Raw genomic sequence first — 57,671 nt, 5'->3', positions numbered from 1 at the left:
GCGGGTCGGGATCGGGCTGCACCAGATGCTGCGCCTCGATCTCCCACTGTTCCTCGCCACTTCAGGCGCCATCATGGGCTACTTCCTTTGCTACAGCCTGAAGACGGGCGCCAACCGGCTGCGCGACGTGCTGCTGTTGCCGGCGCTCACCATCGGACTCGCCCCCAGCGTCTCGTTCTCGGTCCTTAAGGGGCTGTTCCAAAACGGCGGCACCTTCGAGCGTACCCCCAAGTTCGGCGTGCGAGGACGCGAGCACCTGCCGGGGCTGGCCTTTTTGTACCGCCAGAAAAACCTTCCCTACATCTTCATGAATATCGTGCTCCTGGGGTACTCGCTCCTCCCGCTCGCCTTTGCCTGGGAGCGCGAGACCTGGCTTGCCATCCCGCTCTTCCTGCTCTTTCCCTGCGGCTTTGCCCTGGTGCTTTTGAAAGACCTGGGTGAGTGCCTATCCTCTGGCCGTTCTGCCTCCTGACATCCTCGCAAGAAGCCAGGCCAAAAGCGGCGCCAGAAACAGCGCCGCGGTCACCGCCGGGCTCTCGATCCACTTCCCCAACACGAAATACGGGATCTGCACCTGGTAGGTGAGAAACACCGCCCAGCAGAGCACCAATCCCGCTGGCCCGGCAGACATGGGAAACAGGGCCGCCAGGCTTAGCGCGTACCAGGGCTGCAGGGTCGGGGTGGTGAGCAGGAGCGCCAAGGTGATCCGGTAACAGGCGGTAAGCGCCGCCCGTCCCCGTTCGGCAGGGCTTTCCGCCCTCTTCAGCTCCATTGCCAGCTTCCCAACGAGGACCATGAGGCAACAGGCAAAAATGAGGGAGAGGGTGAGGCGTGCCGTAGTGCCGGAACCGGTCGCGGTGCGCAGGGTGTTGTAGGCGAACCCGGCGAACTCCCAGTTGCGGGCGTAGGCATCGAGGCTCTGCGTGATGTGTGCGAGTTCGGGCCAGAAGGGGAGCGTGAGCGCGGCCAGACCGGTTGCGCAGCCCAGCGAGAACTCCAGGCGGCGTACGCGGGGAGTGAGCAGGAACAGTACGGGGGTAAGCGGGAGCGGGAAGAGCTTCACCAGGCAGGCCGCGGCGAAGAGGAGCCCCGCGGCCTGCGCTGGCCCGCGCCGCGGCGCCTCGCTGGTCTCACGCGGCGCTCCCCGCAGGGTAAGGACCAGCGCCGCGACCAGTAGGCTGAGCCCCGCGCCGTCGACGTGCCCGGATCCCGCGATCTCCAGGACCGGCAGCGGGTTCCAGGCGTAGAGCACGGCGAGCCAGGGCGGGAGGGTGAGCTGGCGCAGGAGGACGACGATGAGTCCGCAGAGTGCGAGATCGAAGAGGACCAGGAGCGCCTTCAGTCCGGTGAGGCCGCCCAGGGTGGCGCCGGCGGCGAAGACAAGCTGCGCCGTGGGCGGGTAGATGGTGACGTACTCGGGATGGTTGATGAGCGCGTGCGCCGCCTTGAGCGAGGCGGGCGGAACCGTGCGGGCCGGAGCCGCCTGGTACGGGTTGATCCCGCGCAGGATGTTGCTGCCGTCCCAAAGGTAGCGGTAGAGGTCGTCGGAGAGCTGGGGCGGGGAGGCGAGGAACATGAGCCTAAGCACGAGCGCGATCAGGATGATGCAGCGGGGCGACCAGCCGATGCCGCCCCGGCCGCCCCGGTACAGGGCAAAAGAGAGCGCAAGGACCATCGCCGCCGTTATGCCGATCAGTTCCGGGACGGCGAGGCGCAGTTCGGGCCGCAGCGCCAGGAAGCCGGCTGCGCAGAGCAGCAGTGCCGGCACCCCGCACCCCACGAGCCGGGTGTCGAGCGGTGCGGGGGAGGATGGTGTCGAAGGTGTGGCCACGTCGTCTCGGCTTTATAGGGAGGTAGTTCGGGCCGCAAGCGGGAGCTTGCGCAGCGGTGCGCTTCCGGGCACGGTACGGTGCGGCAGCGCGCGTTCGCCTGCGTCAGCCGCACCGTTTTACCACACTCTCAAGCCTAATGACACGGCAACTGTTGGGCGATCAGGTCGATCTGCTCCGAGGTGAGAAAGGAGGAGAGCCACCCCATGCCGCCGCGGCTTGCGGCGATGGCGGCTTTGATGTTGTCCGGCGTCCCTTCCTTGATGCTCGTGCTCGCCAAGGGACCGTGGCAATTGGCGCAATAGTTCTGGTAGAGACCGGCTCCGTCGGTGGCGACCACCGTCGCGGCCTGGCTGGAGGGAGCGCTCTCCCCGGTGTCGTTGACCGCCGTCACGATGTAGTAGTAGGTCTGGCTCACGGCGAGACCGGACTGCAGGTACGGCGTGGTAGATGTGGTGATCTTCTGGCCGGTATTCTTGGTGACGCCCGGGTTGGTGGACCAGTAGATGTTGTAGAAGTCGGCTCCTAATACCTGGTCCCAACTGAGCGTCACCTTGTTGATCCCGCCCGTAGCAACCAGCGCAGACGGCGCCGCCAGTACGGTCGCGGCCGGCGCGGAAGCGGAAGCTCCGTCCCCGCTCCCCCCGGCGCCGCACCCCGCAGCCACCAGCGTCGCTGCCAAAAGCACAGCGCCCCATGCTTTCTCAAGAGTTCTTCTCATAGGTTTTTCTCCTCATCTCTAAAGCCGGCTTTCTTAGACAAAATGTGTCGGACGCACTCTCGGGCTGCGCGCACCTCTCCTCGCGAACCTTTACGGCTTTCCTGGAAAGCGTGCAACTGCGTCCCCTCTCCCCTTGCGGGAGAGGGACCGGGTGAGGGGGAAGCTGCCACCCCATGAAAGATGGCAGCTTCCCCCACGTATCGGACTCCACTTCCGGGACCTGTCGCTTTGGCCCCGGAGGCGGAAGATCCCGTCATGAGGGGGAAATCAGTCGCCGTCGATCCCCGGGAACAGCACGCCGTGCGGTGCCCAGCCGATCTTCTGCTTGGTGCCCAACTGGGTCACGCTCGGCGTGGCGGCCGCCAGGTTTGTGGTGTCGAGCAGGAAGAGCCACCCCTGGTTGCTGGTGTCGTACACCGAGTAGTACAAAACGCCGGTGGTCGGATCCCAGCTGGCGTGGCTGCCGCCGTAGCCCGGGGTATCGAAGTGGTAGATGTCCTTGATCTTCGAGGCGTCCGGCGCCGCGCCCGACAGGGTGGAGATGTCGATGAACTGCAGTCGGTTTCCGGGGTCACCCGGCAGCGAGACCTCGCAATCCGGCGAGGAGAGCTCGGTGACCAGGAGGTATTTGGCGTCCGGCGAGATCGCGAAGTTGTGCGGCCGGCCCGGGATGGTGGCGATGATCTTCTGGGTGGCGATCTCGATCACGTTGGTGCCGGAGGTCGCCGTGACCCCGGCGGGTAGCGGCGAGGGGACCGGCCAGGTGTTGTTCCCCACGAAGAGGTACTTGCCGTTGGGGTGCAGCCGCACCGCGTGCAGGTTTCCGTACCCAAGGTTCACGTCCAGCACCTTGTCGGCATCGCCGGGGACCTTGGCGGGAAGACCGGAGATGTCGTAGCCCACGGCGTGGAAGGAACCGGCGGTCGTCGTGTAGTAGCGCTTCCCGTCGGGCGAGACGGCGCCCACGTGCGGTGCGGTGTTGCCGTTGGCGATGGTGCCGAGGTAGACGTGGTTTTTCACGTCGAAGACGTTCACCCCTTTGGGCGCCTGGTCCACCGAGGCGAAGATGTAGCGGCCGTCGGGAGACTGCACGTTCTGCACGCCGCAACCCTTCGGGAAGGAGTGCTTGATGAAGCTCGCCTGGTTTGAGTCGTTGAGCGTGCTGTAGGTCCTGAAAGCGGCGGTGTCGTAGACGTTCATGGAGCCGCTCGCGCCACCCTGGCCGCTGCAAAGCCAGAGCTCAGAGCCGTCGGCGGTCACGTTGGCGAAGTGGCCTATCCGGGTGCCGACCTGGTTGGTGAAGCGCACTGTCTTGATGGCTGCCTGCGCCACCCGGTCGAGGAGCGTCACCCCGGGGACCGCCGAACCGGTACCGCCGGTGTCGATCACGTAGCCGGTCTGGAGCTTGGGCAGCAGCGCGCTGGAGGCGCTGGTCACCGCGCTTGCCACGTCGGCCAGCTTGGTGCCGCTGGGAACCTTCACGCCGTCGTCCCCGAGAACGCCGGCGACGTTAAGGGATCCGGAAACCGCGGTCACGATGGCATCGGAGTTGGGGCCGACGGTTGCGTTCACGGTGCTTGCCGCGGCGAGCTGGCTGGCGATCAGCGCGCGATAGACCTTGCCGTTGGCAAGCGTCGCCTTCAGGACCACCCCCGCCTGGCTGCTGGGAGGGGTGAAGCTCAGCCCGCTGAAGCTGCCGCCGGTACCGCTCGCGTCCGAGACGATGTTTGCCGGTGTGGCGCTCAGTACCGCGCCGGTGGCTGCGTCGATGGCGCTGACCGTGCCGATGGTGCCGCTGGTGGCAGCTGCACTCTTCGCGGTCGATTTGGCGGCGCCGGGCTCCAGCGAGCCGTTGATGGTGACCTTGTTGCTGGCGGTCGGCGAGCTGGCCGGCCCGGCGGCCGTGCTGCCGCAACCGGTCAGGGCGAGGGAGACGACGGTGGTCGCCGCCCACAGGAGACGGGACAGTTTTTTCATTGCTACCTCCTCGGGTGGTTTGGGTTCCGGGGCAAAGCCGGTTCCTGATGTACCTACAAAAAAAGGCCAAGTAAGGCGTGTCGCCCCTCTTGGCCTCCAGGTGTCTGGTCAGCATGCTGATCTGGTTGTTGCGAAAAACTGCCCTCCAAAAAAAAGAGGCCAGGCCGAGCGGGGTCGCTGCGTGCCTGGCCTCCAGTATTCTGGTCAGCCTTTTATGGGTACTGCGTTGGTGTGTCGCGTTTATAACCCGAGTCGTCGGTGCTGTCAATATGAAAAATATAAAGTCTACCGATATGCTAGATATTACCCTTCTTTCGTCGTTGTCGGACATGCGCAAGCGGTATCGGACCGGGAGAGCGGCAGCTCCAGCAGCAGCTCGGTGCCGTGAAACCCCTGCAAGAAACTGTCACCCCAAGCAGCTTGACATTTCCCGGCAACGAAGGCAGATTTAGCGCTGACTCATACTGATCCCGGCTAGTTAGAGGAGGCGACCGTGCTCGATGAATCCGCGTACCAGGCTTTGATGAGCATCACCAAGCGTCCTGCCAGTGTCATGGTGTACGGCAGCGGTTCCTGGCTCACCGACCACGAAGGAAAGCGCTACCTTGATTTCATCCAGGGGTGGGCGGTGAACTGCCTGGGGCACAGCCCGCGGGTCGTGGTAGAGGCGCTCAGCAACCAGGCGAGCCGCCTCATCAGCCCGAGCCCCGCCTTCTACAACGACCAGGCGCTGCGGCTGGCCAACCAACTGGTGGTGCACAGCTGCTTTCAGCGCGTCTTCTTCGCCAGCAGCGGTGCCGAGGCAAATGAGGGAGCGATCAAGCTGGCCCGGAAGTGGGGCGCGCTGCACCGAAACGGCGCCTACCAGATCGTCACCATGGAAAACGGCTTCCACGGCCGCACCCTGGCCACCATGTCCGCCTCCGGGAAACCGCACTGGGAGAAGCTCTTCGAGCCGAAGGTCCCGGGTTTTATCAAGGTTCCCCTGAACGACCTCGACGCCGTGGTGGGGAGCATCGGCCCCGAGACCGCGGCGGTCATGCTGGAGCCGGTTCAGGGCGAGGCGGGGGTGATCCCGGCCAGCCGCGAGTACCTGCAGGCGCTCAGGCGCCTTACCCGGGACAAGGGGATCCTGCTGATCTGTGATGAGGTCCAGACCGGGATGGGGCGCACCGGCACGCTCTTCGCCTACCAGCAGGCCGGGATCGAGCCGGACATCATGACGCTGGGGAAGGGGATCGGAGCGGGGGTGCCGCTGGCGGCACTGCTCGCCAAGGAGGAGGTCTGCTGCTTCGAGCCCGGCGACCAGGGTGGGACCTACAACGGCAATCCCCTCATGGCCGCGGTCGGCTGCGCCGTGCTCGAGGAGCTCTTGCGCCCGGGATTCCTGGAGCGGGTCCGCGAGCTGGGAGAAACCCTGCGCTATGGCCTCTTGCAGCTCTCCCGCAAACACCGCCTGGGCGAGGTGCGCGGCGCCGGGCTTTTGCTCGCCCTGGTCCTGCCGCAACCCAAGGCCGAGGCGATCGCCGAGCTGGCGCGGGAGCGCGGTCTCATCGTGAACGCCGCCCGCCCCGAGGTGCTCCGCTTCATGCCGGCGTTAAACGTGACTATCGACGAAATAGCGGTCTGTCTGGGAATTCTGGATCAGATCCTGGGAGAGGTGTTCGAGACCGCGTGAGTGCGGGGGAGGGCGTCCGCGTCTGCTGCCGTTACGCCGGCAACTGCAGGCTCAGGTTGCGCAATACCTCCGCGACCTCGCTTATGGTGAAGGGCTTGGCGATCGCGGCGCAGAAGCCGTACGACTCGTAGTCCGACATGACCGACGAATCGCTGTAGCCGCTTGCCACCACGATCTTCGCCGCCGGGAAGTCCCGGATCAGCTCCCGGGTCGCCTGTTCCCCTCCCAGCCCCCCCGGAATGGTCAGATCCATCAGGGCCAGCTTGAAGGGTTTCCCCTGCGCCGCCGCCTCGCGGAAGAGCCGGACCGCGCTGCGCCCCTCGGCGCAGGTCACCACCTCGTAGCCTATCAGTCGCAGCATCTCCCCCAGGGTCTCGATGATGGTGGGATCGTCGTCCATGACCAGCACGCGGCCGCTGTCCCGGAAAGCCCCCTCGACGACCGGTTCGGCCACCTCGGTCCCCCCCACCGTGGCGGGGAGGACGAAGGAGAAGGTGGTACCCACCCCCACGCTCGACTCTACCTTCAGCGCGCCGTCGTGCTTGGCGATGATGGCGTGCACCGAGGAGAGCCCCAATCCATTGCCGGTCTTCTTGGTGGTGAAGTAGGGGTCGAAGATCCGCTCCAGGTGCTCGGCCGGGATGCCGACCCCGCGGTCTTGCACCTGCACCCGGACGTAGCGCCCGGGGCGCGCCCCCCCCATGCTGTAGCGCGACAGGTTCTCCATGCTGATGGTGAGGATCCCCCCTTCCGGCATCGCCTGTTTGGCGTTGATCACCAGGTTGTTGATCACCTGGCTCATCTGCCCCACGTCGACCGCCACCGGGTAGAGCTGCTCGGGGATCCGGTATTCGCAGCGGATGTTGGAGCCGCGCAGGGCGAACTCGGCGGAGTCCTTCACGAGGTTTTGCAGCGAGGTGAGTTTCTTCACCGGGGCTCCCCCCTTGGCGAAGGTGAGAAGCTGGTGGGTGAGGTCGCCGGTGCGCTCGGAGGCCTTGAGGGCACGGGACAGAAACGGCTGCAGCTCGGTGTTGCCGCGCGCCTTCACCTCGGCGATGGAGATGTTGCCGATGATGGCGGTCAGAAGGTTGTTGAGGTCGTGGGCCAGCCCACCCGCCAGCACCCCGAGCGACTCCAGCTTGCGTGCCTGGAACAGCTCGTTTTCCAGCTCGTGCTTCTCGGTCATGTCCCGGAAAACCAGGACCTGGCCGATAGTGCGCTGTTCCTGGTCGCGCAGCGGCGCGATGCTCCCGGTGACGTGCAGCTCGCGCCCGTCGTCGGTTACCAGCAGCACGTGCCCGCCCGCCTCGAGTACCAGCTCCCGGTCGCTGACTCGCTCCAGCCCCTGGACCGGAAGCCGGCTTGCCTTGCGGACCAGCCGGAACACCGTGGAGAGCGGCTGCCCCAGTCCCTGTGCGCTCTGCCAGCCGGTGAGCTGCTGCGCGGCGCGGTTCATGAGCGTGATGGCCCCCTGGGGGTCGGTGGCGATCACCCCCTCGCCCAGCGAGGCGAGTGTCACGGCCAGACGCTCCTTCTCGGAGAGTATCTGCTCCTCCATGGTGCGCTGGCGGCTTACGTCGTCGATGGCGACCAGCGCGTGGCGCTTGCCGTCGAAGGAGACCGGCTCGACGCTGAAGCGGAGCCAGAGCTGCTCGTGGGGGCGCCCCTTGAGGAGCATGTGCTGCACCTCGACCCCCCGGGTCCCGCACCCACGGATCAGGGCGGCAGAGATGCAGTTGCGCAGCCGGCAGGCGGAGCAGTCCGGCGCCCGGCCGCAGCCGCCGCCGGTCAGTACCTGGCGGCAGTCCAGCGCCACGCCGGGCTGCAGCCCCAGGATCTGCTCCACGGGGGTACCGATCAGGCGGGAGAGCGCCGAGTTGGAGTCGATCACCTGGAGGTCCGGGTCGATGAGCAGCATCCCGACCGGCGCGGCGTCGAAGAGCGAGCGTACGTTGTCGCGCTCCTGGCGCAGCTGTTCCTCGACCTGCTGGCGCTCGGCGATCTCCCCCTCCAGGGTCACCGCCTGGATGCGCAGCTCCTGCTCGGTCTGCTTGCGGGCCGTGATGTCGCGGGTGATGCTGATGATGCAGGGCTCGCCGTGGAACTTGGCCACCTGGGCGTTTATCTCGACCGGGACCTCCCGGCCCTCGCGGCTTAGGTGGATCGATTCGAAGAGCGCGTAGCCGCGGGTGACGATCTGGTCCAGGCGCTCGGGTGCGAGCCGCGCCAGCTCCGGGGACATCTGGTCGGCGATGGGGCGCCCGATGAGCTGCTGCCGCGAATAACCGCTGTTGTGCAGCGCGGCGCTGTTGGCCTCGACGATGGTGCCGGCAAAGTCGAAGATGTAGATGCTGTCGGCCACGCTGTCCAAGAGGTGCCGGTAGGCGTGGTTCGCCTCCTCCAGGGCGCGGATCGCCAGCTGGCGCCGGGCGTTGATGATCACGGCGACCAGGGCGAGGGCGAGGATCCCGATCAGGGCGAGGCTGGACCAGACCAGCGCCTTGTCGACCCGGTAGAAGGCCCCGGGGGTGTTGATCAAAACGCTCCCCGGAGGCAGCTCCTGCTTTTTCGCGTTGAGCCCGAAGCGCTCCAGCTGGAGGTAATCGAACATGGGGCTCGACATCTTCCCGGTGAAGACCGGGTACTGCTCGGGGCGCTGCCCCTTCAAAACCGCCTCGGCAAGCCGCGCCGCCGCCTCGCCCTGGGCCTTCCCCGTCATCATGATGCCGCCCAGCACCCCGTGTCCCAATTGGGGGGCGTGCGTCGCGAAGACCGGGACCCGGGCCGCCTTGCTGACCAGGCCGGCGGCCTCCGCCAGGGTGAAGATCCGCCCCGACTTCTCCGCCACGTAGGAGAGGAGCACCACGAGCTGCCCTTCGTGCAGCTGCCTGAGCTGTTCCTGCAGCTGCTCCACGCTCTGCTCCGGCGCCGAGACCACCCTGAGGTTCGGGAAGCGCTTGGCGGTCTTCAGGATCTCGTTGCGCATGGCAAGGCCGGTGTCGGTGTAGTCGTGCACCGCCAGGACCTCGCGGGTCCCCGGAAACTGGCGCAGGGCGAGCTCCAGCGTCCCGGCGGTGTCGTGGTTCTCCGCGATCCCGGTGATGTTCGACTCGCCGGCGATCATGGCGGGGTCGTAGTCGTTCACGCCGCAGAACACGATGCTCTTGCCGGGGAAGACGGTGGGGCGGTACTTGGTGGCGAATTCGAGCGCCGCGTTGTCCATGGCCAGGATGACGTCGGGCTGCAGATCGTTGCGGAACTTGGCCGCCAGGAGGTCGGCCTCCCGGGAGAAGTGGGTCTTGCCGGGGAAACGTTTGGAGTCGAGGTACTCGACGAGGACGGTGGGGGTTAAGGGAGAACTCCCCAGCACCTTCTGGACCCCGGCCAACTCGTCGTCGGACCAGTCGTAGCCGATGTGGTACGAGTTGAGCACCAGGACGACCGGCCTGCGTCCTGCGGCGGGCGCGGCAGCGGCCTGGGGCGGGGCGAGCGCCACCAGCGCCGCCAGGGACCAGGCGGCAACCAGGGACCAAAATGTATGTCGTGTACCCATCGTCTCTTTCTCGCTTTGCAAAATCTGGATCTGCCGGCCATGCGCCGGTGCAGATCCGGGCCTCGATGGTCTCTGTGAGATTGGGCGACAGGTGGGGCCCGGCACTGTGACAGCTACGTTGCGAACAATTGCCATTACCTTGTCGGTTGGTTCAGTTTATACTTTAGTAGTTGTGGTGGATTTTCTTACAGGCTCTTTCCCGGTAACCCTTGCGGCATCCCGTTGGCTCACGGCAGGCAGGCGGGGGAAATCCGGGGGGCAGCCGGAGGTACGCCATGAAACTCTACGTCGGCACCAGCGGTTTTTCCTATCCCCAGTGGAAAGGGGCCTTTTACCCGCACGATCTGGCAGACAAGCAGATGCTCCGGTACTACGGGGAGCGCTTCGCCACGGTGGAGATCAACAACACCTTCCACCGGATGCCCAAGCCGGAGCTTTTGGAGGGGTGGTCGGACCAGGTTCCCGCCACGTTTCGCTTCGCACTCAAGGCGCCGCAGCGCATCACCCACTGGCAGCGCCTGCGCGACACCGAGGAGGCGGTCTCCTACTTCCTCGGGGTGGCAGGCGTTCTCAGGGAGCGCCTGGGGCCGGTACTTTTCCAGCTCCCCCCCGACTTTCCCCGGGACCTCCCCCTGTTGCGCGGGTTTCTGCGCAGCATCCCCCTGGCCTATTACCGGGTTGCCTTCGAATTCAGGCACCGCTCCTGGCTCGACGAGGAGGTCTACGCCCTCATGCGGGAGAAGGGGATCGCGCTCTGCGTCGCCGAGGGGGAGGCCGACTTCGAGGTGCCGCTTCTGGCGAGCGCCCCGTGGGGATACCTGAGGCTCAGGCGTCCGGAGTACGACGCCGCGCAGTTGGCCGGCTGGCTGGAGCGGATCCGGGCCGTCGGCTGGAGCGAGGTCTACGTCTTCTTCAAGCACGAGGACGAGGCGCGGGGGCCGCAGTTTGCCGGAGAGTTCCTGAAACTCGCGGGTGGCTCGGGAGAAGTGTAGGGGCCTGCCGCGGAAAAGAGGGGCCGTGAGGGATCGTGAGTTTCGGCCCCCCGGGAAACGTGCCCGGGAAGGGTAAAACGAGGAGCCGGAGCAAAAGAGGATCAGGCGGCGCGCTGCCGGGGGCGGTAGAACTCGAGGGCGTTGTGGGCCAGGGCCTTGCGGGCCAGCTCTTCCCCCAGCGCCTCGATCACGGTCTCCAGGTCGCGGTCCTGGTAGGGGCGCGGCGCCCGGGTCGAGGGGAGGTCGGTGCCGAACATGAGCGCGTCGGGGTTCGCCGCGGCGAGTTCCCTCAGCGCGCTCTTCACCTCGAAATCGACCCGCCCGAACCCCGTCGCCTTGACCCGCACCCCCTGCTCCGCCAGCTTCAAAAGGGTGGGAAACCCCTCACGGGAGAGCCCCAGGTGGTCGATGCTCACCGCCGGCAGCCCCGCCAGGGTCGCCGCCAGGTCGTCCACGTCGCGCGCATCGATGTAGAGCTCCACGTGCCACCCCACCAGTTCGTGGACCCTGAAGGCCATCCGCTCCAGGTGCTCCACCCCTTCCGACCCGCCGCGCTTCACGTTGAAACGGACCGCCCGCACACCCGCCTGGTCCAGGCGCCTCAGCTCCTCGTCGCTCACCGAAGCCGGCAGCTGGGTCACCCCGACAAAGGCGGGGCCGAGCGTGGCCAGGGCATCCACAAGGTAGGCCTGGTCGAGCGCCTGGAAGGATCCGGAGACGACGGCGCCTCCCACGAGGTTGAGGCCGGCCGTGCGCCGGAGGTAGTCCGCGCAGGTGAAGTCGTCGGGGAGGTACCCCTGGTTGGGAACCAGCGGGAAGCGGCGGTCGACGATGTGGAAGTGGCTGTCGAAGACGGGGAAACTGCCGGCTGCGGGGTGCTGCATAGACACCTCCTCAGGTGAGGCGGCTTAAGCGCCTCCGTTGGCGCCGTGGCGCAGGGTGCCCGGGCCGATCTTGAGGCTCGCCTTGGCGATGAAGATCTCGCGCAGGAAACTCAAGAGCCCGGCTACGAACAGGATCATCCCCAGGATGAACATAAGCGCCACGGGGAGCGACATGTCGTAGCGCAGGAAGTCGCCGATGAACAACAGGGCGATCACGCTGCAGACCACCACGGCGGTGCAGGTGCACAGGGTGATGGCCCGCCCGATCAGGTCGGCGCGGCGCGACAGGGTGGCGAGGTAGGCGTGCAGGTGCGGCACCGAGTGGTCCGGCGCGTTCTCCAGTTTCCCCTCCAGCACCCGTGCCCGGTCGATGATCCGCCCCAGGCGGCTGGTCATCACGCTCAGCATGGTGCCGATGGCGGTGAGCAGGAAGACCGGCGCGACCGAGAGCTGGATCACGTGCGCCACCGCCCCCACGTTCTGGAATTCGCGCACCTGGATCCCCCAGGAACTTTCGGGAAGGGCGAGGAGTGCCGCTACGAGGAGTGCCGCGGACCGGGGGCGCGGGGTGCGCTGGCGGGCTGCTGTCATGGTGCTCCTTTAGTTCTCGAACCGGCTCATCGCTTCGTAGCGGAACTGGTCGATGTCGATCCCCTTCAGGCGGACCAGGTCGTTCATCACCGGATCGAGCATGGTATTGGCGTCGTTGATCTGCTGGCGCTTCTCCCGGATCTCGCCGAGCGCCTGCTCCCTCCCCGGCTGGGTGAAGAGGAGGTCCGAGCGGTCGTTGTAGAAGCGGTGGATCAGGAAGTTGCGCGCCCTGAGGGCCTTGCGCAGGGTCTGCACCGCCTGGTCGGTGAACCCCACCTTCTGCTTGATCTCCTCGATGAGCCGGCCCAGGGTCTGGGCCCCCAGGTTCTCCATGTAGCCGCTGAACTCGCGCTCGCTCAGGGTCCCGCCGCTTAACTCGACGAGCAGGGTGACGATGAAGGTGATGTAGAGCTCGAGCCGCTGCGAATCCTGCACCGCGGCACCCATCTCCAGGTAGATCGTGTTAAGCGGGCTGGTGTCGATCCGGATGTCGGGCATGGGCTTTCCTCTTTCACTGCAGAACGCCGGCAAAATACCATAAAAGCCCAGCGGCACAAAATCATAATTAGAGTGGCCGGTACTTTCTCCCGAAGATACCGTTCCCGCTGCAGAGGGTGAGGGGGGCGAATAGGTCGTCGTTTCGGTTGCGCTCTCCGTGTCCTCAGCGTCTCCGTGGCAAAAAAACGGCCGTTTGCTCCCTGCGGGAAACGCCCCTCCCGGTCGCTCGGCTAACTTGCTGAAATTATGAAACAACGTTGCATCGTGTCGGGCCGGTGCACCAATGAATGTGGCGCGCTTTCGCTCCAAATGCTACGCTGGTATGCGTAACCTGTTCTTTTTTATGTGCTACTGAGATAAACTCTGTTATAATCACTCGGTTTTCATTAGCTATGACAACCCCTGGGTAGGGGCTGCATATAGAAGCACCCGGCGCTTCATCCGGAGCGCCGGCATCACGAATTGACTGACTGGCTCGCGGATTTCGCTCCCAGGCACCCTCTCGAAAAGAGAGCCGGGGCGGGAAGGGGGAGTCCGGCCTCTTCATGAGGACGACTTTCGAGGGCGAACCGAACGCTGGTCAGGAAATACCATCTCGGGGCCAGAGCGCGCGGATGAACACCGCTTCGCGGCGCGGGGAGCCCCCAAGGAAAGGAACAAGAAACCTATGTCGAAAAAGATGCTGATCAACGCGCTGCACGCCGAAGAAGCCCGGGTAGCGATCGTGGAGGACGGACGCCTGGTCGATCTGGATGTCGAGATCGCCGGCAATGAACAGATCCGCGGCAACATCTACAAGGGTGTGGTGGTGCGCGTGGAACCGGGGCTGCAGGCGGCCTTCGTGGACGTCGGGCTCAAAAAGCTCGGCTTTTTGCAGATGGGCGAGCTGCACCCGGAGAACTGGAAGTGGCGCGAGGACATCCCGGAGGACCAGCGGCACCGCCGCCCCCGCATCCAGGAGGTCTTGAGGCGCGGCCAGGAGCTGGTGCTGCAGGTCGAGAAGGGGGAGCGCGACAACAAGGGGTCCGCGCTCACCACCTACGTCTCGCTTCCGGGGCGCTACATGGTGCTCATGCCGGGGAGCGACTCAGCCGGCATCTCCCGCAAGGTGGAGAGCGAGGGGGAGCGCAGGAAACTCAAGGAGATCATCGCGGAGATGACCATCCCCGAGGGGTACGGCTACATCATCCGCACCGAGGCGATGGGGCGCACCCGCGATGAGCTGCAAAAGGACCTGGACAACCTGATCGCCCTCTACGAAGGGGTGCGCGAGAAGGGGGCGGCCATGAAGGGGGCCGGGATGATCTACCAGGAGTCCGCGCTCATCATCCGCACCATCCGCGACTACTTCTCGGCCGATATCGACGAGGTGCTGGTGGACAGCAAGGAGGTCTTCAAGGACGTCCGCGACTGTCTGAAGGAGATCGACCCCAAGTTCGAGAAACTGGTCAAGATGCACCAGGAAAAACGCCCCATCTTCTCCCGCTACCAGCTCGAGGAGCAGATCGACCTGATCTACGAGAAGAAGGTGCCGCTTAAGTCGGGCGGTTCCATCTTCATCGAGCCCACCGAAGCCCTGGTCTCCATCGACGTCAACTCCGGGAAGTCCACCGGCGAGAAGGGGGTCGAGGACACCGCCTTCAAGACCAACCTGGAAGCGGCCGAGGAGGCCGCCCGTCAGCTTAGGCTGCGCGACCTGGGCGGTCTCATCGTCATCGACTTCATCGACATGCGCGATAGAAAGCACAACGCCGAGGTCGAGAAGACGCTCAAGAGCGCGCTCAAGGCCGACAAGGCCCGGGTGAACGTCTCCCGGATCTCCGAGTTCGGCCTCCTGGAGATGTCCCGCCAGCGCATCCGCCAGACCCTGAACCAGGCGAGCACGCTGGAGTGCCCGCACTGCGACGGGCGCGGCAAGGTGAAGTCGGTCGAGGCGATGGCGCTCTCCTTCCTGCGCAAGGTGCACGCGGCCGCCGCCAAGGGGACCATCGGCGAGGTGGTGGGGAGCCTGCCCTTGGAGGTCGCCTACTACCTCTTGAACCGCAAGCGCCATGAGCTCTCCCAGATCGAGAGCGATTACGACATCGAGGTGACGGTGAAGGGGAAGCCCTCCTACCTCCTGAACCAGATGGAGCTCGAACTGGTCAAGCGCGAGAAGGTCCCCCAGGAGGAGTTCGCCGAGAAAGCTGCGCCGCGCTTCGCCAAGGAAGAGGCTGCCCAGGCTGAGGCCGGAGACGGGCGCAAAAAGAAGAAGAAAAAGGGGAAGGCCCAGGCCGAACCCGAAGCGGTCCTGGAGAGCGCGCTGGAGACCCCGCCGGCACTCGAGGAGGCGCTTTCCGCTTCGGAAGGTGCCCAAGAGGAACTCGAGGCGCTCCCGTCTATCGAGGGGGAACACGAGGAACACAAGAAGAAGCGCCGCCGCAAGCGCAAGCGCAAGGGGGGAGCGGCCGAAGCCGCTGCTCAAGCCGGCGAGTCGACCGTCGAGACGGTGCTCGCGCTGGCAGCCGCCGATGGGTCACCCGCCGCCGAGGCCGGCGTCGAGGCTGGCGACGAGGCGCCTGAGGCCGAAGGGCACGAGGCACTCGCAGGCGAGGCGCATTCCGAAGGGAAGAAGAAGCGGCGGCGCAAGAGACGGCGCGGCAAGTCGCACGAGGCGGGGCACGAGGCTGCGGGTCTTTCGGAAGCAGACGCTGCGGCCGAGCCCGCGGCGCCGGCCGAGGCGCCCAGTGCCGGCGCGGAAGCGGCCGCCGGCCAGGAGCCCGGGGAAGCCCAGGCCAAGAAGCGCCCGCGCCGCAAGAAAAAGGCCGCCGGCGAGGCACCCCACGCCGAATCCGGGGTAACGGCAGCCGAGGCTCACGCCGAGCCGGAGGCTGCAGCGCACCCCGCCGCGGCTGCGGCCGAGGCCGTTGCGGGCAAGCCCGCCCGTCCGCGCCGCAAGGCCAAAGGTGCAGCGGAACCCGCTCCCGAGGCCCAGCCGGCCGCTCCCCAGCCGGCACCGGCAGCCGAGGCCGGCGAACCGGCTCCGGTCAGCGCCGCAAAGAAACGCGGCGCGCCGAAGGCCAAGACCCCGAAGCAGGCCAAGGAGGCAATCCCCGCCGAGGCCCCGGCCGCTGCGGCGGCTCCGGCGGAGCCCGCCCCGCCGGCTGTCAAAAAGGAAAAGGCGCAGGCTCCCAAGGCGGCCAAAGCGCCCAGGGCTCAAAAGGCCGAGAAGGCGCCCCAGGGGGAGGCTGCTCCGGCTGCCGCAGCCGCCCCGGCAGCCGAGGCGCCCGCAGCGAAGAAGCGCGCCGCCAGGTCCAAGGCACCCGCCGCGGCTCCTCAAGCGCCCGCAGCCGAGGCTGAAGCCGGCGAGCCCAAGGCCAAAAAGCCCCGGGCGCCGCGCAAGAAGAAAGAAGAAAACGAGTAGTGAGGGGTACGACCGGCTTGTTCTTCAGAATCGGCATCGTGTTCGTGTTGTTGGCCGGCTGGCTTGAGAGCGCCTGCGCGGCGGGTCCGGAATTCACCCCGTACCTGTCCGCGCAGTACTTCTCCTGGCGCGAGTACCACGCCGGGAGGCGGCTTCTCAAGGAGAGCGGCCCACTCTTCGCGGGGGGGCTGGACTTCGCCTTCCCGGTGTACCGGCACGCGCAGCACTCCGTGCGCATCGAGTCGCGGCACGAACTTTTCGGGGGGTATGTCGACTACGACGGCGAGACCCAGGAACAGATCCCGGTCAAGACCCAGGTGAGCTATTTCGGCAGCCGGCACGAACTCGGCGCGGGGTGGCGTCACGACGGCGACCGCTGGGCGCTGGAGCCGTTCACCTCGCTTGGCTACCGCTGGTGGTTTCGGGGACTGCAGGATGCCACCTCGGCCAACGGCCAGCCTTCCCAGGGGTACACCGAATACTGGCAGACCGGCTACCTGAAGCTGGGGGGGCGGGGGAGCTTCCAGGCCTCCCCTGGGGTCGAGGTCACCACCGAGGCCGGCGCCAAGTACCCCTTTGTGACCAGCAACTACGTGAAGCTGAAGGGCGTCGGTCCCACCACCTTCAGCCCCGAAGGGCTTATAAGTCCCTTCGCCGAAGCCGGCCTCCGTTACCGCGGCTTCCGGGCGACCGTAAGCTACGAGGGGTTCCGCTTCGGCGCCTCCCCGCTCAAAAATGGCTTTTTACAGCCCGAATCCACCTCCGACCTGGTCGGCCTCAACCTCGGCTGGACCTTCTAGGCCGTCCGCGGAGCACGCGCTTAGCATGGAGCAGATCCTTTCCATAGCCCTCTTCGGCGCCCTCGGCTGTCTCGCCCGTTATTTCCTCTCCGGCTGGGTCTACGACCTCTGCGGCCGGGCCCTCCCCTATGGCACCTTCGCCGTCAACGTGATCGGCGCCTTCCTCATCGGCCTCATCATGGAGTTCTCGATCCGCAGCGTGCTGGTCCCGCCCACCCTGCGCACCGCGCTCACCATAGGGTTTTTGGGCGGACTCACCACCTTCTCCACCTTCAGTTTCGAGACCTTCCGGCTCATCGAGGAAGGGGCTCTGGTAAGCGCCTTCGGCAACATCCTTTTGAGCGTGGTCGCCTGCCTGGCCTGCACCTGGCTCGGTATCGCCGCGGCCCGGGCCCTGTGAGGCGCTTTCCCCGAAGCGCAGATGGAACAAAAATAATAGTGGTGCGGCGGGCGGTTCCAGCTCCGGCGCGCCGGGAGTGAACGCGGCATGGACCACAACGATCTCGAAGAACAGGCGCTGCTCAGGATCTACATCGGCGAGAACGACCGCCACGGTCACCTCCCGCTCTACGAGGCGCTCGTGGAACTCTTCCGCAGCGAAGGGTTCCACGGAGCCACGGTTCTGCGCGGGGTTGCCGGTTTCGGCGCCCACCACACCTACCACTCCGACCGGCTCCTGCGCCTCTCCAGCGAGCTCCCCATGGTCCTCGAGGTGGTCGACTCGAAGGAACGCCTGGAGGCGGTGCTCCCCCGTGCCGAAGAGATGATGGACGGGGGGATGATCACCCTGGAGCGGGTTTTGGTACGCCGTTATCCACGCTCCTCAAGGAGTTGAAAGCTTCTACCCGTCTGCTACACTTCCCACATTCATGAAAAAAGGAGCGTGCGAATGGGTCTGCTGGACAATGTGAGCCCCTTCTGGATCGAGAATCAGTACAAGCTTTGGAAACAGCAACCGGAAAACCTCTCCGAGGAGTGGCGCGCGTTCTTCACCGGATTCGATCTCGGCGGCGCCGGGGCCGAGGCCCCTGTTCACGGGGAGTTAGCCACCGGTGACGCGCTGAAACACTCCGCGGTACAGTCGCTCATCTACCGCTATCGGGACATCGGACACCTGCTCGCCTGCACCGATCCCCTCTCCCCCTGCCAGATCGATCACCCCCTTTTGGCACTTTCCGCCTTCGACCTCGAGTTCTCCGACCTCGATAAGACCTTCCACACCCGCCGTTTCATGAAACAAACGGCCTCCCTGAAGGAGATCCTGCAGGTCTTGCGCTCCACCTACTGCGGCTCCATCGGCGTCGAGTTCATGCACATCCAGGACCCGGTAGAACGGCAGTGGTTGATCGACCGGATGGAACCCACCGGAAATCGTGGGACCTACCAGGCCGAGGAGCGGCTGCGCATCCTGAAAAAGCTCAAGGAGGCGGCACTTTTCGAGCGGCAGCTGCAGAAGAAGTTCCCGGGGCAAACGAGGTTCTCCCTCGAGGGGGGTGACGTGCTCATCCCGATGCTCGACGTGGCCGTGCGCACGGCGGCGGCGCTGGGGATGACCGACATCGTGCTCGGCATGCCGCACCGCGGGCGCCTGAACGTCCTGGTGAACATCTTCGGGATGCCGATGGAAAACATGTTTGCCGAGTTTGCCGACAACGCCGAGTACGGCGTGGTGGGCGAGGGGGACGTGAAGTACCACAAGGGGTTCTCCGCCGACCTCGCCATGGCCGACGGCCGGGGCATCCACCTCTCCATGGCGGCCAACCCGAGCCACCTCGAGGCGATCGACCCCGTGGTGGAGGGGAAAACCCGGGCCAAGCAGGACCGGATGGGGAACGATGGGGAGGCGCGGGTGCTCCCGGTCCTGATCCACGGCGACGCCGCCTTCGCCGGACAGGGGGTGGTGGCCGAGACCCTCAACCTCTCCCAGCTGGAGGGGTACCGTACCGGCGGCACGCTGCACATCGTGGTCAACAACCAGATCGGCTTCACCACGGCCCCCAAGGACGCCCGCTCCAGCCTCTACGCCACCGACGTGGCGAAGATGGTGCGGGTGCCGGTGTTCCACGTCTACGGCGACGACCCCGAGGCGGTCCTGCACGCCACCGAGCTGGCGCTCGCCTACCGCGACGCCTACCGCAAGGACGTGGTGGTCGAGATCATCTGCTACCGCCGGCACGGCCACAACGAGGGGGACGAGCCCTACTTCACCCAGCCGCTCATGTACGAGCGGATCAAGCTGCGCCCGCAGCTGCACGCCATCTACCAGGCCGAGCTCGAGGACGCCGGCTTCAACGCCGAGGAGCTGAAGGCGATCGAGGACCAGGTCTTGGCCGAGATCCAGGGGGCGAGCGAGCGCGGACCGGTCCCCATGGAGTCCGCCTTCCTGGCCCGCTGGACGGGACGCAAGCCGGGGCCGGTCAAGGAACCGGCGGCGACCGCCGTGGCCCCGGCCACCCTGCAGGAAATCTCCGGCAAGCTGAGCCTGCTTCCCGAAGGCTTCACCCCGCACCCCAAGGTGGCGGCCCTTTTGGCCAAGCGCCGCGAGGCGGTCCTAAACGGCGGCGCCCTCGACTGGGGGAACGTGGAGACCCTCGCCTTCGCGACGCTTCTCGACCAGGGGTTCCCGGTGCGCATCTCGGGGCAGGACGTCAGGCGCGGCACCTTCAGCCACCGCCACGCCGTGTTGCGCGACCAGGTGGACGGCAAGGAGTACCTGCCGCTTGAGACCGTCGCCAAAAACGGCGCCTGGTTCCGCGCCTACGACAGCATGCTCGCCGAGTTCTCGGTGCTCGGGTTCGAGTACGGTTACTCCCTGGAGGCCCCGGAGGCGCTCACCATCTGGGAGGCCCAGTACGGCGACTTCGTGAACGGTGCCCAGGTGATCCTGGACCAGTTCGTCTCCGGCGGCGAGGCCAAGTGGGAGCGCTGCAGCGGGCTCGTGCTCATGCTGCCGCACGGCTACGAGGGGCAGGGGGCCGAGCACTCCAGCGCGCGCATCGAACGCTTCCTGGCCCAGGCGGCCGGCGAGAACCTGCAGATCGTCTACCCGAGCACCCCGGCCCAGCTCTTCCACGTCTTAAGGCGCCAGATGCTGCAGAAGTTCCGCAAGCCGCTGGTGCTCTTCACCCCGAAGAGCCTTTTGCGGCACCCGCTGTGCGTCTCGAGCTTAAGCGACCTCGCCTCCGGCGGCTTTAAGGAAGTGATCTCCGATCCCGCCGGTGCAGAGGTGCGCCAGGTGCTCATCTGCACCGGCAAGATCTACTACGACCTCCTGGAACAGCTGCAGAAGGACGGGACCAAGGGGGTCGCGCTGGTCCGGGTGGAGCAGCTCTACCCGCTGGCCGCGGACCAGCTGAAGGATGCTCTCCAGCGCTACCCGGCCGGCGCCCGCTTCAGGTGGGTCCAGGAGGAGCCCCGCAACATGGGGGCCTGGCGCTCGCTGCGCAACCAGCTGGCCGAGCTTTTGGGGCAGGAGCCGGAGTACGTCGGGCGGCCCGACGCCGCCGCGCCCGCCTCGGGTTCGCACCGCCTGGACCGCGTGGAGCAGCACCGCATCGTGACCGAGGCGCTGCAGCTTCCCTAAGGGGGACAGCAGCCGGTCCTGGCACGGCAGGGAGTGGGGTGGGAGGAGCCTCTCACCCCGTCGCTGTGTCCGGCACACCACACGTATCGACGCCCGTCTCCAGGATTTTTGCGGCACACGGCCCCGGAGCGGGCTCACAGATCAACGCATGAAGGGCAGGGGGAGCATATGGAAATAAAGGTGCCGGCAGTAGGCGAGTCCGTTTTCGAGGCGCTCATCGCCAAGTGGCTGAAAAAGTCGGGCGAGCGCGTTTCGCGCGACGAGCCGCTCTTCGAGATAGAGACCGACAAGGTGACCCTCGAGGTGGTAGCGGAAGGCGAGGGAGTCCTGAAGATCACGGTCCCGGAGGGGGAGACGGTCAAGATCGGCACGGTGATCGGCACCCTGGAGGCAGGGGCGGAACAGCCGGCCCAGGCGCAACAACCGCCGGCCCAGGCGGAAGCGCCGGCCGTGCCGGGACAGACGCCCCCCATGTCCCCCTCGGGGCGCAAGCTCGCCCGCGAGATGGGGGTCGAGCCCAAGGACGTGAAGGGGACCGGCCGCGGCGGCCGGCTCACCAACGACGACCTCCTGGCGGCGCGCCCGGCGGCACCTCAGGTGGCGCAGCCGGCCCCGGCACCTCAGGCGGCGCAGCCGGCCCCGGCACCTCAGGCGGCGCAGCCGGCCCCGGCACCCCGGCCGGCGCAGGCCGCTCAGCCGGCAGCGGCTCCCGCAGCCCCGGCGGCCGCTCCCCAGGCCGCTCCGGCGCTGCCCCAAAAGGGAGCCGACTCAGCGGAGCGCATCGTCCGCAAACCGATGACCCCGATCCGCAAAAGGATCGCCCAGCGCCTGGTCTCGGTGCGCCAGAACACCGCCATGCTCACCACCTTCAACGAGGCGGACATGAGCGAGGTGCTCGCCCTGCGCCAGAAGTTCGGCGACTACTTCCTCAAGCGCTACCAGGTGAAGTTGGGCTTCATGTCGATCTTCGTCCGGGCCTGCTGCCTGGCACTTGCCGAGTTCCCCGAGGTGAACGCGAGCATCGAGGGGGACGACATCGTCTACCACAACTTCTGCGACATCGGCGTGGCGGTGGGGGGCGAAAAGGGGCTCGTGGTGCCGGTGCTGCGCAGCGCCGAGACCATGGGGCTCGCCGAGATCGAGCGGGCCATCGCCGGGTTCGCCGACAAGGTGCGCACCAACACCCTGGCCCTGGCCGACCTGGAGGGGGGGACCTTCACCATCTCCAACGGCGGCGTCTACGGCTCGCTCCTCTCCACGCCGATCCTCAACCCGCCGCAGAGCGGGGTGCTCGGCATGCACGCCATCCAGGAGCGCGCCGTGGTGCGTGACGGGCAGATCGTGATCCGCCCCATGATGAACCTGGCCCTCTCCTACGACCACCGCATCGTGGACGGCAAGGGGGCGGTCGGCTTCCTGAAAAAGGTCAAGGAGTTCATCGAGGGGCCCGAGGAGATGCTGCTCTAAGAAAGCACACCGCGTACCCTTCCGGTCAGGAAGTTGGTGTCTTAGCTAAACCGGGAACCACAGCCCCCCCTCCCTTGACGGGAGGGGGACGCGGTTTGCAGGCACCCTACAAGTGGAACAAGGAAAGGAGACTATATGGCAGAAGAGACCTTTGACATCATCGTAATCGGGGCGGGACCCGGCGGTTACGTGGCGGCGATACGGGGCGCCCAGCTCGGCTTGAAGGTGGCGGTGGTGGAGAAACGCGCCACCCTGGGCGGGGTCTGCCTGAACGAGGGGTGCATCCCCTCCAAGGCGCTCCTCGACTCGAGCGAGCTGTTCCACCTGGCCCGGCACCGCTTCGCCGCCCACGGCATCGAGATCCCCGAGCCTAAGCTCAACCTGGCGACGCTCATGGCCCGCAAGGACGACGTGGTGAAGAAACTCACCGACGGGATCGCCTACCTGTTCAAGAAGAACAAGATCGCGAGCTTTTCGGGGACGGCGAAGCTTGTGAAACCAGGTGCCGACGGCCTGCACCAGGTCGAGGTGGAGGGGGCCAACGCGGTGCGGTTAAGCGCCCGGAAGGTCCTGGTGGCGACCGGGAGCGAGGCGGTGGAACTCCCCACCCTCAAGTTCGACGGCAACCGGGTGGTGAGCGCCCGCGAGGCCCTGAGCTTCCCCGAGGTCCCCGAACACCTCCTGGTGGTGGGGGGCGGCTACATCGGGCTGGAGCTCGGCTCGGTATGGCTCAGGCTCGGGGCCAAGGTGACCGTGGCCGAGATGCTGCCGCGCCTGGTCCCGGGAAGCGACGGTCAGGTGGCCGATGGGCTGTTGCGCTCCCTCAAGAAACAGGGGATGAGCTTCCTCCTGGGGGCCAAGGTGGCCGGCGTCGAGGAGCGCGACGGGCGCCTGGCGGCCCGGGTCGAGGTCGAGGGGGGAACCCAGGAGGTGGTCTGCGACCGGGTGCTGGTGGCCGTGGGGCGCCGGCCGCTCTCGGCGGGGCTCGGGCTCGAGGAGCTCGGCGTCAAGCTGGAGCGCGGCAAGATCCTGGTGGACGAGAACTACCAGACCAACGTCCCCGGCATCTACGCCATCGGCGACCTGATCTTTGGCCCCATGCTGGCCCACAAGGCGATGGAGGAGGGGGCGGTCTGCCTGGAGCGGATGCACGGAGAGCCGAGCCTCGTCGACTACGGCTGCATCCCGGGGGTCTGCTACACCTGGCCCGAGGCCGCCTCGGTCGGGAAGACCGAAGAGGCCCTGAAGGAAGAGGGGGTGGCCTACCGGGTCGGCAAGTTCACCTTCATGGGTAACGGCCGCGCCAAGTGCATGGACGAGACCGAGGGGTTCGTGAAGGTGATCGCCGAGGCCGAGGGGGGGCGCGTTTTGGGGATCCACATCTTCGGGCCGCGCGCCTCGGACATGATCGCCGAGGCGGTCACCGTGATGAGCTTCGGCGGGAGCGCCGAGGACATCATGCTCACCGTGCACGCCCATCCCACCCTCTCCGAGGCGCTCAAGGAGGCGGCCCTCGACGTGGAGAAACGGGCGATCCACGGCTAAGGCTGCACCGCTTCATGAGATTTTTGCTCGCAACCACATAGCTGCCCCCCCGCAAAGGGGGAGGCAGGATCCAGACCGGGGATCCGGGGCAGGCAAGACACCATTTTTTTGCCGCCCCGAATCCCCTTTGTCATGTCGGTGTGTTAGAATTGCCTAGCCCGGTGGGCGGCTGGTAAGGCCACGCGCCGGCACCCCCGTAAAACCCCGTGTCCTCCCGTCCCTTTCCCGTGCGGTGCGACACTTTTTCCCATCAAAGGCAGGACCTTTAGCATGATCATGAGAAATCTCGGGTTGATCGGGTACTCCGAGGCCCTGGACATCCAAGAGCTGTGCGTCGCCCGGGTAAGGGAACAAGGGGCGGAGACGCTGCTTCTTTTGGAGCACAGACCGGTCTACACCGTGGGGAGCGGGGGCGATCTCGAAAACGTGCTCGACCCCGGGGTCGAGGCTGTCCGGGTGAACCGCGGCGGCGACGTCACCTACCACGGCCCGGGGCAGCTGGTCGGCTACCCGATGCTCGACCTGGCCAGCCGTGGCAAGGACCTGCACCGCTACCTGCGCTTTCTGGAGGAGTTCCTGGTCGAGATCTGCGCGGAGCTTCAGGTGCCGAGCTTCCCGATTGCCGGCAGGACCGGCGTCTGGACCGAGAGCGGCAAAATCGCCGCCATCGGGGTGGGGGTCAGGCGCTGGGTCTCCATGCACGGGTTTTGCCTCAACGTCGGCTCCGATACCTCGGCCTTCGACCGGATCAACCCCTGCGGCATGCCCGGCTGCCGCATCACCTCGCTCTCCCGCGAGCGGGGCGAGACGCTCTGCGTCGAGAAGGTCCGGGACCTGGTGCGGGAGCGCTTCCCGGTCCACCTGGACCGGCGGCTGCCGCACTGCTGATCTTTCGACGACCTCACCACCGCTTTTGCCAAGGAGGCTCGCATGGCTGCATCCGATCGCCTGGTTCCCGTAGAGAGACTGTGCTGGGTATGCGATCCCGCCCAGTTCCGCTTCACGTCCACCGAAGAGTTCACCAACCTCGAAGGGAGCATCGGTCAGGAGCGGGCGCTGGCCGCCATCGAGTTCGGCCTGGGGATGACCAACAACGGGTTCAACCTCTACCTGGCCGGCGAGCCCGGCACCGGCCGCAGCTCCACCATCTGCAGCATGCTCCGGCGCAAGGCGAAGGAAGAGCCTCCCCCCAGCGACTGGTGCTACGTGCACAACTTCGACAACCCGGACTCCCCGATCGCCCTCCCCCTTCCGGCGGGGAAGGGGGGCGAGCTGGCCGCGGACCTGCGCGAGCTGTTGGACTACGTGAGGGTGAATATCCCCACCGCCCTGGAGAGCAAGGAGTACGAGACCAACCGGGTCGCCATCATCGAGACCTTCCAGGAGAAAAACGGCGAGATGTTCGCCGATCTCGAGAAGGAGGCCGGCGAGCAGGGGTTCGCCCTGCAGCGCACCGTGTCGGGGCTGGTCATCGTCCCCCAGAAGGAGGGGCGCAACTTCACCCAGGAGGAGTACGATTCCCTCGAGCCCGAGGAGCGCGAGCGGGTCGATAACCTGGGGCGCGAGCTCACCGAGAAGTTAAACGACGTCTTGCGCCAGGTGCGCGAGAACGAGAAGGCGCTCAGGGACGCCCTGGCCCAGCTGGACCGGGAGTTGGGGCTCTCCGCGGTGGGGCACCACTTAAACCCGCTCAAGGAGAAGTACGCCGGCTTCCAGAAGGTCCTCGCCTACCTGGAGAGCGTGCAGGAGGACCTCCTTTTGAACCTGGAGGACTTCAAGCCCCAGGTCCCTCCCCCGCAGATCCCGGGGCTCAAGCTCCCCCGGCAGGAGCCGACCTTCGAGCGCTACCAGGTGAACGTCCTGGTCGAGAACGACCCCGACCGCGGCGCCCCCATCGTCTCCGAGACCAACCCCACCTACAACAACCTTTTCGGCCGCATCGAGAACATCATGCAGGTGGGAGGGGTGGCCACCACCAACTTCACCCTGATCAAGCCGGGGGCGCTGCACCGTGCCAACGGCGGCTACCTCATCGTGGACGCCCGGGAGGTGCTGATCAACCCCTTTGCCTGGGAGTCTCTGAAGCGCGCCATCCGCAACTCGGAGATCCGCATCGAGGACGTCCTCGAGCAGTACCGCTTCATGACCGTGGTGTCGCTCAAGCCCGAGCCGGTCCCGCTGCACGCCAAGATCATCATGATCGGCTCGTACCTGATCTACTACCTGCTCTTCTACCTCGAGCCGGAGTACCGCAAGTTCTTCAAGGTGAAGGCCGAGTTCGACTCCAACATCAAAAGGACCCCGCAGCTGGTACAGGACTACGCCCTGTTCGTGGCGAGCCACTGCCGCAAGGAGGGGCTCCTGCACTTCGATCCCAGCGGCGTCGCGGCGGTCCTCGAGCACGCGGCACGGCTGGTCGAGGACCAGGAGCGGCTCTCGACGCAGTTCATGGAGCTCTCCGACCTGTTGCGCGAGGCGAGCTTCTGGGCGACCAACGGCGGCGCCGAGTTGGTGGACCGCACGTGGGTGAAAAAGGCGCTCGACGAAAAGACCTACCGCTCGAACCGGCTCGAAGAGCGCCTGCAGGAGTTCCTGGCCGACGGCACCATCCTGTGCGACACCGAGGGGAGCGTGGTGGGGCAGATAAACGGCCTCTCGGTCATGACCCTTGCCGACTACACCTTCGGCCGCCCCTCGCGGCTCACCGTGCGCGTGACCCTCGGGCGCGCCGGGATGGTGAACATCGAGCGCGAGGTGAAGCTCTCCGGGCCGATCCACGACAAGGGGGTGCTGATCCTCACCGGTTACCTGGGGGGGAAGTTCGCCCAGGACAAGCCGCTCTCCTTCTCCGCCTCGATCTGCTTCGAGCAGTCCTACGAGGGGATCGAGGGGGACAGCGCCTCCTCTGCCGAGCTCTACGGGCTCCTTTCGGCGCTCTCCGGGCTCCCGGTGCGCCAGGGGATCGCGGTGACCGGCTCGGTGAACCAGCACGGCCAGATCCAGCCGATCGGCGGGGTGAACTACAAGGTCGAGGGGTTCTTTGCGGTCTGCAAGGCGAAGGGGCTCACCGGGGACCAGGGGGTGATGATCCCGAAGATCAACGAGCGCAACCTGATGCTGAGCGACGAGGTGGTGCAGGCGGTCCAGGCCGGAGAGTTCCACATCTGGAGCGTCGAGACCGTGGACCAGGGGATCGAGGTCCTGACCGGGGTGCCGGCGGGCGAGCTGCAACCCGACGGCAGCTATCCCGAAGGGAGCGTGAACTTCCTGGTGAACGAGCGGCTGAAGTCGATGGTGGAGCGGCTGCGCAAGTTGGGCAAACCGGACGAGAAGGAGACGGCCAAGGGCGGCGGTGAGGGCGAAGCCTCCTAGGCGGCTTTGCAGCATCTTCAGCGCATCCACCGCCTGGCCGAGGATACCGGCAGTACCGTTACCCGAAGATCCTTCCACGGGATCGTTGCAACATGAGTCCCCTCTCCCCCTGCGGGAGAGGGTGAGGGGGAAGCTGCGATCTCTAGGTAGCCGGCTTTCAGCCGCCCCTTTCCGCCCCCGTCAAAAAGAGCTTCCCCAAACTCCCCATCTGTTTTACTATCCTCTCCGCAAATCCTCAACCGACCCAAAGCCTCGGGGCGCCTCGCGCGCCCCTTTCTCCGACCGGGTGCCCTTAATGCCGCCACGCTGCCATGTTATCGTGAACCCCACCTCGGGGAGCTTCTCGAAAGCCTCCCTCGACCTGGCCCTCGCCGCCCTGCGCGAAACGGGCCTCGATCCCCTGTTGCTGGAAACCGCCTCCGCCGAGGATCCCGCCCGTTTTGCCGCCCGGATCTGCGCCGAGGAGGCCGCGCCGCTCATCCTGGTCATGGGAGGGGACGGCACCCTGAATGGGGTCCTCAACGGCCTGCGTCCCGGGGTGGCGACCCTGGGGGTGCTCCCGCTGGGGACCGCCAACGTCCTCGCCCGGGAGTTGAAGATCCGCTCGCTTGAGGACGCCCTCGGGCGCATCGCGCGCGCCGTTTCGCGGCCGATCTCCGTGGGGGAGCTGGAGTGCGCCGGGGTGCGGCGCCGCTTCCTCTTGATGGCCGGGGTCGGCGTGGACGGCCAGGTGGTGCGCGGGGTGCGCCTTGCCGAAAAACGGCTCCTGGGGAAGGGGGCCTACCTCCTCTCGGCGTTGCGCGTGGCGGGCGGCTGGGAGCGCGGCACCCTGCAGGTGACCGGCGCCGGGCGCAGCGTGGTCTGCCACAGCGTCATCGTCTGCAACGCGGCGCGCTACGGCGGGGACTTCCTGCTCGCCCCCGAGGCCGACCTCTTCAGCCCCGGCTTCCAGGTCCTCTGCATTGAGGGGGGCCCCCTCAACTACCTGAAACTCGCCCTCAAGCTCGGCTTGAAGCGCCCGGTTCCGGGGCGCTTCGTCACCAGCTTCGCGGCGAGCGAGGTGACGGTGGCCGGGGACAAGCCGGTCCAGTTGGACGGCGACTACTTCGGCGTCGCCCCGCTCACCCTGCGCTCTCTCGGCGGGTTCGTGCGGGTGATCTGCTGAAGGGGCAGGTTTTGCCGGCAGCGGGCCCGGCAGCGCCCACCTGGAGACTTGACAAACCGGGCATCCTGAGAGATTAATGACGGCTGAGACGTCTGGGCTTTAATGATGGTAGGGCAGCAACATCTTTGCGGCAAAGGGAGCGGAGCGTGGCCAAACCTAAGATTCTGCTGGTGGACGACACGAAGCTGGTGCTGGAGTTGGAGAAGAGCTTCCTGAAACTCTCGCACGTCGAGGTGCTCACGGCGCTCAACGGCGCCCTGGCCCTGGAGATGATCCGCAAGGATCCTCCCGACCTGATCTTTCTCGACATGAACATGCCGGTCATGGACGGCTGCGAGTGCTGCCAGGAACTCAAGGCGGATCCCTTCTTAAGCTCCATCCCGGTGATCATGGTGACCACGGCGGGGCGGGAAGGCGACCGCGAGCGGGCGGGGCAGGCCGGGTGCGACGACTTCATCACCAAGCCGATCGACCGGCGCGAGTTCCTGGAAAAGGCGCGCCGCTACACCGACGCGGTGGACCGCCGGGAGGAGCGGGTGCCCTGCCAGTTCCCGGCCCTGTTCGCCTTTGCGGGGAGCTCCGTGGGGGGGAACGTGATGGACATAAGCGACGGCGGGGTCTTCGTGGCGAGCCACGAGCCGGTGCGTGAAGAGCAGCTGATCAAGCTGGCGCTCTACCTTCCCGAGTCGAAGATGGTGCTGCGCGAGCTTTCTGCCCGCATCGCCTGGGTCAACGAGGATGGCAACCGGGTCAACCCGGGTTTGCCGCCGGGGTTCGGCGTCGAATTCCTGGACGTCGACGAGGAGCTGCGCGAGACCCTGAAAATAGTGGTGGACGAGACCCTGGGAGAGGCCGGGGAGAGGCACTGACCTTGTCGCCTGGGGACCCGGTCCCTTTTTAGGTCCCTTTCGTCACTTCAGCTCCTTTAGGTCCTTTATCTTTCCAGTGGCCGGTGCAGCCGACTCCCAGTTGGTTTCACCGGCCGTTGTGCGTCTGACGCTCCTGGTTTTTGCAGGCCGCCCAGAACCACACCCGCACCAGCCGGGCCGCGAGGCGGTCGGCGAGCCCGGTGTCCAGAAGGCGCGCCAGGACGCGGTCGTGCAGCTTCAGGAAGGTGCCGCCGGCACCCGGCCGGGCCGTCTCCAGCACCACGTCCAGGAAAAACGGGATCTGCCAGGCGTTGAGCCGCACGAAGTTCCCGGTCTCCAGCCAGAATGCCCGGCGCTCCCTTGCCGGGAGCCGGTCGATCCAGGCGCGCACGGTCCGGTGAAACGGGGCGAGCTCCAGGCGGTGTGCGGCATGCTGGCTGCGGTAGCACCCCTTGAGCTCCTCGATGAGTTCCAGCCGCCCGATGGCCGCCAGGCAGCTGATCATGGCGTTCAGGGTCTGGCGGGGGAGGAGCCCCTCGCTCAGGAAGCGGCGCGGCGAGGTCTTCAGGGTGCCGGGGAAAAGCAGCCAGCGCCCGGTCCGGCGCAGCCGCTCGGCCAGGAAGGTGTCCTCCATGATCGGGAGGCTCTCGTCGAAGGGGCCTAACTCCCGAAAAAGCTCCGCAGACATGAGAAAACCCTGGTCGCCGTGGGTGCATCCGGGGCGGTCCAGGGTTGCCTTGGCTCCGTAGTAGCGGTAGGGGAGGGGGACGGGGCCGGGGACGTCGAACTCGAGTCGGAAGCGGCCGGCCACCCGGTCCCCGCGCGCTTGCGCCGTGGAGAGGGCGTCCAGGGCGTTACGCAGCGCGAGGGGGTCGGAGAGCTCGCAGTCGCAGTGCAGGAATAAAAGCTTGGGGGCCCGGGCCCGGGCGGCCCCGCGGTTCAGCTGGCCGGCACGCCCCCGCGGACCGCTCAAAACGCCGAGCGGAAAGGGGAGCCGGTTGGCGAGGCTTTCGGCGAGAGGGACGCTGCCGTCCTCGGACCCCCCGTCCGAGAGGATCACCTCGAACCGGACCTCTTCCTGGCGGGCCAGACCCGCGAGGAAGGGGAGGAGGGCGGCCGATTCGTTGAGAACCGGCACGATCACCGAAAGCTCAGGGTGCCACTCAAAGGACAAGATTGTCCGCCTTTTCGACCAGGTTGGGGAGGTCGGGTTTGGTCAGGATGTCGCTCGCGCCGAGGTCCTTCCACTTCATCTTGTTGTCGTCGCTGGCCAGCGAGGAGAAGATCACCACCGGGATCTGGTCCAGCATCGACTCCTTGCGCACCAGCGAGGTCAGGTGCAGGCCGTCCATGCGCGGCATCTCGATGTCGGTGATGATCAGGTTGAGCCGGCCTTGGATCCCGCTCCCCTCTTCGCGGCTTTGGTTCATGAGCGCGTTCACCTTGTCCCAGGCCTCCTCGCCGTTCTCCGCTTCCAGCACCTTGTACCCCGCCTCGCGCAGCGAGCTGCAGATGGTTTGGCGGATGAAGTTCGAGTCGTCGGCGACCAGGATGGTTTTCTCGCCGCGGTTCACCGGAGAGTGCGCCAGCATGAGCTCCTGGGTCGGGGTGTGCAGCGCCTCCGCGGAGGAGAGTTCGCCGATGATCTTCTCGAAGTCGAGGATCAGGATGATGCGGTCTTCCATCTTGACCACGCCGGTTATGTTGGCATCGTGGATCGCGCGTACCGGCGGCTCCACGTTCTCCCAGGAGATCCGGTAGATCCGGGAAACCGAGTGCACCAGGATCCCGACGATGATCCGGTTGAACTCGAGGACGATCACCCGGTCGGCGGCGATGCCGTCGGTATCCTTGTTGAGGGCCTGCGACAGGTCGATGAGCGTGATGACCTGGTCGCGCAGCTTGATCATCCCGCTGATGGCGGAGTTCGCGTTGACCACCTTGCGCAGGTTCGGCAGGCGGATGATCTCCCTGACCTTCGCCACGTTGACGCCGAAGAAGCAGGGAATGACGTTCCCCTTGCTGTCGCGCTCGTCGATCCGGAACTCCACGATCTCAAGCTCGTTGGTGCCGCTCTCCAGAAGGATCTTGTTATTCGCTTCCATAAGTGCCCTCGCCTTTGCTGTAATTGCCGATCAGTTCCTCCCTCTTCGGCCTGTCAAGCAAAAACATGAGCAAAATCTGGCAGCATCAGGCGCGCCGCACCTCGACCCGGTTGTCGTAGAAGGTGCTCCCTTCCCCGTCGTCGGTCAGCCGCTGGGAGGTGAGCGCGTTCACGGAGCGTTTGCCCGGTGCGTAGTCGAGCCACCAGACCCCCTCGGCGACCACCACTCCCGTCGGGACCTGGTCGGTCACCTCGAGGCTGAAGGTCACCTCGCCCAACTCGTTGGAGGCGAGGACCGGCTCGCCGCTTGCCAGCCCGCGGGCCGCGGCGTCGGCCGGGTTCATCTTGAGCTGCATCCCCCCCTGCTTGCGGCGCAACTCCTCCTGCTCGTAGAAGGTCGCGTTCAAGGCGTAGGGGTTGGGGGCCGTCATGAGCCGGAAGGGGAGTTTCCCCTCTTCCTCGTGGCTTGGGAGGTACCCGGGGAGCGGGTGGCTCAGCTGCGGGTTTAAGATCTCGATCTTCCCGGAATCGGTGAGCCAGCCGCCGCTGCGTTCCACGGTGAGCTCCACGGCGCGCCCCTCGGCGAGCGCCGCTTCGTCGATCCCCTGGCGCAGCGGGGAGGGGAGCGCGAGGATCCGGTCGATCACCTGGTCCGCCGTCTCCTTAAAGATCGGCTCCTCGAAACCAAGGGCCGCGGCGAGCAGGCCGAAGACCTCCCAGTTGGAGCGGCTCTCCCCCACCGGAGGGATGGCGGCCTGCGCGCGCTGGATGCAGTAGGTGCCGTAGGCGCGGTAGATGTCGCTGTGTTCCAGGGACGAGGTGGCCGGCAGCACCAGGTCGGCGTAGCGCGCCGTGTCGGTCATGAAGCGCTCGTGCACCACGGTGAAGAGGTCCTCGCGGGAGAGCCCCTTGAGGACGGCGTTCTGGTCCGGAGTGACCGCGGCCGGGTTCGAGTGGTAGACGTAGAGGCTCATGACCGGCGGGTCGGCGAGTTCGTTCAGGGCGTGCCCCAGCCGGTTCATGTTGACGAGACGGGTCGGCTGGCGCTGGAAATCCTCGTGGGTGATCTCGCCCATCGCGAAGGCGGTGCCGGTGGAGGTGTCCGGGAACATGCCGCCCCCCGGTTTCCCCCAGGCTCCCACCAGGGCCGGCAGGCAGGAGATGGTGCGCACCGTCATGGCGCCGTTGCCGTAGCGGGACAGGCCGCTTCCCAGCCTGATGAAGGGGGCGCGGGCGCGGCCGAAGCTTAAGGCCAGCTCCTCGATCTCGGCGATCTTAAGTCCGGTGAGCCGTGCGGTCTCCTCGGGTGTGTGGCGCGGCAGCACCTCGCGCTCGAGCTCGGGGTACCCCTGCACCTCGGCTTCCAGGAAGGCGCGGTCCACGAGCCCCTCGCGGGAGAGGATGTGCATGATCCCAAGGGCCAGGGCGCCGTCGCTTCCCGGGCGCACCAGGTAGGTCCGGTCCGCGCTCGAGGCGGTGGGGGTCCGGTAGGTGTCGATGAGCAGCACCCGGCCCCCGTTTTTCTTCACCTGTTTCACCGCGTGCAGGAAATGGATGCTGGTGGCGGCCGCGTTGATCCCCCACAGGATGAGGAGGTCGCTCGAGCCGGCGCTATCCGGGTGCGGCGTCGGGGTGCGCCCCATCACCGCCTGCCACCCCGCCCCCTTGGCCGGCGAGCAGATGGTCCGGTTCAGCCGGGAGGCGCCCAAACGGTGGAAGAAGGGGTGCCCGGCGTTGCGCTGCACCACCCCCATGGTTCCGGCATAGGAGTAGGGGAGGATCGCCTCGGCGCCGAAGCGCTCGACGATGCCGCGCCAGCGTCCGGCGATCTCCGCGATCGCCTCGTCCCAGGAGATCGGGGTGAACTCCCCGCTCCCCTTGGCGCCGGTGCGCTTGAGCGGTTGGGTGAGTCGAAGCGGCGAGTGCACGCTTTTTTCGTAGTGAAGCATCTTCGGGCAGAGCGTCCCGCGGGTGAAGGGGTGCTCCGGGTCGCCAGAGACCTTCACGGCCTGGTCGTTTTCGACCTCGATCAAAAGACCGCAGGTATCGGGGCAGTCGAACGGGCAGACGCTTCGCTTGGTAACGCTCATATCTTCTCCTGAAAAACAGTTCTACGTTCTATGTTCTAAGTTCTACGTTGATAACAGATTGGTGTGTGAAAACCTACGCCGGCTACGCGCGGGTTTGTAGGTCGCTTGACCGGACAACCTGGAGCCTGGAACGTAGCACCTAGAACATAGAACCTAGAACTGTCTTTTTAGTGGTTTTGCCCCCGTTGGGCAACAGAAATCTTTCCCCTTTCTCCTTGCTCCCGGCTCCCCGCTCCTGTATAAAACCGGCATGACCTGCGAACCCGGCACGCCAAAAGTTTCCCTCGCGGAACTCGCCGCCACCTTCTTCCTGATCGGGGCCACCGGTTTCGGCGGCGGCATGGCCATCGTCGCCCTGGTGGAGCGCCGCTGCGTCCAGGAGAAACGCTGGATCGAGCACGACGAGTTCCTGCACGGCATCGCCTTCGGGCAGATCCTCGGCCCCTTTTCCCTCAACATCACCACCTTCGTCGGCTACTACCTGCGCGGTATCCCGGGCGGGATCGTCGCCTCTACCTCGTTCATCGCCCCCTCATTTCTGCTGGTGAGCCTGCTCGGGTTTTTGTACTTCCGCTTCCACCACCTGCCGCAGCTCAACTCCGCCCTGGCGGGCTCCAACCCGGTGGTGATCGCCCTCATCCTGGTCGCCGGGGTCGGCATGATGCGCCACCGGGGGCGCACCCCGGAAAACGCGCTTTTGATGGCCGGTGCCTTTGCCGCTTCGGCGTTTTTTCACCTGGGGGCCTTGAGCGTGCTGCTGGCAGCGGGGTGCTGGGGGCTCTTCAAGGGGTGGCGCTCGGGAAGGAGGCGCTCATGACGGCGCTTCTCAAACTTGCCTGGCTCTTTCTCAAGATAGGGGTGGTATTCGTGGGGGGAGGCTACGTGCTGATCCCGCTTTTGCACCGGATCATGGTGGATGAACTGCACTGGCTCACCCTGAGGGAATTCCTGGACGGCGTGGCACTTTCCCAGCTCACCCCGGGACCGCTCGCCATGCTGGCCACCTTTGCGGGGTTCAAGTGCGCCGGCTTCCTGGGCGCCCTGGTCGCCACCGCCTGCATCTTTCTCCCCTGCACCGCGCTCATGCTCTTTCTCTCCAGCCGCTACGAGAGGTTTCGCCGCATCGACACCATGAAGGACCTGCTGGACGGGGTGCTCCCCGCGGTGGTGGGGCTCGTCTTCGCGGCGGCCTACAACCTCGGGAGGACCTCGCTCTCCCAGCCGCGCGACTTCATCCTGCTCGTCGCCGGGTTCGCGGTGCTCCAGTTCACGACCCTGGCACCCATGGCCGCGATACTTGGAGCAGCCGCGATCGGCTTGATCTTCAACTTCTAGCTTACTTCTTGTGGCACTTGGCGCAGTTGCCGGCCGGTTTGAAGGCCCGCTTGCCGTTGTGACACACGCCGCAGTACTTGCCGGCGTTGATGTCGGCCATCTTCATCTCGGCACCGGGGTGCTTCATCGGGAAGATCTTCGGGTGGCACTCGGAGCACTTGATCCCCTCGCCGGCGTGGTCCTTACCCTTGAAGACCACCTTTCCCATCGAGGTGTTCCACTCCACGCTCTTGCTTGCCGGAACCGCGTAGGCCTGGACCGCCGCGAACGCCACTGCCAGAATCGCTGCCAAAGCTGCCTTTTTCATACCTCTCCCTTTTGCTGCTGGCATTAATAAACGTCTTTTTTCATAGCATAGCAGGCGCCGTTGTCAAGCGCAGGGGCCTGGGTAAGTCTCGGTTAACACCGGGAAATTTTCTGTAAACCTTGCAAAACGCACGGTTTGCAGTTTAATGTGTAAGCAAATTAAAGGGCCAGGGAGCGAGAAAACCGGAACATGCAAGAAGACCACTACTCGGCATATCGGGAGTACCTGCGTAGCGGCATGCGCATCGAGATCGGCATTCCCCTCTCCGGCGGCGGCGTGTTCCGGGACTGGGCGATCATCCAGGAGGGGCGCGAGGACGAGCTCTGGGTGCAGATCTCGCGCGACGTCCTGCCGGCCAACGTGCGCATCGACCTCGGCTTCATCCTGGACGTCAGCATCTGGGTGAAGAAGGAGGTTTACACCTGCTCGGCGATCGTGGTCGAGCGCCAGGGGGGGCGGGTCCTCAAGGTCCAGCTTTTCGGCAGTTTTACCCTGAGGGAGCGGCGCCAGTTTTTCCGCCTCGAACTCAACATGCGTATCAAGTACGCGCTGCTCCCCGTGGTGGACCGCCAGGAGATCGAGAACGACTGGAAGCAGCGCCGGGACCTGGAACACATGAAGTTCCAGGGGTACGACCAGGTGGTGATCGCCGCCCACCAGGCGCGCTACCGCCCCTTCCTCGAGCTCGAGTGGCAGGATCTCCCCTGGTCCGAGATCAACCTGGGGGGCGGCGGGGTGCTGCTGCGGTTTCCCGGGCCGCTGGCGCCTGAGCGCCTGGTCTGCCTGGAGTTGCACCTCCCGATGCGCCCGCTGCGCCGGGTCCAGACGGTGGTCGAGGTGGTGCACGTGATGCCCCCCAGCCAGAAGGACGGCGTCGCCTACTATCCCACCGGTGTGCGCTTCGTGTTGCTGGACGAGCGGGACCGCGACCTGATCTTCCGGCACATCTCGGTGACCCAGATAGCCCACCTGCGCAAGCTCGCCGAGCTGCGGGTCCACGAGATCTCCGACGAGGTGCCGGCCCCCGAGCCCCTCACCCGGCAGCAGATCCTGAACCGGATCCTCTGGTCGCTTCTGGTGCTGATCGTCACCTTCTACCTGGTCCGCTACCTGATCAACTTCCGCGCGGCCGGGAACCCCAACGAAATCAAGAAGACCTACGAGCGCTCCATCAAGCAGTACCGGCACGAGGACCGGTAACTTCCTCTGAACGGGTGCCACGGGGACCTGCCGCACGTCTTCCCGAAGTGCCCCGGGTGCAGCGCGTCCCCCGTCTGGGAAGGTTCATCGGGAATACCGGGAAACCGTCCACCTGGGGTCCCTTCTCCCCTGCGGGAGGGTGAGGGTGAGGGGGAAGGTGCCGCGGCATCCTGGATGGCAGCTTCACCCACCCCCCGGCCCCCTCCCGTCAAGGGAGGGGGGGATGTGGTTCCCAAAACACGGATGAACCTTGCCAAAGTACGACAGGAGATTCGACGCCGTGGCAATGAAGGCTCCCCTCCGTACCAACCGTTGCATCGCCGGAAAAACTCGTCTATCATGGCGACGTCGTGCCGGTGCGATGATCGTCTTTAATTCTGCAGGTCCGGAGGGAACCATGGCCGCCAGGATAACACTCGCAGCGTTTGTGCTTCTTGCTTGGTGCGGTACCGCTCTTTGTGCCGAGCGCTGGAGCAACTTCGCGGAGGATCAGGAGCTTAGGTACTACCTCGATCAGAAGTCGATCATCGCCTTGCCGGACAACGTGTACATCTTCTGGGTCAAGGCGGTCGCCAAGGACCGGGACTACTTCCGCAGGGAGTACAACCAGAGCAACGTCTCTTACATGTTCACCAGCTACGAGCTGGACTGCGCCGTTTCCAGCTACCGGATTCGGGGGACCATCCTGTTCGACAAGAACCGCCGGGAACTCAGCAAGGTCGTTCCCGAGCACGAGCCGGTTTACGAGCCGGTACCGCCCGAGTCGGTGCTCGAACTGGCCCAGGAGGAGATCTGCCAGGACCAGGGGGAGCAGGAAGAGGAGCAGGAACGCGCTGCGCTCCCCTCGATAGCGGCACCGGCGGAGCCGCCGGCCGCTCCGCCGGTCCCGACTGCTCCCGCAGCACCCGAGGAACCCGCGGCTCCCGCAGTGCCGGCCGCCCCGGCGGTCCCGGCGGCCCCCCAGGTTCCGGCCGCTCCGGCCCCGCCCGAGGAGCCCCCTTCACTGCAGTAACGCCGGCAGGGCGCTGTCCGGCAGCCCCTGTGACAACGTGAGCGGGACCCTTAAGACGCGTGATTTCCGGTAGAGCGCCGGTATTTGCGCGTCTTTCGTTTCAGGCCAATGCCGCGTACCACAATTTTCAACCTGGAACCTGGAACCTGGAACCTAGAACGTAGAACCTAGAACGTAGAACTAAAGCAGTTTTCGACACCGAGGAGTATCAGCCATGACCAACATGATCAGCGCTGAGGGGCGCAGACGCCTCCAGGAGCGTTACGACTATCTGTGGGAAAAAGAGCGCCCGCACATGGTGAAGAATATGGCCGACGCGGCCGCCGAAGGGGATCGTTCCGAGAACGCGGAGTACATCTATTCGAAGAAGCGCCTGCGCGAGATCGACCGGGAGCTGAAGCACTTGGGGGACCGGCTCAAGGTGCTCAAGGTCGTCTACCCGCCGCTCAACCCGGCCTCGGTGAGTTTTGGTTGCTGGGTGAGCTACGAGGACGAGGAAGGGGAGGAGCGTTGCTACCAGTTGGTGGGGCCGGACGAGTTCGACGTGAGTGCCGGCAGGATCAGCGTGGATTCTCCGGTGGGGAAGGCCCTCGTGGGGAAGAAGGTGGATGACGAAGTGACCATCCGCCGCCCGGCCGGCGACCTGGTGGTGACCATCCTGGACATCAGCTCCACGAGGCCCAAGTAAACCGGATGCCGTTCTATGTGCTAAGTTCTACGTTCTAGGTTACGTTGAATCTTGGCTCGCTTTTGGCGCGTTCACACGAAGGAGCGTGGGCCCGCCCCTCCCTCACCCAAGCTTCCTAAGCTGCGCCCTGAGCGCCGTCAGGGTGTACGGTTTCTGGATGAAGCCCGCCAGGCCGCACCCCGAGAAACGCGGCGCTATCTCCTGCTCGCTGTAGCCGCTCGAGAGAAAGACCGGTAGAGCCGGGTCCAGCCGGCGCAACTCCTGGAAACACTCCTCGCCGCTCATCTGGGGCATGGTCAGGTCCAATATCACGCAGCGCAGCCCGGCCTCGCAACCGTAGCGCTCCAAGGCCTCCCGGCCGTCCGGGGCGAGTACCGGGATAAACCCCAACTCTTCCAGCATCTCCCCCGCCACCTTGCGTACCGCCTCCTCGTCGTCCACCAAGAGCACCTTCCCCGTACCGCGCCACTCCTGGTCCGCCGCTTCCGGGGCCTCCGCCCCGACCTGCTTCGCGCAGGCCGGCAGCACCACCCTGAAGAGGCTCCCCCCGCCGGGCTCGCTCACCACCTTGATGGCGCCGTGGTGGCCGCGCACGATCCCCAGGACCGCCGCCATTCCCAGGCCGCGCCCGGTGAACTTGGTGGTGAAGAAGGGGTCGAAGATCCTGGCCAGGGTCTCGGGGTCCATGCCACAACCGGTATCGCTCACCTCGAGGAAGACGCAGGGACCCGGCACCAGGTTCTCGGCGAGCCACCCTTCCTTAAGCGACGGATGCTCGGCCGGAAGCAGGCCGGTCTTCACGACGATCTCGCCGCTTTTCTCGCCGATCGCCTCGGAGGCGTTGATGACCAGGTTCATCACCACCTGGTGCAGTTGGGTCACGTCCACCTCGATCGGGGGGAGGTTCCCGGCCAGTTCCAGGCACAGCCGGGCCTTCTTCGAGATGGAGACCTCGAGCAGGTGCAGCATCTCGGTCAACAGGCGGTTTATATCCACCGCCTCGACCACGAACTTGCCGCGCCCCGAGTAGGCCAGCATCTGCCGGGTCAGGTCCGCGGCCCGGGCCGCCGCCTGCTCGATCTGCTGCAGGTTCTTGGCAGCCGGCGAGGTCTCGCCGACGCGCATCAGGGCGAGGTCCGCGTTGCCGATGATGGCCATCAGGATGTTGTTGAAGTCGTGGGCGATCCCACCCGCCAGGACCCCCAGGCTCTCCAGTTTCTGGGCATGCAGGAGCTGCTCTTCCAGCCTGTGCTGCTCCGCCTCGGCCATCTTGCGCTCGGTGACGTCCTGGGCCGCCCAGACCACGGTATCGGCGCTCAGCGGCGAGACGTTGGCCGCGAACCAGACCTCCTCCCCGGCGATCTCCAGCGAGTAGTCGACCGGCACGGTCTTCCCGGTCGCGAGCGCCTCGCGGATCGTGGTCAGGAAGAAGTCCGCCTGTTCCGGGGTGAAGATCTCGAAGACGGTTTTCCCGACCATGGAGGCGGGGCGGTAGAGCCGGCCCGAACTGGTGCTGGCGATCTCCAGGTAGCGCCCCTGCGAGTTGATGATCAGGATGGCGTCGGTGAGTGCGGCGCAGATCGAGCGCAGCTTGTGCTCGGAGGCTACCAGCGCCTCCTGGGCCAGCTCGCGGTCCTTCACCTCCGCCTTCAGGGCGAGGTTCGTCTCGGAGAGCTCCCGGGTTCGCTCGTCAACCATCTGCTGCATGAGCAAAGGCTGCCGGGCCAGCCGGTGCACGGCCAGGGCCACCAGGCCGCTGAACAGGAGCACCACGGCGACCTCGGCCGCGATCACCCGGGGCTGGTACCACCCCCCGACCGGCTCCACCGACAGTCTCCACTCACCGTTGGGGATCTCGATCTTCTGGTTGATGGGGTGCGAAAGGGCCGCGCCGGCCCTGAAGAAGGTGACCCGGCCCCCCTGGTCGGGGTCGAGCCGCGAGATCTCGAAATTGCAGGGAGTGCCGGCGATCTGCTTGATGCCGACCTCCTTCAAAAAGACCGGGATCCGGATCAGCGCGATGCTGAAGCCCCAGAACTCCTGTTCGCCGCGGGCGTCGTGCAGGTAGACCGGCAGCCGCCCCACCACGGCCTCGCCCCCCTGGATCAGCCGGAAGGGCCCGGCCAGGGTGAGCCGGCGGGTATATAGGGCGAGCAGGGCCTCCTTGTTGCGCTTCGGGTCGGTGAGGATGTTGTGTCCCACCGCCCGCTCGTTTCCCTGGATCGGCACCACCTGGGAGATCACCCCCTGGGGGGCGATCATGAGCGCGCTCACCCCGGGGTAGAGCTGCAGCATCTCCCGGGCGAGTTGCTGGAAGTTGGTCAGGTTGCCGTTTTCCTGGCGGATCACCGCGGCAAGCGCGTAGGTCGCGGAGAGGGAGCGGTTCAGGTGTTCCTGGATTTCGAAGGAGGTTTGGCCGGCGAGTTCGGTGACCGACTGGCGCTGGTTCTGGATGCGCTTGCTCTCGAAGAGCCACATCGAGCCGCCGCTGAACGAGAGGGCAACCAAAAGCGCTCCGACGGTCGCAGAGCGGACGCTGCGTAACGGCCGGGATTGCCGGGAGGGGCGGGCGTCGTGGTTTTGGGAGGCTCGATTCAAGGTAGCGATCTCGCGCGTTTTGGAAAGATGCATCTTCATACCTCTTCGGCATCCGGATGACAAGTGTTTAGTTTGTCCGGCCGCAGGGGCGTGCGCAGGCTTTTCTTCGCGCGGCTCTTGGTGTATCTTTTAGAGCCGCGTCTCATCCCCCTGTCGCTCGCCCCCCGGCGCTGCGAGGGGCGAGCCGGCCATTTTTTACACCAGGACCTTACAGGAGACCCCCATGTCCAACGCCATCGCAGGATTGCAGCCCAAGCTGTTCTGGCACTACTTTGCCGCCCTGTCGCGGATTCCGCGTCCCTCCCGGCACGAGCAGCAGGCTGCGCGTTTCGTCCTCCAGGTCGCCGAACAGTTCGGCCTCGAGGCGGAGATGGACGCCTGCGGCAACGTGCTGGTCCGAAAACCGGCCACCCCCGGGCGCGAGACGGTGCCGGGGATCTGCCTGCAGTCCCACCTCGACATGGTCTGCGAGAAAAACCAGGACAAGGTGCACGACTTCTTCCAGGACCCCATCGAGCTGGTGCGCTCCGGTCCGGTCCTCATGGCCAACGGCACCACACTGGGCGCCGACAACGGCGTCGGGGTGGCGGCGAGTCTCGCGGTCCTGGCCGACCGCAACGTAAAGCACGGCCCACTCGAGTTCCTCTTCACCGTGGAGGAGGAGATCGGACTCACCGGGGCGCTCAACCTCACCCCGGGGATGGTCAAGAGCCGGACCCTTTTGAACCTGGACTCCGAGGAGGAGGGGGCGGTCTACGTCGGGTGCGCCGGCGGCCGGGACAGCATCGGCACCTGGCGCCCCAGGCTCGAGGAGGCGCCGGCCGCGAGTGTCGCTGCGGTGCTCGCGGTGAAAGGGCTCAAGGGGGGGCATTCGGGGCTCGACATCGACAAGGGGCTCGGCAACGCGATCAAGACCCTGAACCGGGTGGTGCTGCGGCTGGCGGAACTCGGCGCGCGGCTCTCCGCCCTGGACGGCGGGAAGATGCGTAACGCCATCCCGCGTGAGTGCCGGGGGCTCGTCTACCTCCCCAAGGAGCAGGTCGAGGAGGCCCAGGCGCTGGTGGCGCGGCTCGAGGCCGAGTCGAGAGCGGAACTGCAGCCGGTCGATCCCGAGCTCGTCGTGACCATGATCCTGGCAGACCCGTCGCAGGCCGGCAGCGTCTTGAGCCTGGAGGATCAGGAACGCATCTGTCAGAGCATCGCCGCCCTCCCCAGCGGCGTCATCCGCATGAGCGGCGACATCCCGGGGCTGGTGGAGACCTCGAGTAACGTCTCCGTGGTTGCAACCGGCGCGAGCGAGATCACCCTGGTGACCAGCCAGCGCAGTTCCGTCGCCACCCGTCTGGACGAGGTGGCGCAGAGCGTCGCGGCGATCTTTACGCTGGGGGGGGCGCAGGTGCAGCAAAGCGACGGCTATCCCGGTTGGAAGCCGAACCTCGACTCGCCGATCCTGAAGACCGCCCAGGGGTGCTACCGGGCGCTTTTCGATCGCGAGCTCAAGGTGAAGGCGGTGCACGCCGGTCTCGAGTGCGGCATCCTTGGCGAGCGCGTTCCGGGGCTCGACATGATCTCCTTTGGTCCCACCCTCGAGGCGGTGCATTCGCCCGACGAGAAGATCTACATCGACAGCGTCGGCAAGTTCTGGGCATTCCTGGTGGCGATACTGGAGGCGAGGTAGGGGGCTAGATCTCGCAGATGAAGGGGATATCCAGCGGGAGGATCGGCGTGGTTCCGGCGATCCTCAGGCGCCTGGTGTGTCGGTGCCAGGCGCCGTGGTTCAGGTATTCGAAGCAGATGTCGTGGAGGCCGGCTGGGCAGCGGAAGATGCGCGGCAGGTCTCCCGCCCGGTTTTCCCCCAGGTAGTTCCCGTCCAGGTAGATCCTGCCCCGGCGCAGGCTCGTTGCCGTGAAGTACTCCATGGCCCCCTCCCCAGGTGTTTAAGGTTGGAAAATGCTCATAAAGTATTCAAGACCGTCGCCTTTTGGCAAGCGGTGGGTGGCAAAGCCGGATCAATTTTTCGGTCCGATCCCTCTGATCCCTCTGATCCGTCCGAATCCCGGAACCGTAAGGTAAACTGTCCACGAAGCGACACCGGGGAACTCACGTTCCCCCCTTTGCGAAGGGGGGACAGGGGGGATTTGCTTCTTGCCTCTTCAGCTTACGTCTTCCCCGATCACCTCGACGCTGAGCCCCGCCCCCGGTGCCGAGCGGTACCAGAAGGTCAGCACGACCGCCCCCTCCTGCCAGGGATTATTCCGGTAATCCCGGGCGAAACTGCGCCGATAGTAGCGTACCCGCTCGTCCTTCCCACCCTTGCAGAGCCTGGGCGGCGCTCCGGCCGGTTCCTCCTGCAGCGTCAAAAACGCGGGCCGCGCCCCTCCCGGATACCCCACCTTGCAGTAATCGAAGCAAAGCGCATCCCGAAGGCGTTCCCGCTCCCCTCCCGCCAGGCGTTCCCCGGCAAACTCCCAGAGCTTTTCGAAAAGTACCGCCAAGGAGAGCTGTCCGGCCACCCCCTGCGCTTCGAACCAGACGGCCGCCTCGGCGAGTACCTGCGACAAGGGGGCCTTTTCGGCCAGGACCGCGAGGCTCGCTACAAAGCGGCCGGAGTTGTAGTACTGCTCCACCAGTCGGCTCACCGTCTCGATGCGCCGGATCTCCCAGAAGTCGAGCCAGGGGGTGCTGAGGATCTTGTAGGGTGCCGCCTCGGCGTAGGCGTACCCCTCCTTCCGGGCGATGCCGCGCATCGCGGTCCCCTTCAAGACCTTGAGCGGCTCCACCTGGATATGATCCGGTGCGAGGTCGAAGAGCCCCTGCAGCGAGCCGAGAAATCCCGGGAACCCTTCGCCGGGAAGCCCCGCCACCAGGTCGAGGTGCACCGTGACCGAGGTCTCCCGGATCAGCCGGGCCACCCGTTCGTTCAGTTTTGCGAGGCTCATGTTCCGCTCCACCTGGGCGAGCGTCGCCTCGCCCGCCGACTGCACCCCGATCTCGAAGCGGAACTGCCCCGGCGGCACCTGGGCCAGGAGGGCCAGGTTCTCGTCGGTCAGCAGCTCCGCGGCGATCTCGAAATGGAAGGTGGCGGAAGAGTTCTTCTCCAGGATGAGGCGCCAGATCCGGTCGGCGCGCCGGGCGTCGTAGTTGAAGGTGCGGTCCACCAGCTTCACGGTGCGGGCACCGGCGGCGATCAGGATCTCCAGGTCGCGCTCGATCCGCTCAGCCGAAAAGGAGCGCACCCCGCGTTCCACCGACGAGAGGCAGAAGGCGCAGGAAAACGGGCAGCCGCGCGAGGTCTCGTAGTAGGTAAGCGGCTTCTCGAGGTCGACGAGGCCGGCGGCGAACGGGGAGGGGATACTGTCCAGCTCGGCGAGCGCGGCGCGTTCCGGGTTGGCGATCACCTCGTCCCCGTCGCGGTAGGTGATGCCGGCAAGCTCCTCCAGCGAAGTCGCGTCGCGCCAGGCGCTCAAAAGCTCCCGGCAGGACTCTTCCCCTTCGCCGCGCACGATGCAGTCGATGGCGGGGTTGCGCGCCATGAGTTCGAACGACCCGAAGGAGACCTCCGGCCCCCCGAGGACGATCCGGGTGCGGGGGGCGAGCTTTTTCAGGTCGCTGGCGAGCTTCAGGGTGAGCTCGGTGTTCCAGATGTAGCAGGAGAAAAAGAGCGCGTCCGCGTCGAGCGCGAAGAGTCGGGCCAGCAGTTGGTCCGGCTGCTCGTTCACGGTGAGTTCCAGGATCTGCGATTCGATCCCCTCGAGGTCGGCCACGGCCGCGGCGAGGTAGGGGAGGGCGAGCGAGGAGTGCACGTATTTCGCGTGCAGGGTAGCGAACAGGATTTTCATGGCGCGGATTGTAGCCCATCGTGCGCCAAACGGGAAAGGGAAAATCAGGGGGGAAAAGGCGGGGACCAGGGGCTAGCGGCTGATCAATCGTCAATCGTCAATTGTCGCTCGCCTCCTTGGGTCCCTTGAGTCCCTTGCGTCCCTTATGTCCTCTTGCAAAACCACCGAGAACGTCATACCCTACCCCCGCTTGACATCGTCTAAAACAAGGAGACTCACATCATGCTGGGCAACTACGGGTTCAAACTGGGTGTCTGGGAGGCTGCCAAGGCCGAGGCCCGGGCGGTGCTGGTCGAAACGGCCAGGGCCAAGGAGCTCATCACCTGCGCCGCGCTGGTGGCGCGCATCAAGACGGTCGCCCTCACCCCCGACGACCCCCGGCTCACCCGGCTTCTCTTCGAGTTGGGAACCGAGGAGGCCCAGGAAGACCGCCCGCTGCTCCCGGCGCTGGTGGTCCAGGTGCTCGGGGAGATCGAGCCGCGGCTCGAGTTCGTGCTCCTGGCCGAAAAGCTCGGCCGGGACCTCACCAATCCGGCGGCCGCCTGGCGCCGCGAGCTCGACCAGGTCTACTGCCAGTACCACCAGTAATCCCGCCCTCACCGGCGCCCCGTGCCGCCCGCCGGGGCGGCGCGTTTCAGTCAGCGCCGAGGATGGTATCGATCTTTTCGGTCAGATCGTGCACCGCGAACGGCTTCTGCAGGAAGTGGATCCCCTCGTCCAGGTCGCGCCCCTCCACCACCACGTCGAAGGTGTAGCCGGACATGTAGAGCACCTTCGCCTCGGGACGGATCTTCAAGAGCTCCCGGTACAGTTCCGGACCGCTCATGTCCGGCATCACCACGTCGCTCACCAAAAGATCGATGTGGTGCTGGTGCGCGAGCCGCAACGCCTGCATCGGGGTCGCGGCGACCAGGGTCCGGTAGCCGGAACTCACCATGAGATCCGCCACCATGTCCCGCACCACCTCGCTGTCCTCCACCAATAAAAGCCGAGCCTCGCGCGCCCTGATAAGCGGCCGGCGCTTCGGCGCCGCCGATTCTGCGGCCTGGACCTGGCCGCTGACCGGCAGAAACACCTTGAAAATCGTGCCGCGCCCCGGCTCGCTCTCCACCCAGACGTGGCCGTCGTGCTGCTTCACCAGCCCGTAGATGGTCGCCAGCCCGAGCCCGGTCCCCTTGCCGACCCCCTTGGTGGTGAAAAACGGCTCGAAGATGTGGGAGCGGGTCTCCTCGCTCATGCCGCAGCCGTTGTCGATCACCGCCAGTACCAGGTACTCTCCGGGACTCGCCTCGGCGTGCTGCCGGGCGTACTCCTCGTCCAGCACCACCCGCGACGTCTCGATGCGGATCGACCCCTTGTCCCCGATGGCGTCCTGGGCGTTCACCGCGAGGTTCATGACGATCTGCTCCAACTGGTTCATGTCGGCGCGCACCCCCAAGGACTCCTGGCACAGGCAGAGCCGGATGTCGATGCTCTCCCTGATGGTCCGGCGCAGGATCTCGTAGAAGTTGCGCACGACCTCGTTCACGTCCACGGTCTTCATGTCGAGGACCTGCTGGCGCCCGAAACCCAGGAGCTGCTTGATGAGCACCTTCGCCTTGTCGCCGGCCTGGGTGATCAGGTCGACCCGGCGGTAGTGGTTCCCCTCGGGAGGGAGGTCCATCTTGAGGAGCTCGGCGTACCCAAGGATCGGGGTGAGCAGGTTGTTGAAGTCGTGGGCGATGCCGCCGGCCAGGCGCCCCACCGATTCGATCTTCTGGGCCTGGAAGAGCTGCTGCATGAGAAGCTGCTTCTCCTTCTCGGCCTCGCGGCGCTCCGTGATGTCCCGGATGATGGCGCAGTTGTACTCGGCGCCGTTTAGGCACAGGTAGTTCGCGGTGACCTCGACGGGGAACTCGCGGCCGCTGTGGCTGCGGTTCAGGGTCTCGATGGTCAGGGTCCCGTCGCGCTTGAGATCCTCCCAGTGGGTCTGCCAGGAGGCGGCGTCGAAGCGCGGGTTGAGGTCGAGCACCGTCAAGCGGCGCAGCTCTTCGCCGCTGTAGCCGTGCAGCTTGGTCGCCGCGTCGTTCGCGTAGAGGATCCTCGCGTCCGAAGAGATCCAGAGCACCACGTCCGATATCTTCTGCATGATGACTGCCGCCTTCTCCAGTTCCGCCTCGGCCTGCTTGCGCAGCGCTATCTCGTCGGCAAGCTGCCGGTTGCGCAGTTCCAGCTCGCCGGTCCTCAGCTGCACCGTCTCCTCGAGCTGTTCCTGGTATTCGCTCAGCCTGCGTTCGCTCAGCTTCTCCTGCTGGTACTTGCGGTAGCGCAACAGCCCGCTCAACGTGAGGATCCCGCTCAAAAGGGCGCACAGCGCCAGGGTCCCCTTGACCTCCTGGTACCAGGGGGCCAGGTTATCCTCGGTCGAGAGGCCGGCGGCGATGTACATCGGGTAGCCGGAGAGCTTCTGGAAGGAGATCACCCGCTCCACCGAGTCGACACTCCCTTTGGTGCGGTAGGTCCCCTTGCTGCGCCCCGCGCCGACCAGGGCCTTCAGCTCGCGCGAGACCACCTTGCTCCCTACCGTCGGCTTGCCGGAGAGTTCCGGATAGCGCACCACCACGTCGAGGTCCCGGTCGCGCAGGTTGATCACCCCGTCGCGTCCCAGATCAAGCGTTGCGAAGAGGCTGGAGAGGTAGTCGAGGGAGATCGCCGCGTAGGCGATACCGGCGAAGCTGCCGTCCGGGTTGTCCACCCGGGTCGCGACCAGGACCTGCCACTTCTTGGAGAGCATGCCGAGGACCGGTTTGCCGATGACGACGCCCCCTTGCGGATGGTCGCGCAGTTCCTTGAAGTAGTCGCGGTGGCTCAGGTTGATGCGGGGGAGGGTGCTGCTGTGGTCGGCGTAGAGGATGAAACCCTGGGCATCGGCAACCCTGAGCCCGTCCACCTCGGGGAGGCGTGTCTTGTAATCGGCGAGGTAGTTGTGGATCCTGTCCGGGTTGACGCCGCCGCTTCGTGCCTGTTGCTCCATCTCCTTCTTGACCGCGAAGATGGCGACGCTCGCCTTGTCCAGGATCCCGGTAAGGCTTAGGTTGAGCGACTGGGCCAGGTTCTGGGTCTGCACCGCGATCCGGCTGTCGTACTGCTGCTTGCTGCGGTACAGGGACAGCAGGGCCAGCCCGGTCACGGCGACCAGGATGAACATGACGCCGGCCATGAGCCGCACCAGGAAGCGGCGCGAAACCAGGGCGTCTTTTTTCTGTCGCAGATCGGGAGGTTGTTCCATGTCACCTGTCTCACAGGGGAAATATGCTGTACCATCCGTTTCGGCTGTTAGCAGCACTCCCTTTAGTAGGTAAAACGTTGGCGCGTATCGCCCCGCCGAAGTTCCGGGCACGCCAAATCCCGAATTCTATCGTTCTCTTATCGATGAGCCCAGCTGAACATACTTAAAATGATTGCCCCTTGTCCAGTGCAATGTAATAAAATGCAAGACCGCTGTTTCCGTGAAGCTCCGAGATCCTTCCGCCGTTGGGAAGCGGGGACCTCAACTTTCTCCCTTTGCGGCGGGATCATCGGGAAATTCCTGGGAAGCTGGAAAGAGTTGCTCTACGGCACTGCTGGCGGCCTTACGTCCCTTTGCGAAGGGGGGACAAGGGGGGATTTGCCTTACCCAATCCCTACTTCCGCCTACTTCCGCGTGCCGCCCACCCAGCGCAGCCGCCTCTTCATTGCCTATCCGCCAGGACCAGCTATGCTTTGAACGTCCCATTCTAATGGGAAGCTCCGGCCGCCTCCGCTACAGCGAAGGAACCTGGCGCCGGCTGCTCGGAGAACCGTGCAGGCGCAGGAGGGAGAAGATGAGTGAACGGGAACTGTACTGGGTGGTCCGGGACCAGCGTGCGCGATTCGAGGAGCTGGCCGGCAGCGATCCCATGCTCAAGGACCGCCCCCTCAAGCACGACGTGCGCTCGCTGGGGATGCTGCTCGGCACCGTGATCCGCGAGCAGGCGGGGGTCTCGGTCTACGAGGCGGAGGAAGAGCTGCGCCACCTGGCGATCCGGCTGCGCCAGCTCTACGAGGGGGACTCCGAAGCCGGTCCAGGCGGCGAAGAAGGGCGCCAGATCATCGAGCGCATGGTGGCCCTGGTGCGCGGCATGTCCGTCGACGACGCCTACCACATCGTGAAGGCCTTCGGCAGCTACTTCGAGCTCACCAACCTGGCCGAGACGAACCACCGCAAGCGCAGGCTGACCGCCGCGCGGCTCGGTACCGACGACCACGACAAGCCCGGTTCCCTGCGCGGCACGCTGCGCCGTTTGCGCGAGGCGGGACTGAGCGGGGAAGAGGCCCTGGAGCAGCTGAGGCACGTCGAGATCGTTCCCGTCTTTACCGCCCACCCGACTGAGGTCGCGCGCCGGGTGGTGCTCTACAAACGCCGGCGTATCGCCCGGATCCTCGAAGAGCTGGACCGGCTCCCCCTTACCCCGCACGCCGCGGCGCACGGCCAGGGGGAAATCCTCACCGAGATCACCGCCCTCTGGCAGACCGACGAGGTGCGCCGCACCAAGCCGACCGTGCACGACGAGATCAGGATGAGCCTCAACCACTACCCGGGTTCCCTGATCCAGCCCCTGCCGCATTTCTACCAGGACCTGGCCGACGCCTTCCGCGAGGTGTACGACCTGGATCTGAGCGCCACCGAGATCCCCACCCTGGTCCGCTTCGGCTCCTGGACCGGCGGCGACCGGGACGGCAACCCCTTCGTCACCACCGCCACCACCGGCGAGGCCCTGCGCCTGGCGCGCGAGACTATCCTGACCTACTACCTCACCCAGATCGACGAGCTGCGCGAACTGCTCACCATGTCCAGCTGCCGGGTCGCCTTCGCGCCCGAAGTGGCGGAGGCGACCGAGCGCTACTGCCGCGAGTATCCGGCGCTCGCCCCCAAGGTGGCCGGGTACCCGGAATGCGAGCAGTACCGGCGTTTCCTGGCCCTCGTGCTGCACCGGCTCCAGGCGACGCAGCGGGGTCCGCACGACCCCGAGGGATACCCCGACGCCGCCTCCTTCGCCGCCGATCTGAAGCTCGTGCGCAAAAGCCTCGCCGAGCGCGGCGGCGACCGGATGGCCTACCACTACCTCGATCCGCTCCTGCGCCAGGTCGACACCTTCGGGTTCCACCTGCACACCCTGGATATCCGGCAGCACGCCAAGGTGCACGCCCGTGCCGTCGAGGACCTCGCACAGGGCAAAGAGCTCGGTTCGGGAGCGGCCGGGCAGGGGGGCGGGGCGGCACCGGAGACCATCACCCTGCTCGACACCCTGCGCACCCTGGCCGAACTGAAAAGGGGCTATCCGCCCGAGGCGATCAAAAGCTACGTGATCAGCGGCTCCGAGTCCGGAAACGACGTGCGCTCGCTCATCTGGCTCATGGAACTCTGCGGCGTGCAGGTGGCGGCGAGCCCCGATGGGCGCGACCCGGGCGTCATGCCGGTCCCGCTTTTCGAATCGATCAACGACCTGCACAACGCCCCGCGGATCTGCCGGGAACTCTGGCTAAGCCCCGACTACGCGCGCTACCTCGACTCCTGGGGACGGCGCCAGGAGGTGATGCTCGGCTATTCCGATTCCAACAAGGACGGCGGCATGCTGACCAGCACCTGGGAGATCTACAAGGCGCACCGCGCCCTGCAGCAGGTGGCCGTCGAGTGCGGCGTCACCCTTAGGCTCTTCCACGGCCGCGGCGGCACCGTGGGGCGCGGCGGCGGGCCGACCTACCGCGCCATCACCGCCCAGCCCCCCGAAGGGTTCAGCGGCGCCGTCCGGTTGACCGAGCAGGGCGAGGTCATCAACTGGAAGTACTCCGACGCCATCCTGGCCGAGCGCAACCTCGAGCTCATGGTGGCGGCGAGCCTCACCTCGCTCGTTCTCGCGCCCCAGCTGCAGCCGCCGGCCGAGCTACCCTGGGAGGCGACCCTCGAGCGGCTTTCCGAGGCTTCCTACCGCCACTACCGCGAGCGCATCGCCGAGAACCCCGACATCATGCCCTACCTGGAGCAGGCGACGCCACTTTTGGAGTTCGATCTCGCCAAGATCGGCTCCCGGCCCGCCAAGCGCGGGGGGAGCAGGGAGTTGAGCGAGCTGCGCGCCATTCCCTGGGGCTTTGGCTGGATGCAGAGCCGGCACGTGATTCCCGCCTGGTTCGGAGTAGGCTGGGCCGTCGAGGGTTTCCTGGCCGAGGAGCCGGACGGCCTGCGGGTTTTGCAGGAGATGCTCGAGAAAGTCCCCATCTTCAACGACCTGATCCGGAATGTCGAGTTGGCCCTAACAAAGGTTGACCTCCCCCTGGCGAGCCTCTACGCCGAGTTGGTGAGCGACGTGGCCTTGCGCGAGCGCGTCTTCGGGATGGTAGTCGAGGAGTTCCAGCGCACCCGGCGGCAGATCTTGCGGATAACCGGTCAGCAGGCGCTCCTGGAGCAGACCCCGGCGCTCGCGAGGTCCATAAAACTCAGAAACCCCTACGTCGACCCCTTGAGCCTGATCCAGATCGAACTTCTGCGCCGCAGAAGGGCCGGCCAGGGCGATGGCGACATCGACTTCGTCCTAGCGGCGACTATTAACGGGATCGCTTCCGGCCTGAGGAATACAGGGTAGGTGAGGCGGGGACTTGGAGCTGGGGGGATTAGTATGTGGCTGATGACTAGCTCGCCGCGGCTTTGAAACACTATGAAGAAATTGGGAAAATGATTCGGTCGCTTCAGAAATCCCTACGAGCAAAACATGAAGCTTAGCCTGCCGAGCGGCAGTCCCGGCCTTTACACCTCTGCCTTTAAGCCCCTAGTCCCAAGCTCCTGTCTTTTCCCTTGCGCCAGAAAAGTTCCCGTCCGACAATAAATACAAATGGAGCATCCGAAACCGTCGGCCGCAGGACGATTGGCCGGCTGGCGGGAGGAGGCGGTATGGCGCACATATTCGAACCAAGAAGAGGAGCTAGGTCGGCGACTGACGATATCGGCCACAAGGATCAACCCGGCAGTGGCCCGCGCGGAGTAAACGCGCCGACCGAGAATCGTGCAACATTCATTTTTATCATCGTGATCATGGCGATCGTCCTGGTGATCGCGCTGCTGAGAGTGGTGCGGGGAGCCGACCAGGTACAGCAGATTCCGGCACATCGCCTGGAGGCAAGTTTAACGGTAGACCCGCTGGCACGGACCTAGTCCGACAAGCGGCCGGCGGTAAGGAACATCAGAGCCCACGCAAGCTTCGACTTCGCGGGCTTTTCTATGTCTAGAGGCAGGGACTAGGGGCCCCAGATAAACGACGATTCGCTCCAAGAAACTGCTATCCCTTCAGGGAACCTGTTATCGACTTTAGAAAAGTGCTATCCGCCTAAGCAATCTGCTATCCGTACAGAAAATCTGGTATCCGCGCCAGCAGTCTGTTAGCCGCCTCAGGAAGTCTGCTATCTGTTCGAGCAAACTGCCATCCGTTCGAGAAAATTGTCATCCACTGGAGCCAATTGCTATTTGCTCCAGCCGTCTGCTATCGGGCCCAGGAACTCTGCTATCCGCCCCAAGGAAATTGCTATTCGTTCGAGCAGAATACCTTCCAACCCAAGAAAACTGCTATCTGCTGGAACAGATTGCTATTCGCTCCAGCAGTCTACTATCCGCCACAGGAAGTCTGCTTGCTGCTCGCGCAAGCCGCTATCCGCACCAGCGGATGGCTATCCGGCGAAGCAAATGGCTATCCGCTAGAGCAAATGGCCATCCGCTCCCGCAAACTGCTACCCACTCCAGGAATCTGTTGTCCACTCCAGCACAACTGCTATCCGTAGCAAAAGTGCTCTATCTGGGGGCATTCGACAATTAGGGAAGCTGGAGAGTTCCTTTCCACGAAGTACTACGGCTGATCTCGCGTTCCCCACTTTGCAAAAGGGGAGACAGGGGGGATTTGCTTGGCAGGATCTATTTCTGGGTGGAGTGAGGGGGCAGTCTCTTAAACGGGGACGGACTACGAAGGCAGACAAAAAAAGCCGGCTTCCTAAATCAGGAAGCCGGCCTGAGCTGTTAGCGGTTTAGAGGAAGAGGATGCTGACCGGTTCAGACCACTGACCGAAGCTCTGGCCATAGAGTACCCGCACCCTGTAGTAGACCCGCTTACCGGACTCTCCTTCGATTTCCTCGCGACAATGGCTGGTGTGCATGATAGTGGTCCAGTTTTCTTCTGCGGAGGGATCCTCCGTCATCTGCACCTGATATGCATGAGCCCCTTGTATCGAGTTCCATTTCAAGGCGATTTTTCTGGGTGCCGGTTGGCCGTTAACGATGATATGCCGGGCTGAAAGGTTGAGTGCGACAAGGAGAACGTCATTTGCAGAAATAGACTTCTTGGGTGCCCGGGGCGGTACGATGTCGTAGCCGCTGCCCAGCATCTTGCTCAAATCCCCTTTTGCTCTCATAAGCATCATGTTGCCGTAATCTTCGAATTTCTCCTCTGAGGCCTTGCGGGCTTCATCCCGCAGCGCCATCGTCACAACATTCTTGGTGTTTGCAGCATGTTGCAGGTCACGGAAGTAGTAGAATGCCTCCGTCACCTCTCCCTTGCTGGGGAAAGGCGGGTGCGATTCCTCTTGTGCCAGGGTGTGCGTCTCGATGCTCATCAGGATTAACTCGCCTTTCGCCAAAAACTCGAGGTGGCTCAACCCGCCGAGCCCCATCAGTTTAGGTGTCATACCATCCTCCAAGATGTGTAATATTTAATGATTGTGGAGTATAGCATTCCCAAAAAGGTTGGCAAGTGGTGCGGTAAATTTTTTTTGGAGGGGCGGCTGAACAACCGCCGATGATGGTGCGCAGAGCAGGAAATTAGATGGTGAAGTAATCCCGAACTCTAAAAAGCTGAATGAGGGATTGTCAGGTTAATCATCGGGGTACTATCCGTTATTTTTAATTTACATGTTGTAAATGTTGACATATATTCGCGACTGGATGAAGCCCGAGATCCCAGAAAGCGGGTGATGCCCAGAGAGCGAGCTCTCTTCTGATCGAATGGACGTCCGCAAGTCCTCCCCGAAAAAAAGAGCCAGAAGGAGCCCTGCCGGACCAGGGAAGCATATAATATTAAATGCTTTTTGCTTCTGCATAATAACTTGTTGGCATGAAAGGAGTTTCGAGTGCGAAATAGACTGAAAAATTTGATAAAAGCATACGCAAGCTCCCACTCGCTCGATACAAGGTTCATCTGGGAATTCCCAACTCACGACCTTCCATCTTCGATCACCTGCACATTGCCCAACAGTAATGCTTTCAGAAAAAACATCGCTCTTAAAGGCTGCCTAAAAACTCACCTGAAAAAACCTGAGTACTGCATTGAGTACTGGATTATTCAAAAGTGGGGTGGCATCCAAGGTTTCAAGAAAAACGACAAAAACGACCAGAGGATTGCAGAGCTTTACAAAAGGTTGGAAAAAGGTGTGCTAACAAAGGATCTGTTTGGCTGTATATCCTCACTATCTAAAATAGCATCATTTTTAAACCCGAAACACTATGCAATTTATGACTCAAGAGCAATATTCAGTCTAAATTGGTTACTTTTGAAGGCCGGTGCGAGAAACAATTTTTTCCCAGTTCCAGCTGGACGTAATAATGAAATTGCTAAATATGACATAGAGACCATTCTCAGACTGAAATGTGGTGACAGGCGAGATCTACTTCTTGACCACAAAACTGCATACTTTGAATACTGTGAATTGTTGAAAGAAATTTCAGCTGAAGTATGGGATGACGTAGATAGGCAAACCATGCCATTTTACCTGGAAATGCTCCTGTTTATCTTGGGCCCACAAGAAATAGTAGCTGACATTAAAAGCTGTGCAAATTTTGAAATACTACAAGGACCTTGAGGATACGATGCTGGGGAACCACGAAAACCACCGACTGAACTTCCATGACGATATGCAACTTCGCGATGATTACCGGCTGCATGGCCGAAGGAGTTTCCTGAGTTCGGTCTGATGCTGGTATAAGCCGATGAAGGTTTCCTGAGCTGGCATAAGTTTGTGACCGCGACGAATCCAGCCGGGATAGTGAAAAGCTGTGGAAAATCGAGTAAAACAATGACGACCCGATTTGGCGGTAGGCGTCTGCCGATTAAGCTGGCTAAGCATGTGGAAGTACGTGAAGGACGGTGAGAGCCTGGTAAGCGGATAGATGTCGGATCAGAGGCTGAGACCAGCCAAGACCAGTCGGGGAGAAAGGCCGCCAACCAGCAGCCAAGAGCGGACGTGGCCCTGTCGGTATCGTAATTGTTTCGCGGTAAGGTGGCCTAATTGGGGCTCTTTGATATACGACCTCAACTACTTCGTTGCGCTGTTCATCTCAGGCTCGATGCTGGCGCTTTGGGGAGGCGCGCCACTTTTGTCGATTCTGTTCATGTTTGCCGGCGCCGGCACGCATGGAATTACTCTGACTAATGTTTCGGCCATTTCGACGGACTCCTGGTGCTTCTCATTACGTGGAGGAAAAATGGAGCGCTTCTGCCGTCAGCTATTAAAAAGGGTGCCGAAACCCGATACAGGGTTGGTACTGTGATCGCGACACTGGTTCCAAAGTAAATCTGTGGCAAGAAAAGGAGAACCACTGGTTCTCTTCGCGGGCGGTTGCACGACCGGATATGTAATGCATATGGGAGTAGACCATGTCGTAACTAGGTCAAACGTATGAGGCGGTGGTATTCAGATAGCTCCACTTCCTTAGAAGAAGAAGGAGGACTCTTGTTCGGGACTCGGTACGGAATATTCTGGTTTTTATTCTTTGTGCTCCTCTTCAGCCATGCCGAGAGCACCGCAGCCACCGTCTACGAGGCTCGCGCCGAGATGGCTAACTACGCTCGCGAGAGTTATGTAGCCAATCAATCGACTCAACCCTCATTTGTCCCGCTGCCCATCGCGACCGCGGCCGAAAAAGAGGCCGCTTTTTCAAATTTGCGAGAACGGCTCGATAAGCCCCTGTTGCTGTGGGAGGCTGCCTTGCTCGACCACCGGCACATACGACTGCTGAAAAACGAGATCTATGCCCGCCACGGCATGAAATTCAAGTCTGCGGATCTCGACTCCTGGTTCCGGAGCTTTTCCTGGTATCGGGAAGACCCTGGGTATTCCGAAACACGCCTTAGCAAGGCGGAAAAAGAGAACGCCTTCCTGCTCAACAGGCTGGAATTCGTAAAGTCGAGCAAGACGCGCTCTCTTCTGACGATGCTCCCGAATCCCGGGGTGGCGCTAAAAGAAATCGACGGGAAAAAGGGACCTGTCTCCGTTGCCAAGGGAAGGCTTACCTTCCTGAACTCGGGTAAAAGCCTGAAGTTGTCCCACAAGGCGACGAAGGACAAGGACAACGTGAAGCTCTTCACCGACTTCGAGCGTGCAGGGATATTTGACGAACTCCCCTTGGTTTTCGTGCAGGCCTGGCGCACCGAACACCAGGTGTCAGGTGTGACGGAGGCCGTCGGAATGAAGGTGTTTGATTTCGATGGCAAGGAGCTGAAGAACTTCACCTCGGTGGCTGGCAACCTTTTCTACAACAAGGAAATTGGTGCAGTGATTTCCTATTTGCAGGGGGGCTGTTGTGGTGTCTCCGAGGGAGTCACCGCGATCCTGGACCAGGAGGGAACCATAAATTTCAGCTCAAATTTCGGGCGTGAAGGCGAGGAGAATGGCTACCTGGACTACATCAAGCCGTACTGGGGTGACCACATCTTTGCCTGGATCAGGAACGAGCTTGAATTGTCGAACGGTTCGGTTACCCACTTGTGGGACCGGATCGCGGTCATCGGGAAGGGCGGAAAACCGATAATAGATTTCCGGTTGCCATCGCATACCTTGGATGAAGCCCTCGGTTGGAGCCTGGAACCCCGCCAACTCGTTCAGTTCACCCCGGAGGTGATCTACGCCATGTTGTCCAATGGCAGCGCCTCGGGCGAGGGACTCGAGGTGCTCATTTACCTGGGCAAACCGCTGCCCCAAAAGAAGTGACCGAAAAGGGGGAAAAACATTGCGCCCTGAAGAGTGGCACCCCAAGAGAATGGGTGGAGGCTGGGGGACGCACTTAAGATTAAGTTTCTCTCTCTGATGGGGGGAGATGCCAAGGCAGGCTCGGATCGATTTCCCAGGATCTTTGCATCACATCATTTGCCGCAGTATTGAACGCAGAGAAGTTTTTGCTGATGACCATGATCGAGACAACTTCCTATCCCCACTGGTACCGGGTACCTACCTGGCTTGCCAAGGCGTCGGAATACTTTACAGTCCTGCAATTGCTCGTACAACTTCCCAAAAGGTCTGTATCAGGTTAGAAAGCCTCAATATTTTCCTGAATCAGAAGAAGCCCGCCATCCCGGAGATGTCGGGCTTTCTTACATTTACCTTCACCGCCTTTGCGTATATCGTTGCAAGAACAGCACGTTATCAAGCGGCACAGCTATTGCTGCGGTATTGCCAAATATACTCACTACCGTCATGCCGGTAAAAACCCGGTGTCTGATTCCGCATCATGTGGGCATGATCCATCATCATGTCGTGCACGGAGCCACTGCTCGTTTCGTACTCAGCACCGATGCAGTAGGAGGTGCCACACCTGCCTTAAGCCCACTCGTTGTCGCTTCCCCGCATAACCGGATTGCCCGAATTGCGGGTGGGCGCTTTCGATCCTTGGAAAAGAACAAAGGAGGATGAGATGAGGCCTAAAAATGGGATCCGCTATCTAGTGTATGCAGCCATGGCGCTATCAATGTGCCTCTCTGGCTGTAGCAGCGACAGCAACGGCACCTCTGGTGGAATCGCACTCGGTGGTGGCGGCGGCACGGTTGCCATGAACGGAGTTTCCATGGTTGTTCCTGCCGGCGCCATCGACCCCGATTTGAACGGTTCTCCCACCATCACGACAGATCAAGCCCTTCCCGCAACTCCTCCTGCTGGTGCAACCGTCGCCAGCAAAACGGTAACTATCTCCGGCGTGACCTACAATTTCTACGAGCCGGTACAGGTCACCATCCCGTACGACCCGACGGCTCTTGGCAGCGATGACGTCCCGGCAGTATTCTTCTACGACGAAGGGTCGCAGACCTACAGCCTGGTAGGGGTCAAGAATGTGGATCCGGTCGCCAAAACGATCATTTTTTCCACGACGCACGGCGGGAAGTATGTTGCCATGGGGATCCGCGGTCTTTCTGCCGAGTTGGGGATCACGGGCAACGTTGCTAAGCCGACGAGCACGGCGAAAAGCGCGGCGGCGTCGGTGGCGGCGGCGGATTCCAATTTCGTCCCCAACCAGGACGGCTTCTTCCACCCGAACTTCGGTGCCTACGACGCCCCCGGCGGCAGCTGTCTCGGCATGGCCAACTTCTCGGTCTGGTACTTCAACAACGCCAAGGCAGGCAACAACAATACCGGCCTGTACACCATGTACAAAGAGGGGGACCAGAGCAGTTGGCAGGACGATGTGACGGCGCGCGAACTGATATCCCGAGCATTCATGGCCTCGAGCCAGTCTTGGGCCAAAACCTGGCTCCAGCAGGACTACAAACTCG

The 57,671-nt window shown here is 64.3% G+C and carries 43 protein-coding genes (2 of these 43 cut by a window edge); 27 read left to right on the top strand and 16 right to left on the bottom strand.

The window, feature by feature from the left end:
• Positions 1-472, top strand: partial view of a glycosyltransferase gene (locus tag GMST_RS18210; protein WP_183356132.1) — the 3' portion only. Its footprint begins 1,016 nt before the window's first position; only the last 472 of its 1,488 coding nucleotides appear in the window; the start codon falls outside the window, past its left edge; the stop codon is at positions 470-472.
• Here the strand turns inward: GMST_RS18210 and GMST_RS18205 are convergent.
• From GMST_RS18205 to GMST_RS18195, 3 genes are all read right to left on the bottom strand, one after another.
• Complete coding sequence (locus GMST_RS18205; RefSeq protein ID WP_183356131.1) at positions 446-1,831, bottom strand: MptA/MptB family glycosyltransferase; 1,386 nt, start codon at positions 1,829-1,831, stop codon at positions 446-448. The genes GMST_RS18210 and GMST_RS18205 overlap by 27 nt on opposite strands.
• A gap of 134 nt (positions 1,832-1,965) precedes the next feature.
• Positions 1,966-2,550 (bottom strand): c-type cytochrome, encoded by a 585-nt coding sequence (locus GMST_RS18200; RefSeq protein ID WP_183356130.1) that lies wholly within the window; start codon positions 2,548-2,550, stop codon positions 1,966-1,968.
• A 267-nt stretch (positions 2,551-2,817) separates the two neighbouring features.
• Positions 2,818-4,527 carry a YncE family protein gene (locus GMST_RS18195; RefSeq protein ID WP_183356129.1) on the bottom strand — a complete coding sequence of 570 codons (1,710 nt, stop codon included), beginning with the start codon at positions 4,525-4,527 and terminating at the stop codon, positions 2,818-2,820.
• Positions 4,528-5,020: 493 nt separating this feature from the next.
• On the opposite strand from GMST_RS18195, the gene GMST_RS18190 reads away from it, so the two are divergent.
• Entirely contained in the window at positions 5,021-6,205 is a 1,185-nt protein-coding gene (locus GMST_RS18190; RefSeq protein ID WP_183356128.1) for an acetylornithine transaminase, read from the top strand.
• Positions 6,206-6,236: 31 nt separating this feature from the next.
• Here the strand turns inward: GMST_RS18190 and GMST_RS18185 are convergent, their stop codons facing one another.
• Positions 6,237-9,758, bottom strand: a complete 3,522-nt coding sequence (locus GMST_RS18185; protein WP_183356127.1) for a hybrid sensor histidine kinase/response regulator — start codon at positions 9,756-9,758, stop codon at positions 6,237-6,239.
• A gap of 275 nt (positions 9,759-10,033) precedes the next feature.
• Here GMST_RS18185 and GMST_RS18180 point away from each other — a divergent pair, with 275 nt between their 5' ends.
• On the top strand, positions 10,034-10,750 hold the full coding sequence (locus tag GMST_RS18180) for a DUF72 domain-containing protein (RefSeq protein ID WP_183356126.1): 717 nt from the start codon (positions 10,034-10,036) through the stop codon (positions 10,748-10,750).
• Between the two features lie 101 nt (positions 10,751-10,851).
• On the opposite strand, the gene GMST_RS18175 is transcribed toward GMST_RS18180, so the two are convergent.
• The 3 genes from GMST_RS18175 to GMST_RS18165 are packed head-to-tail and all read right to left on the bottom strand — an operon-like array spanning position 10,852 to position 12,723.
• Complete coding sequence (locus GMST_RS18175) at positions 10,852-11,634, bottom strand: amidohydrolase family protein (protein ID WP_183356125.1); 783 nt, start codon at positions 11,632-11,634, stop codon at positions 10,852-10,854.
• Positions 11,635-11,658: 24 nt separating this feature from the next.
• Positions 11,659-12,225 (bottom strand): DUF2721 domain-containing protein, encoded by a 567-nt coding sequence (locus GMST_RS18170; RefSeq protein WP_183356124.1) that lies wholly within the window; start codon positions 12,223-12,225, stop codon positions 11,659-11,661.
• Positions 12,226-12,234: 9 nt separating this feature from the next.
• Positions 12,235-12,723 carry a hypothetical protein gene (locus tag GMST_RS18165; protein WP_183356123.1) on the bottom strand — a complete coding sequence of 163 codons (489 nt, stop codon included), beginning with the start codon at positions 12,721-12,723 and terminating at the stop codon, positions 12,235-12,237.
• A gap of 667 nt (positions 12,724-13,390) precedes the next feature.
• On the opposite strand from GMST_RS18165, the gene GMST_RS18160 reads away from it, so the two are divergent.
• The 11 genes from GMST_RS18160 to GMST_RS18110 all read left to right on the top strand — a co-directional run bounded on the left by GMST_RS18160 (position 13,391) and on the right by GMST_RS18110 (position 28,927).
• Positions 13,391-16,126, top strand: coding sequence for an Rne/Rng family ribonuclease (locus GMST_RS18160; RefSeq protein WP_183356122.1), 2,736 nt, complete (start codon positions 13,391-13,393; stop codon positions 16,124-16,126).
• A 17-nt stretch (positions 16,127-16,143) separates the two neighbouring features.
• Entirely contained in the window at positions 16,144-16,926 is a 783-nt protein-coding gene (locus GMST_RS18155; RefSeq protein ID WP_183356121.1) for a hypothetical protein, read from the top strand.
• A 25-nt stretch (positions 16,927-16,951) separates the two neighbouring features.
• The gene (gene crcB, locus GMST_RS18150; RefSeq protein ID WP_183356120.1) at positions 16,952-17,326 is read left to right on the top strand and encodes a fluoride efflux transporter CrcB; all 375 of its coding nucleotides are present in this window, start codon (positions 16,952-16,954) and stop codon (positions 17,324-17,326) included.
• An 87-nt stretch (positions 17,327-17,413) separates the two neighbouring features.
• The gene (locus GMST_RS18145; protein WP_183356119.1) at positions 17,414-17,761 is read left to right on the top strand and encodes a DUF190 domain-containing protein; all 348 of its coding nucleotides are present in this window, start codon (positions 17,414-17,416) and stop codon (positions 17,759-17,761) included.
• Positions 17,762-17,815: 54 nt separating this feature from the next.
• Positions 17,816-20,509 carry a 2-oxoglutarate dehydrogenase E1 component gene (locus GMST_RS18140; protein ID WP_183356118.1) on the top strand — a complete coding sequence of 898 codons (2,694 nt, stop codon included), beginning with the start codon at positions 17,816-17,818 and terminating at the stop codon, positions 20,507-20,509.
• Positions 20,510-20,677: 168 nt separating this feature from the next.
• The gene (gene odhB, locus GMST_RS18135; RefSeq protein ID WP_183356117.1) at positions 20,678-21,976 is read left to right on the top strand and encodes a 2-oxoglutarate dehydrogenase complex dihydrolipoyllysine-residue succinyltransferase; all 1,299 of its coding nucleotides are present in this window, start codon (positions 20,678-20,680) and stop codon (positions 21,974-21,976) included.
• A gap of 135 nt (positions 21,977-22,111) precedes the next feature.
• Complete coding sequence (lpdA, locus tag GMST_RS18130) at positions 22,112-23,521, top strand: dihydrolipoyl dehydrogenase (protein WP_183356116.1); 1,410 nt, start codon at positions 22,112-22,114, stop codon at positions 23,519-23,521.
• A gap of 270 nt (positions 23,522-23,791) precedes the next feature.
• Positions 23,792-24,409: a lipoyl(octanoyl) transferase LipB gene (gene lipB / locus GMST_RS18125; protein WP_183356115.1), complete on the top strand. Its 618-nt coding sequence runs from the start codon at positions 23,792-23,794 to the stop codon at positions 24,407-24,409.
• A 42-nt stretch (positions 24,410-24,451) separates the two neighbouring features.
• Complete coding sequence (locus GMST_RS18120; protein ID WP_183356114.1) at positions 24,452-26,893, top strand: Lon protease family protein; 2,442 nt, start codon at positions 24,452-24,454, stop codon at positions 26,891-26,893.
• A gap of 295 nt (positions 26,894-27,188) precedes the next feature.
• Positions 27,189-28,058, top strand: coding sequence for a diacylglycerol/lipid kinase family protein (locus GMST_RS18115; protein WP_183356113.1), 870 nt, complete (start codon positions 27,189-27,191; stop codon positions 28,056-28,058).
• Between the two features lie 146 nt (positions 28,059-28,204).
• The gene (locus GMST_RS18110) at positions 28,205-28,927 is read left to right on the top strand and encodes a response regulator (RefSeq protein ID WP_183356112.1); all 723 of its coding nucleotides are present in this window, start codon (positions 28,205-28,207) and stop codon (positions 28,925-28,927) included.
• Between the two features lie 106 nt (positions 28,928-29,033).
• Here GMST_RS18110 and GMST_RS18105 read toward each other — a convergent pair whose 3' ends face one another.
• The 3 genes from GMST_RS18105 to GMST_RS18095 all read right to left on the bottom strand — a co-directional run bounded on the left by GMST_RS18105 (position 29,034) and on the right by GMST_RS18095 (position 33,121).
• Complete coding sequence (locus GMST_RS18105) at positions 29,034-30,101, bottom strand: TIGR04283 family arsenosugar biosynthesis glycosyltransferase (RefSeq protein WP_183356111.1); 1,068 nt, start codon at positions 30,099-30,101, stop codon at positions 29,034-29,036.
• Positions 30,091-31,032, bottom strand: coding sequence for a chemotaxis protein CheV (locus GMST_RS18100; RefSeq protein WP_183356110.1), 942 nt, complete (start codon positions 31,030-31,032; stop codon positions 30,091-30,093). The genes GMST_RS18105 and GMST_RS18100 overlap by 11 nt, the downstream gene beginning before the upstream one ends.
• Before the next feature lie 85 nt (positions 31,033-31,117).
• Positions 31,118-33,121: a molybdopterin oxidoreductase family protein gene (locus GMST_RS18095; protein WP_183356109.1), complete on the bottom strand. Its 2,004-nt coding sequence runs from the start codon at positions 33,119-33,121 to the stop codon at positions 31,118-31,120.
• Between the two features lie 250 nt (positions 33,122-33,371).
• Between GMST_RS18095 and GMST_RS18090 the strand changes: the two genes are divergently transcribed.
• Positions 33,372-33,938 carry a chromate transporter gene (locus GMST_RS18090; protein WP_183356108.1) on the top strand — a complete coding sequence of 189 codons (567 nt, stop codon included), beginning with the start codon at positions 33,372-33,374 and terminating at the stop codon, positions 33,936-33,938.
• Complete coding sequence (locus GMST_RS18085) at positions 33,935-34,456, top strand: chromate transporter (RefSeq protein WP_183356107.1); 522 nt, start codon at positions 33,935-33,937, stop codon at positions 34,454-34,456. Before GMST_RS18090 ends, GMST_RS18085 begins: the two co-directional genes overlap by 4 nt.
• A gap of 1 nt (position 34,457) precedes the next feature.
• On the opposite strand, the gene GMST_RS18080 is transcribed toward GMST_RS18085, so the two are convergent.
• Positions 34,458-34,763: a cytochrome c3 family protein gene (locus GMST_RS18080; RefSeq protein ID WP_183356106.1), complete on the bottom strand. Its 306-nt coding sequence runs from the start codon at positions 34,761-34,763 to the stop codon at positions 34,458-34,460.
• Between the two features lie 189 nt (positions 34,764-34,952).
• Between GMST_RS18080 and GMST_RS18075 the strand changes: the two genes are divergently transcribed.
• The 3 genes from GMST_RS18075 (at position 34,953) to GMST_RS18065 (ending at position 37,663) form a co-directional block, all read left to right on the top strand.
• Positions 34,953-35,963, top strand: a complete 1,011-nt coding sequence (locus GMST_RS18075) for a PilZ-like domain-containing protein (protein WP_183356105.1) — start codon at positions 34,953-34,955, stop codon at positions 35,961-35,963.
• Between the two features lie 397 nt (positions 35,964-36,360).
• Positions 36,361-36,975 (top strand): surface-adhesin E family protein, encoded by a 615-nt coding sequence (locus GMST_RS18070; protein WP_183356104.1) that lies wholly within the window; start codon positions 36,361-36,363, stop codon positions 36,973-36,975.
• Positions 36,976-37,189: 214 nt separating this feature from the next.
• Positions 37,190-37,663 carry a GreA/GreB family elongation factor gene (locus GMST_RS18065; protein ID WP_183356103.1) on the top strand — a complete coding sequence of 158 codons (474 nt, stop codon included), beginning with the start codon at positions 37,190-37,192 and terminating at the stop codon, positions 37,661-37,663.
• A 102-nt stretch (positions 37,664-37,765) separates the two neighbouring features.
• Here the strand turns inward: GMST_RS18065 and GMST_RS18060 are convergent, their stop codons facing one another.
• Positions 37,766-40,294, bottom strand: a complete 2,529-nt coding sequence (locus GMST_RS18060) for a response regulator (RefSeq protein ID WP_183356102.1) — start codon at positions 40,292-40,294, stop codon at positions 37,766-37,768.
• Between the two features lie 190 nt (positions 40,295-40,484).
• Between GMST_RS18060 and GMST_RS18055 the strand changes: the two genes are divergently transcribed.
• On the top strand, positions 40,485-41,939 hold the full coding sequence (locus tag GMST_RS18055) for an aminoacyl-histidine dipeptidase (RefSeq protein ID WP_183356101.1): 1,455 nt from the start codon (positions 40,485-40,487) through the stop codon (positions 41,937-41,939).
• Positions 41,940-41,943: 4 nt separating this feature from the next.
• On the opposite strand, the gene GMST_RS18050 is transcribed toward GMST_RS18055, so the two are convergent.
• Complete coding sequence (locus GMST_RS18050) at positions 41,944-42,180, bottom strand: hypothetical protein (RefSeq protein WP_183356100.1); 237 nt, start codon at positions 42,178-42,180, stop codon at positions 41,944-41,946.
• A 234-nt stretch (positions 42,181-42,414) separates the two neighbouring features.
• The gene (locus GMST_RS18045) at positions 42,415-44,100 is read right to left on the bottom strand and encodes a B12-binding domain-containing radical SAM protein (RefSeq protein WP_183356099.1); all 1,686 of its coding nucleotides are present in this window, start codon (positions 44,098-44,100) and stop codon (positions 42,415-42,417) included.
• A gap of 222 nt (positions 44,101-44,322) precedes the next feature.
• Here GMST_RS18045 and GMST_RS18040 point away from each other — a divergent pair, with 222 nt between their 5' ends.
• Complete coding sequence (locus GMST_RS18040) at positions 44,323-44,688, top strand: hypothetical protein (RefSeq protein ID WP_183356098.1); 366 nt, start codon at positions 44,323-44,325, stop codon at positions 44,686-44,688.
• A gap of 46 nt (positions 44,689-44,734) precedes the next feature.
• Here the strand turns inward: GMST_RS18040 and GMST_RS18035 are convergent, their stop codons facing one another.
• On the bottom strand, positions 44,735-47,368 hold the full coding sequence (locus tag GMST_RS18035; RefSeq protein WP_183356097.1) for a hybrid sensor histidine kinase/response regulator: 2,634 nt from the start codon (positions 47,366-47,368) through the stop codon (positions 44,735-44,737).
• 574 nt (positions 47,369-47,942) lie between these two features.
• Here GMST_RS18035 and GMST_RS18030 point away from each other — a divergent pair.
• Positions 47,943-50,738 (top strand): phosphoenolpyruvate carboxylase, encoded by a 2,796-nt coding sequence (locus tag GMST_RS18030; protein WP_183356096.1) that lies wholly within the window; start codon positions 47,943-47,945, stop codon positions 50,736-50,738.
• A gap of 305 nt (positions 50,739-51,043) precedes the next feature.
• On the top strand, positions 51,044-51,304 hold the full coding sequence (locus GMST_RS18025) for a hypothetical protein (RefSeq protein WP_183356095.1): 261 nt from the start codon (positions 51,044-51,046) through the stop codon (positions 51,302-51,304).
• Between the two features lie 860 nt (positions 51,305-52,164).
• On the opposite strand, the gene GMST_RS18020 is transcribed toward GMST_RS18025, so the two are convergent.
• Positions 52,165-52,821, bottom strand: coding sequence for a hypothetical protein (locus GMST_RS18020; protein ID WP_183356094.1), 657 nt, complete (start codon positions 52,819-52,821; stop codon positions 52,165-52,167).
• A 441-nt stretch (positions 52,822-53,262) separates the two neighbouring features.
• Between GMST_RS18020 and GMST_RS18015 the strand changes: the two genes are divergently transcribed.
• The 4 genes from GMST_RS18015 to GMST_RS18000 form a co-directional block, all read left to right on the top strand.
• A complete protein-coding gene (locus GMST_RS18015) occupies positions 53,263-53,991 on the top strand; it encodes a hypothetical protein (RefSeq protein WP_183356093.1) in 729 nt (242 codons plus the stop codon).
• Between the two features lie 436 nt (positions 53,992-54,427).
• On the top strand, positions 54,428-54,679 hold the full coding sequence (locus tag GMST_RS18010) for a hypothetical protein (RefSeq protein WP_183356092.1): 252 nt from the start codon (positions 54,428-54,430) through the stop codon (positions 54,677-54,679).
• A gap of 182 nt (positions 54,680-54,861) precedes the next feature.
• Positions 54,862-56,118, top strand: a complete 1,257-nt coding sequence (locus GMST_RS18005; protein ID WP_198424574.1) for a YARHG domain-containing protein — start codon at positions 54,862-54,864, stop codon at positions 56,116-56,118.
• A 700-nt stretch (positions 56,119-56,818) separates the two neighbouring features.
• On the top strand, positions 56,819-57,671 hold the beginning of the coding sequence (locus tag GMST_RS18000) for a hypothetical protein (protein ID WP_183356091.1). The gene runs 1,262 nt beyond the window's last position; 853 of the gene's 2,115 nt are visible here — the first part of the coding sequence; its start codon is at positions 56,819-56,821; the stop codon falls past the right edge of the window.

Source organism: Geomonas silvestris, from assembly GCF_014193515.1.
GTDB classification, from domain to species: domain Bacteria; phylum Desulfobacterota; class Desulfuromonadia; order Geobacterales; family Geobacteraceae; genus Geomonas; species Geomonas silvestris.
This window is presented reverse-complemented; position numbering and strand designations above follow the sequence as displayed.

Excerpts from the sequence above, each read along its gene's own strand:
- GMST_RS18200 (WP_183356130.1), bottom strand. The coding sequence starts at position 2,550 with ATGAGAAGAACTCTTGAGAAAGCATGGGGCGCTGTGCTTTTGGCAGCG.
- GMST_RS18195 (WP_183356129.1), bottom strand. The coding sequence starts at position 4,527 with ATGAAAAAACTGTCCCGTCTCCTGTGGGCGGCGACCACCGTCGTCTCC.
- GMST_RS18185 (WP_183356127.1), bottom strand. The coding sequence starts at position 9,758 with ATGGGTACACGACATACATTTTGGTCCCTGGTTGCCGCCTGGTCCCTG.
- GMST_RS18180 (WP_183356126.1), top strand. The coding sequence starts at position 10,034 with ATGAAACTCTACGTCGGCACCAGCGGTTTTTCCTATCCCCAGTGGAAA.
- GMST_RS18175 (WP_183356125.1), bottom strand. The coding sequence starts at position 11,634 with ATGCAGCACCCCGCAGCCGGCAGTTTCCCCGTCTTCGACAGCCACTTC.
- GMST_RS18170 (WP_183356124.1), bottom strand. The coding sequence starts at position 12,225 with ATGACAGCAGCCCGCCAGCGCACCCCGCGCCCCCGGTCCGCGGCACTC.
- GMST_RS18165 (WP_183356123.1), bottom strand. The coding sequence starts at position 12,723 with ATGCCCGACATCCGGATCGACACCAGCCCGCTTAACACGATCTACCTG.
- GMST_RS18160 (WP_183356122.1), top strand. The coding sequence starts at position 13,391 with ATGTCGAAAAAGATGCTGATCAACGCGCTGCACGCCGAAGAAGCCCGG.
- crcB (WP_183356120.1), top strand. The coding sequence starts at position 16,952 with ATGGAGCAGATCCTTTCCATAGCCCTCTTCGGCGCCCTCGGCTGTCTC.
- GMST_RS18145 (WP_183356119.1), top strand. The coding sequence starts at position 17,414 with ATGGACCACAACGATCTCGAAGAACAGGCGCTGCTCAGGATCTACATC.
- GMST_RS18140 (WP_183356118.1), top strand. The coding sequence starts at position 17,816 with ATGGGTCTGCTGGACAATGTGAGCCCCTTCTGGATCGAGAATCAGTAC.
- odhB (WP_183356117.1), top strand. The coding sequence starts at position 20,678 with ATGGAAATAAAGGTGCCGGCAGTAGGCGAGTCCGTTTTCGAGGCGCTC.
- lpdA (WP_183356116.1), top strand. The coding sequence starts at position 22,112 with ATGGCAGAAGAGACCTTTGACATCATCGTAATCGGGGCGGGACCCGGC.
- lipB (WP_183356115.1), top strand. The coding sequence starts at position 23,792 with ATGATCATGAGAAATCTCGGGTTGATCGGGTACTCCGAGGCCCTGGAC.
- GMST_RS18120 (WP_183356114.1), top strand. The coding sequence starts at position 24,452 with ATGGCTGCATCCGATCGCCTGGTTCCCGTAGAGAGACTGTGCTGGGTA.
- GMST_RS18115 (WP_183356113.1), top strand. The coding sequence starts at position 27,189 with ATGCCGCCACGCTGCCATGTTATCGTGAACCCCACCTCGGGGAGCTTC.
- GMST_RS18100 (WP_183356110.1), bottom strand. The coding sequence starts at position 31,032 with ATGGAAGCGAATAACAAGATCCTTCTGGAGAGCGGCACCAACGAGCTT.
- GMST_RS18095 (WP_183356109.1), bottom strand. The coding sequence starts at position 33,121 with ATGAGCGTTACCAAGCGAAGCGTCTGCCCGTTCGACTGCCCCGATACC.
- GMST_RS18090 (WP_183356108.1), top strand. The coding sequence starts at position 33,372 with ATGACCTGCGAACCCGGCACGCCAAAAGTTTCCCTCGCGGAACTCGCC.
- GMST_RS18085 (WP_183356107.1), top strand. The coding sequence starts at position 33,935 with ATGACGGCGCTTCTCAAACTTGCCTGGCTCTTTCTCAAGATAGGGGTG.
- GMST_RS18080 (WP_183356106.1), bottom strand. The coding sequence starts at position 34,763 with ATGAAAAAGGCAGCTTTGGCAGCGATTCTGGCAGTGGCGTTCGCGGCG.
- GMST_RS18075 (WP_183356105.1), top strand. The coding sequence starts at position 34,953 with ATGCAAGAAGACCACTACTCGGCATATCGGGAGTACCTGCGTAGCGGC.
- GMST_RS18070 (WP_183356104.1), top strand. The coding sequence starts at position 36,361 with ATGGCCGCCAGGATAACACTCGCAGCGTTTGTGCTTCTTGCTTGGTGC.
- GMST_RS18065 (WP_183356103.1), top strand. The coding sequence starts at position 37,190 with ATGACCAACATGATCAGCGCTGAGGGGCGCAGACGCCTCCAGGAGCGT.
- GMST_RS18060 (WP_183356102.1), bottom strand. The coding sequence starts at position 40,294 with ATGCATCTTTCCAAAACGCGCGAGATCGCTACCTTGAATCGAGCCTCC.
- GMST_RS18055 (WP_183356101.1), top strand. The coding sequence starts at position 40,485 with ATGTCCAACGCCATCGCAGGATTGCAGCCCAAGCTGTTCTGGCACTAC.
- GMST_RS18050 (WP_183356100.1), bottom strand. The coding sequence starts at position 42,180 with ATGGAGTACTTCACGGCAACGAGCCTGCGCCGGGGCAGGATCTACCTG.
- GMST_RS18045 (WP_183356099.1), bottom strand. The coding sequence starts at position 44,100 with ATGAAAATCCTGTTCGCTACCCTGCACGCGAAATACGTGCACTCCTCG.
- GMST_RS18040 (WP_183356098.1), top strand. The coding sequence starts at position 44,323 with ATGCTGGGCAACTACGGGTTCAAACTGGGTGTCTGGGAGGCTGCCAAG.
- GMST_RS18035 (WP_183356097.1), bottom strand. The coding sequence starts at position 47,368 with ATGGAACAACCTCCCGATCTGCGACAGAAAAAAGACGCCCTGGTTTCG.
- GMST_RS18030 (WP_183356096.1), top strand. The coding sequence starts at position 47,943 with ATGAGTGAACGGGAACTGTACTGGGTGGTCCGGGACCAGCGTGCGCGA.
- GMST_RS18025 (WP_183356095.1), top strand. The coding sequence starts at position 51,044 with ATGGCGCACATATTCGAACCAAGAAGAGGAGCTAGGTCGGCGACTGAC.
- GMST_RS18020 (WP_183356094.1), bottom strand. The coding sequence starts at position 52,821 with ATGACACCTAAACTGATGGGGCTCGGCGGGTTGAGCCACCTCGAGTTT.